This window comes from Nocardia sp. TBRC8007 (assembly GCF_056629435.1).
On sequence record NZ_JBWSOR010000003.1, the window covers coordinates 1 to 57,382 of the forward strand.

At 64.9% G+C, this 57,382-nt stretch carries 53 protein-coding genes, 1 tRNA gene and 3 pseudogenes (1 of these 57 cut by a window edge); 30 read left to right on the forward strand and 27 right to left on the reverse strand.

The features are described from left to right. Nucleotides 1-817 precede the first annotated feature (817 nt). From ACX4ZE_RS04260 to ACX4ZE_RS04270, 3 genes are all read right to left on the reverse strand, one after another. Nucleotides 818-902: transfer RNA gene (locus ACX4ZE_RS04260), tRNA-Leu, on the reverse strand. A 169-nt stretch (nt 903-1,071) separates the two neighbouring features. Next, nucleotides 1,072-2,031, reverse strand: a complete 960-nt coding sequence (locus ACX4ZE_RS04265; protein WP_480271972.1) for an SDR family oxidoreductase — start codon at nt 2,029-2,031, stop codon at nt 1,072-1,074. Between the two features lie 213 nt (nt 2,032-2,244). Further along, nucleotides 2,245-2,940, reverse strand: a complete 696-nt coding sequence (locus ACX4ZE_RS04270; RefSeq protein WP_480272239.1) for a MerR family transcriptional regulator — start codon at nt 2,938-2,940, stop codon at nt 2,245-2,247. A 114-nt stretch (nt 2,941-3,054) separates the two neighbouring features. On the opposite strand from ACX4ZE_RS04270, the gene ACX4ZE_RS04275 reads away from it, so the two are divergent. Continuing rightward, nucleotides 3,055-4,272, forward strand: coding sequence for an erythromycin esterase family protein (locus ACX4ZE_RS04275; protein ID WP_480271973.1), 1,218 nt, complete (start codon nt 3,055-3,057; stop codon nt 4,270-4,272). A gap of 96 nt (nt 4,273-4,368) precedes the next feature. On the opposite strand, the pseudogene ACX4ZE_RS04280 reads toward ACX4ZE_RS04275, so the two are convergent. After that, nucleotides 4,369-4,794, reverse strand: a pseudogene (locus ACX4ZE_RS04280) (transposase); the annotation flags it as partial. A gap of 109 nt (nt 4,795-4,903) precedes the next feature. Next, nucleotides 4,904-5,017: a transposase gene (locus ACX4ZE_RS04285; RefSeq protein ID WP_480271974.1), complete on the reverse strand. Its 114-nt coding sequence runs from the start codon at nt 5,015-5,017 to the stop codon at nt 4,904-4,906. A gap of 253 nt (nt 5,018-5,270) precedes the next feature. On the opposite strand from ACX4ZE_RS04285, the gene ACX4ZE_RS04290 reads away from it, so the two are divergent. Beyond that, nucleotides 5,271-5,897 carry a hypothetical protein gene (locus ACX4ZE_RS04290; protein WP_480271975.1) on the forward strand — a complete coding sequence of 209 codons (627 nt, stop codon included), beginning with the start codon at nt 5,271-5,273 and terminating at the stop codon, nt 5,895-5,897. A 236-nt stretch (nt 5,898-6,133) separates the two neighbouring features. Here the strand turns inward: ACX4ZE_RS04290 and ACX4ZE_RS04295 are convergent, their stop codons facing one another. After that, nucleotides 6,134-6,772: a LysE family translocator gene (locus tag ACX4ZE_RS04295; RefSeq protein WP_480271976.1), complete on the reverse strand. Its 639-nt coding sequence runs from the start codon at nt 6,770-6,772 to the stop codon at nt 6,134-6,136. A gap of 174 nt (nt 6,773-6,946) precedes the next feature. Beyond that, nucleotides 6,947-7,639 carry a TetR/AcrR family transcriptional regulator gene (locus tag ACX4ZE_RS04300; RefSeq protein ID WP_480271977.1) on the reverse strand — a complete coding sequence of 231 codons (693 nt, stop codon included), beginning with the start codon at nt 7,637-7,639 and terminating at the stop codon, nt 6,947-6,949. A 123-nt stretch (nt 7,640-7,762) separates the two neighbouring features. Here ACX4ZE_RS04300 and ACX4ZE_RS04305 point away from each other — a divergent pair, with 123 nt between their 5' ends. Next, entirely contained in the window at nt 7,763-8,638 is an 876-nt protein-coding gene (locus ACX4ZE_RS04305) for a TauD/TfdA dioxygenase family protein (RefSeq protein WP_480271978.1), read from the forward strand. Here the strand turns inward: ACX4ZE_RS04305 and ACX4ZE_RS04310 are convergent. Continuing rightward, nucleotides 8,626-8,757, reverse strand: a pseudogene (locus tag ACX4ZE_RS04310) (TetR family transcriptional regulator); the annotation flags it as partial. The gene ACX4ZE_RS04305 and the pseudogene ACX4ZE_RS04310 sit on opposite strands and share 13 nt — an antisense overlap. Before the next feature lie 123 nt (nt 8,758-8,880). Here ACX4ZE_RS04310 and ACX4ZE_RS04315 point away from each other — a divergent pair. The 4 genes from ACX4ZE_RS04315 to ACX4ZE_RS04330 all read left to right on the forward strand — a co-directional run bounded on the left by ACX4ZE_RS04315 (nt 8,881) and on the right by ACX4ZE_RS04330 (nt 12,130). Beyond that, complete coding sequence (locus ACX4ZE_RS04315) at nt 8,881-9,756, forward strand: TauD/TfdA dioxygenase family protein (protein WP_480271979.1); 876 nt, start codon at nt 8,881-8,883, stop codon at nt 9,754-9,756. An 83-nt stretch (nt 9,757-9,839) separates the two neighbouring features. Then, complete coding sequence (locus ACX4ZE_RS04320; protein WP_480271980.1) at nt 9,840-10,079, forward strand: GtrA domain-containing protein; 240 nt, start codon at nt 9,840-9,842, stop codon at nt 10,077-10,079. A gap of 135 nt (nt 10,080-10,214) precedes the next feature. Then, nucleotides 10,215-11,576: a M20/M25/M40 family metallo-hydrolase gene (locus ACX4ZE_RS04325; protein ID WP_480271981.1), complete on the forward strand. Its 1,362-nt coding sequence runs from the start codon at nt 10,215-10,217 to the stop codon at nt 11,574-11,576. Nucleotides 11,577-11,596: 20 nt separating this feature from the next. After that, the gene (locus ACX4ZE_RS04330; RefSeq protein ID WP_480271982.1) at nt 11,597-12,130 is read left to right on the forward strand and encodes a YbhB/YbcL family Raf kinase inhibitor-like protein; all 534 of its coding nucleotides are present in this window, start codon (nt 11,597-11,599) and stop codon (nt 12,128-12,130) included. Nucleotides 12,131-12,293: 163 nt separating this feature from the next. Here the strand turns inward: ACX4ZE_RS04330 and ACX4ZE_RS04335 are convergent, their stop codons facing one another. Together ACX4ZE_RS04335 and ACX4ZE_RS04340 are read right to left on the reverse strand one after the other, a co-directional pair. After that, nucleotides 12,294-14,126: an AMP-dependent synthetase/ligase gene (locus ACX4ZE_RS04335; RefSeq protein WP_480271983.1), complete on the reverse strand. Its 1,833-nt coding sequence runs from the start codon at nt 14,124-14,126 to the stop codon at nt 12,294-12,296. Between the two features lie 266 nt (nt 14,127-14,392). After that, a complete protein-coding gene (locus ACX4ZE_RS04340) occupies nt 14,393-15,934 on the reverse strand; it encodes a PfkB family carbohydrate kinase (RefSeq protein WP_480272240.1) in 1,542 nt (513 codons plus the stop codon). 637 nt (nt 15,935-16,571) lie between these two features. Here ACX4ZE_RS04340 and ACX4ZE_RS04345 point away from each other — a divergent pair. Next, nucleotides 16,572-16,934: a hypothetical protein gene (locus ACX4ZE_RS04345; protein WP_480271984.1), complete on the forward strand. Its 363-nt coding sequence runs from the start codon at nt 16,572-16,574 to the stop codon at nt 16,932-16,934. 22 nt (nt 16,935-16,956) lie between these two features. On the opposite strand, the gene ACX4ZE_RS04350 is transcribed toward ACX4ZE_RS04345, so the two are convergent. Genes ACX4ZE_RS04350 through ACX4ZE_RS04360 form a run of 3 tightly spaced genes read right to left on the reverse strand, consistent with a single transcriptional unit; the run spans nt 16,957 to nt 19,350 of the window. Beyond that, nucleotides 16,957-18,033 carry a quinone-dependent dihydroorotate dehydrogenase gene (locus ACX4ZE_RS04350; protein ID WP_480271985.1) on the reverse strand — a complete coding sequence of 359 codons (1,077 nt, stop codon included), beginning with the start codon at nt 18,031-18,033 and terminating at the stop codon, nt 16,957-16,959. 4 nt (nt 18,034-18,037) lie between these two features. Next, entirely contained in the window at nt 18,038-18,337 is a 300-nt protein-coding gene (locus ACX4ZE_RS04355; RefSeq protein WP_480271986.1) for a DUF5703 family protein, read from the reverse strand. Continuing rightward, nucleotides 18,337-19,350 (reverse strand): YncE family protein, encoded by a 1,014-nt coding sequence (locus ACX4ZE_RS04360; RefSeq protein ID WP_480271987.1) that lies wholly within the window; start codon nt 19,348-19,350, stop codon nt 18,337-18,339. The genes ACX4ZE_RS04355 and ACX4ZE_RS04360 overlap by 1 nt, the downstream gene beginning before the upstream one ends. A 207-nt stretch (nt 19,351-19,557) precedes the next feature. Here ACX4ZE_RS04360 and ACX4ZE_RS04365 point away from each other — a divergent pair, with 207 nt between their 5' ends. From ACX4ZE_RS04365 to ACX4ZE_RS04375, 3 genes are read left to right on the forward strand one after another with little or no spacing between them, the layout of a single operon-like run. After that, nucleotides 19,558-19,875 carry a hypothetical protein gene (locus ACX4ZE_RS04365; protein WP_480271988.1) on the forward strand — a complete coding sequence of 106 codons (318 nt, stop codon included), beginning with the start codon at nt 19,558-19,560 and terminating at the stop codon, nt 19,873-19,875. A 6-nt stretch (nt 19,876-19,881) separates the two neighbouring features. Beyond that, complete coding sequence (locus tag ACX4ZE_RS04370) at nt 19,882-20,415, forward strand: WKL family lipoprotein (protein WP_480271989.1); 534 nt, start codon at nt 19,882-19,884, stop codon at nt 20,413-20,415. Nucleotides 20,416-20,431: 16 nt separating this feature from the next. Continuing rightward, nucleotides 20,432-22,525, forward strand: a complete 2,094-nt coding sequence (locus ACX4ZE_RS04375; RefSeq protein WP_480271990.1) for an MMPL family transporter — start codon at nt 20,432-20,434, stop codon at nt 22,523-22,525. Nucleotides 22,526-22,549: 24 nt separating this feature from the next. On the opposite strand, the gene ACX4ZE_RS04380 is transcribed toward ACX4ZE_RS04375, so the two are convergent. From ACX4ZE_RS04380 to ACX4ZE_RS04395, 4 genes are all read right to left on the reverse strand, one after another. Further along, nucleotides 22,550-23,404, reverse strand: coding sequence for a heme ABC transporter ATP-binding protein (locus ACX4ZE_RS04380; RefSeq protein ID WP_480271991.1), 855 nt, complete (start codon nt 23,402-23,404; stop codon nt 22,550-22,552). Further along, the gene (locus tag ACX4ZE_RS04385; RefSeq protein ID WP_480271992.1) at nt 23,401-24,495 is read right to left on the reverse strand and encodes a FecCD family ABC transporter permease; all 1,095 of its coding nucleotides are present in this window, start codon (nt 24,493-24,495) and stop codon (nt 23,401-23,403) included. Before ACX4ZE_RS04385 ends, ACX4ZE_RS04380 begins: the two co-directional genes overlap by 4 nt. Continuing rightward, on the reverse strand, nt 24,492-25,568 hold the full coding sequence (locus ACX4ZE_RS04390) for a heme/hemin ABC transporter substrate-binding protein (RefSeq protein WP_480271993.1): 1,077 nt from the start codon (nt 25,566-25,568) through the stop codon (nt 24,492-24,494). The genes ACX4ZE_RS04385 and ACX4ZE_RS04390 overlap by 4 nt, the downstream gene beginning before the upstream one ends. A gap of 67 nt (nt 25,569-25,635) precedes the next feature. Further along, nucleotides 25,636-26,598: an aldo/keto reductase gene (locus ACX4ZE_RS04395; RefSeq protein ID WP_480271994.1), complete on the reverse strand. Its 963-nt coding sequence runs from the start codon at nt 26,596-26,598 to the stop codon at nt 25,636-25,638. Between the two features lie 230 nt (nt 26,599-26,828). On the opposite strand from ACX4ZE_RS04395, the gene ACX4ZE_RS04400 reads away from it, so the two are divergent. From ACX4ZE_RS04400 to ACX4ZE_RS04430, 7 genes are all read left to right on the forward strand, one after another. Then, complete coding sequence (locus ACX4ZE_RS04400; RefSeq protein ID WP_480271995.1) at nt 26,829-27,671, forward strand: undecaprenyl-diphosphate phosphatase; 843 nt, start codon at nt 26,829-26,831, stop codon at nt 27,669-27,671. Between the two features lie 16 nt (nt 27,672-27,687). Next, on the forward strand, nt 27,688-28,434 hold the full coding sequence (locus ACX4ZE_RS04405) for a histidine phosphatase family protein (RefSeq protein WP_480271996.1): 747 nt from the start codon (nt 27,688-27,690) through the stop codon (nt 28,432-28,434). Nucleotides 28,435-28,511: 77 nt separating this feature from the next. After that, entirely contained in the window at nt 28,512-29,096 is a 585-nt protein-coding gene (locus tag ACX4ZE_RS04410) for a DUF3090 domain-containing protein (RefSeq protein ID WP_480271997.1), read from the forward strand. A gap of 4 nt (nt 29,097-29,100) precedes the next feature. Then, entirely contained in the window at nt 29,101-29,907 is an 807-nt protein-coding gene (locus tag ACX4ZE_RS04415; protein ID WP_480271998.1) for an SCO1664 family protein, read from the forward strand. A 90-nt stretch (nt 29,908-29,997) separates the two neighbouring features. Continuing rightward, entirely contained in the window at nt 29,998-31,236 is a 1,239-nt protein-coding gene (mshC, locus tag ACX4ZE_RS04420; protein WP_480271999.1) for a cysteine--1-D-myo-inosityl 2-amino-2-deoxy-alpha-D-glucopyranoside ligase, read from the forward strand. 428 nt (nt 31,237-31,664) lie between these two features. Continuing rightward, on the forward strand, nt 31,665-32,234 hold the full coding sequence (locus ACX4ZE_RS04425; protein WP_480272000.1) for a TetR/AcrR family transcriptional regulator: 570 nt from the start codon (nt 31,665-31,667) through the stop codon (nt 32,232-32,234). Between the two features lie 235 nt (nt 32,235-32,469). Beyond that, nucleotides 32,470-33,372, forward strand: coding sequence for an alpha/beta fold hydrolase (locus ACX4ZE_RS04430; RefSeq protein WP_480272001.1), 903 nt, complete (start codon nt 32,470-32,472; stop codon nt 33,370-33,372). A gap of 37 nt (nt 33,373-33,409) precedes the next feature. Here ACX4ZE_RS04430 and nhaA read toward each other — a convergent pair whose 3' ends face one another. The 6 genes from nhaA to ACX4ZE_RS04460 form a co-directional block, all read right to left on the reverse strand. Next, on the reverse strand, nt 33,410-34,729 hold the full coding sequence (nhaA, locus tag ACX4ZE_RS04435) for a Na+/H+ antiporter NhaA (protein WP_480272002.1): 1,320 nt from the start codon (nt 34,727-34,729) through the stop codon (nt 33,410-33,412). 648 nt (nt 34,730-35,377) lie between these two features. Beyond that, a complete protein-coding gene (locus ACX4ZE_RS04440; RefSeq protein WP_480272003.1) occupies nt 35,378-35,971 on the reverse strand; it encodes a sigma-70 family RNA polymerase sigma factor in 594 nt (197 codons plus the stop codon). Then, nucleotides 35,958-36,239 carry a hypothetical protein gene (locus ACX4ZE_RS04445; protein ID WP_480272004.1) on the reverse strand — a complete coding sequence of 94 codons (282 nt, stop codon included), beginning with the start codon at nt 36,237-36,239 and terminating at the stop codon, nt 35,958-35,960. Before ACX4ZE_RS04445 ends, ACX4ZE_RS04440 begins: the two co-directional genes overlap by 14 nt. Nucleotides 36,240-36,274: 35 nt before the next feature. Then, nucleotides 36,275-36,880 carry a hypothetical protein gene (locus ACX4ZE_RS04450; RefSeq protein WP_480272005.1) on the reverse strand — a complete coding sequence of 202 codons (606 nt, stop codon included), beginning with the start codon at nt 36,878-36,880 and terminating at the stop codon, nt 36,275-36,277. A gap of 99 nt (nt 36,881-36,979) precedes the next feature. Next, nucleotides 36,980-39,202 (reverse strand): heavy metal translocating P-type ATPase, encoded by a 2,223-nt coding sequence (locus ACX4ZE_RS04455; protein ID WP_480272006.1) that lies wholly within the window; start codon nt 39,200-39,202, stop codon nt 36,980-36,982. Next, complete coding sequence (locus ACX4ZE_RS04460; RefSeq protein ID WP_480272007.1) at nt 39,199-39,510, reverse strand: hypothetical protein; 312 nt, start codon at nt 39,508-39,510, stop codon at nt 39,199-39,201. The genes ACX4ZE_RS04455 and ACX4ZE_RS04460 overlap by 4 nt, the downstream gene beginning before the upstream one ends. Before the next feature lie 107 nt (nt 39,511-39,617). On the opposite strand from ACX4ZE_RS04460, the gene ACX4ZE_RS04465 reads away from it, so the two are divergent. From ACX4ZE_RS04465 to ACX4ZE_RS04490, 6 genes are all read left to right on the forward strand, one after another. Then, entirely contained in the window at nt 39,618-39,884 is a 267-nt protein-coding gene (locus tag ACX4ZE_RS04465; protein WP_480272008.1) for a hypothetical protein, read from the forward strand. Beyond that, on the forward strand, nt 39,884-40,960 hold the full coding sequence (locus ACX4ZE_RS04470; protein WP_480272241.1) for an ABC transporter substrate-binding protein: 1,077 nt from the start codon (nt 39,884-39,886) through the stop codon (nt 40,958-40,960). The genes ACX4ZE_RS04465 and ACX4ZE_RS04470 overlap by 1 nt, the downstream gene beginning before the upstream one ends. Then, entirely contained in the window at nt 40,884-42,014 is a 1,131-nt protein-coding gene (locus ACX4ZE_RS04475) for a FecCD family ABC transporter permease (RefSeq protein ID WP_480272009.1), read from the forward strand. Before ACX4ZE_RS04470 ends, ACX4ZE_RS04475 begins: the two co-directional genes overlap by 77 nt. Beyond that, complete coding sequence (locus tag ACX4ZE_RS04480; protein WP_480272010.1) at nt 42,011-42,829, forward strand: ABC transporter ATP-binding protein; 819 nt, start codon at nt 42,011-42,013, stop codon at nt 42,827-42,829. The genes ACX4ZE_RS04475 and ACX4ZE_RS04480 overlap by 4 nt, the downstream gene beginning before the upstream one ends. Nucleotides 42,830-42,983: 154 nt before the next feature. After that, on the forward strand, nt 42,984-43,442 hold the full coding sequence (locus ACX4ZE_RS04485; protein ID WP_480272011.1) for a hypothetical protein: 459 nt from the start codon (nt 42,984-42,986) through the stop codon (nt 43,440-43,442). 234 nt (nt 43,443-43,676) lie between these two features. Next, nucleotides 43,677-44,321 (forward strand): MspA family porin, encoded by a 645-nt coding sequence (locus ACX4ZE_RS04490; RefSeq protein ID WP_480272012.1) that lies wholly within the window; start codon nt 43,677-43,679, stop codon nt 44,319-44,321. Nucleotides 44,322-44,653: 332 nt separating this feature from the next. On the opposite strand, the pseudogene ACX4ZE_RS04495 reads toward ACX4ZE_RS04490, so the two are convergent. Together ACX4ZE_RS04495 and ACX4ZE_RS04500 are read right to left on the reverse strand one after the other, a co-directional pair. Continuing rightward, nucleotides 44,654-45,202 (reverse strand): annotated as a pseudogene (locus ACX4ZE_RS04495) (thioesterase domain-containing protein); the annotation flags it as partial. Nucleotides 45,203-45,245: 43 nt separating this feature from the next. Beyond that, nucleotides 45,246-45,578 (reverse strand): hypothetical protein, encoded by a 333-nt coding sequence (locus ACX4ZE_RS04500; RefSeq protein WP_480272013.1) that lies wholly within the window; start codon nt 45,576-45,578, stop codon nt 45,246-45,248. A 99-nt stretch (nt 45,579-45,677) separates the two neighbouring features. Here ACX4ZE_RS04500 and scoE point away from each other — a divergent pair, with 99 nt between their 5' ends. The 5 genes from scoE (at nt 45,678) to ACX4ZE_RS04525 (ending at nt 53,259) form a co-directional block, all read left to right on the forward strand. Beyond that, entirely contained in the window at nt 45,678-46,565 is an 888-nt protein-coding gene (scoE, locus tag ACX4ZE_RS04505; protein WP_480272014.1) for a (3R)-3-[(carboxymethyl)amino]fatty acid oxygenase/decarboxylase, read from the forward strand. Next, the gene (locus ACX4ZE_RS04510) at nt 46,562-47,131 is read left to right on the forward strand and encodes an FcoT family thioesterase (RefSeq protein ID WP_480272015.1); all 570 of its coding nucleotides are present in this window, start codon (nt 46,562-46,564) and stop codon (nt 47,129-47,131) included. The genes scoE and ACX4ZE_RS04510 overlap by 4 nt, the downstream gene beginning before the upstream one ends. Continuing rightward, entirely contained in the window at nt 47,128-48,651 is a 1,524-nt protein-coding gene (locus tag ACX4ZE_RS04515) for a long-chain-fatty-acid--CoA ligase (RefSeq protein WP_480272016.1), read from the forward strand. Before ACX4ZE_RS04510 ends, ACX4ZE_RS04515 begins: the two co-directional genes overlap by 4 nt. A gap of 235 nt (nt 48,652-48,886) precedes the next feature. After that, nucleotides 48,887-49,114, forward strand: coding sequence for a phosphopantetheine-binding protein (locus tag ACX4ZE_RS04520; protein WP_480272017.1), 228 nt, complete (start codon nt 48,887-48,889; stop codon nt 49,112-49,114). Beyond that, nucleotides 49,111-53,259 (forward strand): AMP-binding protein, encoded by a 4,149-nt coding sequence (locus tag ACX4ZE_RS04525; RefSeq protein WP_480272018.1) that lies wholly within the window; start codon nt 49,111-49,113, stop codon nt 53,257-53,259. Before ACX4ZE_RS04520 ends, ACX4ZE_RS04525 begins: the two co-directional genes overlap by 4 nt. Before the next feature lie 30 nt (nt 53,260-53,289). Here ACX4ZE_RS04525 and ACX4ZE_RS04530 read toward each other — a convergent pair whose 3' ends face one another. Then, nucleotides 53,290-53,847 carry a zf-HC2 domain-containing protein gene (locus ACX4ZE_RS04530; protein ID WP_480272019.1) on the reverse strand — a complete coding sequence of 186 codons (558 nt, stop codon included), beginning with the start codon at nt 53,845-53,847 and terminating at the stop codon, nt 53,290-53,292. On the opposite strand from ACX4ZE_RS04530, the gene ACX4ZE_RS04535 reads away from it, so the two are divergent. Beyond that, nucleotides 53,753-56,014: a heavy metal translocating P-type ATPase gene (locus ACX4ZE_RS04535; RefSeq protein WP_480272020.1), complete on the forward strand. Its 2,262-nt coding sequence runs from the start codon at nt 53,753-53,755 to the stop codon at nt 56,012-56,014. The genes ACX4ZE_RS04530 and ACX4ZE_RS04535 overlap by 95 nt on opposite strands. A gap of 10 nt (nt 56,015-56,024) precedes the next feature. Here ACX4ZE_RS04535 and ACX4ZE_RS04540 read toward each other — a convergent pair whose 3' ends face one another. Further along, nucleotides 56,025-57,382 carry the 3' portion of a cytochrome c oxidase assembly protein gene (locus ACX4ZE_RS04540; RefSeq protein WP_480272021.1) on the reverse strand. The gene runs 592 nt beyond the window's last position, so the window shows 1,358 of its 1,950 coding nt (coding positions 593-1,950); the start codon falls outside the window, past its right edge; it ends in the stop codon at nt 56,025-56,027.

A 57,382-nucleotide genomic window follows, 5' to 3' on the forward strand; every position in this document is an offset into this window, starting at 1 on the left:
TGTGTCTGTCGCGCGTCAGATTTTGTGGTGGTACCCGTTCTTGCGGGTGTGACCTGTGAAGAGGAGCCTGGTCGTTTATGGCGGGACCGACGGCCGTATCGGACAAGAAGAACGGCGCGTCCTGGTTTCGGCAGCGACAAGTGTGAGGTCAAGAGCGGACCTGGCGGCGTCATCATGCTCGGGTTCGTTCCAGTGCGCCGGTGGGTGGCTGTGGCCGCGACCGGCGCAGCACGACATGCGCGAGGCTGCGCGTCGGTATGCACTCGAGCATCCGGCGTGGGGACACATGCGCTAACCACGTCGGCGAGCAGGTCGCCAGCCTCGTGCCCTGCAATATGGTCGACTGCGGCGGCATACACTTCGGAGCGGACGAGACCATGCTCGTTCATCCATACCGCCTCGAAACCACTCTCGCCAAGTAGGTCAACGTAGCGGCGAAGCCATGGCGTCAGCATGATCACGTCCGGCGCTGAGGCGAGCTGGGCGGCGAGCACCCGCTCGGCCTCCTTCGGGCCGACGCGGTCGAGAAGCTTCGCCCAGCGGATCGCGGCAGCGTGGTCATCGAAGCATTGGTGGCACTACCGGCTCACTGTGGCCGGGGCGGGTGATGTGATAGCGCACCTGGCTGATGTCGAGCTGTCCTTGCGCACACGAACGCGAGGCGTGGTCCTGCGGGGGCGTCCGCAGGAATTTGTCGCCATCTGGGCGCGGTCCCCTCGACTAGGAATCCCCTCAGATTCCCTAGATTTGTGGACCGCTTTGTGGACGCAGCAGGGGTGCCATCCTTGGATAACACCCCTGAACTGCGCCTTTACGGTGTCCGGAGGGGGACTTGAACCCCCACGCCCGATAAAGGGCACTAGCACCTCAAGCTAGCGCGTCTGCCATTCCGCCACCCGGACCTGTGTGCCCAGCAAGATTATCGGATCGCTCCGCACGGACCAAATCGCGCCTGGACCTGTGCATTCTCGAACAATTGTGACAGGTTGCCGCCTGCGGGCCCCGCGCCCGCTTCCGCGAGCTTGCGGGGCCCGCGCCGCCTCAGACAGTCCAGAGCCAGATAACGGAGAATCAACGGTAGTCGTCCACTGAGCTATCTTTTCCGCCATAACAGACCTCCTCGAGATACGTCCAGGCATCCGGCTGGCTGCCGTCTACGTCCCGCACTCCGTAGGCCCTGGCCAACTCTGCGCTGGAAGTGGACTTTCCGTTCCAGCGGGTGGCCCGGTCCGGATCGGCGGCGAGCGCGGCGACCGCACGGGCGAGATAGTGCGGGGACTCGGCGATGGCGAAGTCCGGTCGCTCGGCAACAGCGTCGCGCCAGTTCTTCTCGGTCACGCCGAAGTAAGTGAGCATCTGCTCCGAGCGCAGGAAGCCTGGTGTAACAGCGACTGCCGTGCCTCCGTGGTCTGCCAGTTCTTCGCCCAAACCGAAGGCGATCCGGATAGGGGCGTTTTTGGCGAGGTCGTAGTAGAGGTTCTCGCGGTAACGCCGATTCGACACCGCCGTGCCGTCGGTGACCTCCACATGCAGCGGCGCGTCGGAGCGGAGCAGAAGCGGGAGGGCGAGTGCCGCAGTGATGACATGTGATCGCACCCCGAGGTCCAGGATGCGCAGACCGACAGCGAGCGGGGTCTCCCAGCTCTTCTTGCCGAAGACGGAATCGGTGAGCAGGTGATCGCCGCCCCAGAGGTCGTTGACGAGGATGTCCAGCCGCCCGTATTCGCGGTCGATCCGCTCGATAAGGGTTCGAACCTGGTCTTCATCCAGATGGTCGACAGGGACGGCTATGCCGGTGCCACCTGCTGCTGTAACCAGTTCCGCTGTTTCCTCGATGGTCTCTGTGGACCGACCGATCTCGCTGACATGCTCGCGGGTGGTACGGCCGGTCGCGTATACGGTAGCGCCGGCGCGGCCGAGTTCGACCGCGAGAGCGCGGCCGGCGCCACGGGTGGCCCCGGCGACAAGCGAGATCCGCTCGATGAGCGAGCCTTCCTGACCGAGGAGCTGGGTGTCTGTGTCCTTGTCCATGTCACTACGATGCCTGCCGGAGGTGACAGTTCACGTCATCCTTGTCCAGAGGGGTTCCGGCGGCACTCATTGCCGCGCGGCCCTTCTCGCGCTGACGCTATGTCGCAGTCCGTGGTATTCCACCGCTGTGTAGACGCAGGTGGGCGCGGGGCAAGTACCGCGCAGCACGGACCGCCTCACCAACAGGATGCGATATCGCGCCGACCGCTCTTACTATGTGTGATCGAGCAGGGTGAGGTAGGCATCGAGCGCAGCCGCGCCGGCGAGCAGGTCACGGCCACGCGTAGCCAGCCGATCCTGCCAGGAGCCGAGAAAGGCGCTCAACGCATCTGTCCCGCCTGCCTCGCGCAACGACCCGAGGAACTGCGCGACCTGGCCTAGCGGGTATCCGCCTCGACGGAGCTGCCGTGCGATCTCGGCGTCGCGCACGCAGTCCGGTCCGTATTCGCGGTAGCCCGTTGCCCGGTCACGGCTCGGTCGCAGGATGCCCTCGGTCTCCCAGGTGCGCAGTGTTGCCGGGTGCACGCCGACCCGACGCGCGAGTTCGCCCACAGACAACGGCCGACCGTCGCCCAGGGTGAGTGTGGCGATGGACAGGGCACCGAGAGCGGCGGCGACCTCGATGCGGGTGTCGCGTTCGGCGAGTAGCACGACATGCGCGGCATCGATGAGCCGATAAACGGGTTCGGTATCGCCTCGATTGATCGCACGCATGATTTCCACTGCCTGCTGGTGCCCGTGGCCACGGCGTAATACGAGAAAGGTGCGTAGGGCCTGCGCGTGCAGGGGGGTGTAGCGCCGGTAGCCGGTCCCACTGCGTTCGGTCGGCGGGAAGACGCCTGCGGCGTCGTAGTTGCGGATCGCCTGAGCGGACAACCCGTGTTCCCGAGCTAGGTCGATCGGCCGCAGCTCGCACCTCCGTTTGAGGCTTTTATCCCTGGATAACTGGAAAAAGTCGCAGAAGTTTCACTCGAAACTTCAACGATACTGTCGAGAGCACTACCGTCCGGAAAAGGGGTGCTCATGTCCACTGCCACAGCACTGCGCGAGATAGGCCACCAACTCGACGACTCGGCGGGCCTGGGTCGCGCCCTCGACGAATTACTCGCCGCACGGGACGCGCCACCAGTCCTGCTCGCACTCGGTGAGCCGACACACGGGATCGGAGCGTTCCCCTTGCTGCGCAACGAAATCCTCGTTCACCTCGTCGATTGTGGATACCGGTCGATCGTGCTGGAGACCGATGTCTTCGCCGCCTCCGTTGTCGACGACTACATAGCCGGGGCGACAACGGAGCTCGATATGGTGCTCGCGACCGGGTTCAGCCACGGGTTCGGCGCCGTGCCGGGCAACCGCGAACTCGTCGAATGGCTCCGTGCGCACAATGCCGACCGCGCGCCACAGGACCGAGTTCGTTTCTACGGCTTCGACGCACCGGTGGAGTACGGTGCCGCACCGAGCCCGCGGCACGCATTGACCTCGGTCATCGACTATCTCCCCACGGCGCTACGGCCCGAATCGGCCTGTGACCTCGACGCATTACTCGGCGAAGACACGGACTGGACGAACCGGGCGGCTATGTTCGACCCAGCGGCATCCATCGGCGACTCCGACCGCGCTCGCGCCCTACACATCGTCGCCGACGACCTCACCAACGCGCTGCGCCGCGCGGAACCCAGCCTGCGCCCCGCTGATCCGACCGGCTATGACCACACCGTCGCGCAGGCACGCACTGCCAAGGGTCTGCTGCGCTATCACACGGCCATGGCCGTTCCCGCGCCCGATCGCCTCGCGACCTTGCTCGGTCTGCGCGCCGAAATGATGGCCGAAAACCTGCTCGCGCTCATCGTGCGAGAGCAGCGACGCGGGCCGAGCCTGGTATTCGCGCACAACATGCACTTACAGCGTACGCAGTCGCACCTGCGGATCGGTGACGACGAGGTGAACTGGGGGAGTGCCGGCGCGCTTGTCGGATCCGCCCTCGGTGAGCGATATGTGTTCCTGGCGACCGACGCAAACCCCGACAGTGATCCGAACACCCTTCAGGGCATGTTGGCCGAGGCGACCGGCCGCCGCGCCCTGTTCCCGACACAAGCGCTGCGTGCCGCGCTTCACCCACTGGTCGGCGCGGGTGAACCGATCATACCCGGCCATATCCCGCTCGACCCGGCGGCGTTGGATGGTGCCGATGCGGTCATCTTCATCGCCGATACCGACGGAAAACGACATCAGTACTGGTAGCGGACCCAGCGCGGTTCGCGAAGACTGATAAGAGTATGCCCGGCTATGAGAGTTTCGACGCGCATAGAGGCTCGACTCGAACGCCGGCGGCCGGCCACCGGTGTGGCCCTTGGCCGCGCGATGCGCGGCCTGGTCGGCTTTGATCGGGATCGTGGCTTTGATCCCGCGCCGCCGCAGGTAAGCACGGTAGGCCGCCGACGAATACGCCTTATCGGCCCGTACCCGATCCGGGCGAGATCCGGCGCCGCCGATCCCGAGCTGCGGCACCCGTATCTCGCCGAGCACGGTCGTGGACTGCGGACAGTCTGCCCACTGACCGGGCGTGACCACGAGCGCCAACGGCCGCCTGCGTTGGTCAGTGGCCAGATGCAGTTTCGTGGTGAACCCACCACGGGACCGTCCGAGCCCGTGATCAGCCGGTTCATCATCGAAACCACCCGCCGGTTCGGCCTGGCCGCCCGGATCACGGCGAGCCCCGGCCGCATGCTGATGAGCACGGGCGATCGTGGAATCCACACTCACCGTCCACTCGATACCGCCGACCGCGTCGGCATGGGCTTGCAACGCCCGTCAGCAGTGATTCCCAGGTTCCGTCGCGCTGCCAGCGGCGAAACAACCCATACACGGTCTGTCACCGCCCGTATATCGCCGGGATGTCACGCCACAGGCTGCTGGTGCGGACCCGCCACCGGATCCCGTTGATCAGGCGCCGTTTCGACCACCGAGGTGGCCGACCGGCCTTCATACCCTTAGGTGGTAGCGGTTTCAGGATCGCCCACTGGGCATCAGTCAAACAAATCTGCACGGCAGACGGCCGTTACGCTGGTTTCGAATGGGGCAACGTGGGTGAGAAAGTCGGCGGTGAGTTCGAAGGCGTCGTCGTCGAACTCACCCGGCAGTGCCGTCTCGAATGACGGCGAACCAGTCGACGACCACGCTATCGAGACCGTCGGTCAAGCTTCCCTCGCTCTCATACTGCCGAGCTCGACAGGAGTACTGTGAACCGCTCGACCAAGGCCTTTGTCGACTACATGGAGCGCATCGGTGACCGCACCACCCTATATTCGGCGATCGCTGACCGGACCGACGCGCAGCGCGTGCTCTATCCCGGTAGCTACCTCGACCTCACGCCGTCCTACCTATGGTCCGACGTCACTTATCTGGATTCGGATGTGCGCGCCCGCAGGGCATTCGCAGATCCCGACGCGGCGAATGCCCTGGCACAAACCCACCGGCAATACCCTGCACCCCCTATCACATTCATACCGGGCGACTACACCCAGAATCTCGGTGAATTACCAGAATCTGCTTGGGATCTCGGGTTATCGCTCTACACTGGTCCCGTCTCCGAACATGCCACCCGATGCTTGCGCTCCGACGGCTGGCTTCTGGTCAACAACAGCGACGCTGACGCCGGACTCGCACACCTGGATCCCCGATATCGACTCGCTGCGGCCATTGATCACCGATCCGGCCTGTATCGAGTAGTCACCGACGATCTCGACCGGTATCTGCGGCCCGCCCGGCCGCCACACCCCACCCGCGAGCAACTTCATCGCGCCGGTCGCGGTATACGCTACACGCTTCCTGCCGATATCTACTTGTTCCGGAAAGTCTACGGGTAACTACTTACCCGGCGCCCCAGCCCAGATCTGGCCGAGGTTCGTCACAGAAGATCAGCCCGACCGGACCTCGACGGCGTCGGCCCGCTCGCCGTGTTCAGACAAATCACCCGAGAGCTGCACTGCGCCAATGGACTTCGGCTATCCGCGCGGTCGACCTAGTACAGCGATGTCGGCGCCACCGACTCGTCAGGTGATAGATGCCGCCCTCAGGCCGGCGCCGAAACCTGATCTACCCATCACGCGGTGCTTGCGAGCGTACCTATGCCGAGGGCGACCAGAGCGGCCGAGCTGATCTCGTCGAGCCGACGGGTCACCTTCGGCCGACGCAGCCATCCCACCGCCTTGGCCGACCCCACCGCTACCAAGGTCAACCAGAACATGGCCACGATCCCGTCGATGACGCCGAGAACCATGGTCGAACCCATAGTGATCGCATGAGCCGGTAGGAATTGCGGGACCACTGCGAGAAAGAACAGCCCGACCTTGGGGTTCAACACACAGGAGAACAATCCGGACCACAAAGCCGATCGCATGCTCGGCGCCTTGGCTGTCCGGGTAGCGTCCGCGCCTTCATCCGCATCCGTGCTGCCGCGGCCGCGGCGGACGAACCCGATGATCCCGAGATAGAGCAGGTAGAACCCGCCGACGATCTTGACAATGAGAAATGCGGACGCCGAGTTCTGGAGCAGAGCGGCCAACCCCAGCGCGACCATAGCGGCCCACCACAGCGATCCTATCCCTGAACCGATTGCGGCCGCAATGCCGATCCTGGCACCGCCGAGACCGCATCTGAGCACAAGAAATGTGTCGGGACCAGGTGTGATCGCCAAAAGCAAGCACAGGCCAGCGAACCCGAACAATACCGGAATACTCACGAACTACGTTCCCATCTTCAGATCGAACACCGCGATGCAACGCGTGGAGATGGTGCTCATCTCGGCAGTGATGGTGCGGCTTCTCCAGATCGAGCTCGACCCTACCCGCTCGGTGCGGCCACCGATCGCGGTGAACCCGCGCCCTGAATCCGGCCTCCGCGACCGCACACGAATTCAACTATGATCCGTGGCGGCGTGCTCGGCGTCGGGATCGCCGCACTGCCCCGCACTTCGGGTAGCGCTGTCGATAATTCCGGTGATCGCGGTTTCGATCGCCTGCCCGACGCAGCTGTCGGGTATGTCGTCAGCAGTGGTGGCAGAACGAATGAACGGCCCGAACATCTGCCACCCGAAGACGAGTGCGACCACATTGGCCGCAGCGAGGCGGGCGTCGGTGTCATTATCGATTCGGGCACTGGTCACCTCGATCAACTCACTCACGCCGGGGAATTGTCGCTGGAGTCGACCGACTGGATACCCGTCCAGCAATGCCCGGGCCAACACCCGCCGATGCTTGCTGTCGATCACCCGGACGTGTGTTTTCTCCGCCGGATACCTGTGTAGTAGCACCTCGGCGAGCAGGCCCTCGATATTCGGGTCATCGGTTTCGGCGCCCACCGCATCCGCGTGACGAGCGGCGACGGTCTGCGCGGCGAGATTATCCAGCACCGCGCAGACGAGTTGTTCTTTGCTGCCGAAATACCGAAAGATCAGCGCTTGGTTGATGCCGGCCCGCGCGGCGATTTCGCGGGTCGAGGTTGCTGCTGGGCCGTGCTCGGCGAACAGATCCGCAGCGTGTTCGAGCATTGCGGTGACCACTTGCTCGCGCCCGGTTGGTTTGTCGTGTTTGCGTGGTGTTGCGGCCATGTCCTTGCTAGCTCTCAGCTTTCTCTCACCCGTTGACTGTAGTCGACTGATTACACTCGGCTCCAAAACCTACAAGCAGCTGATCGCAGTGGTGAAGGGATTCGATTCGGAGAGGTTCGTTTCATGAGTGTGATGACTGTTCACAAGCTGGGCTTGCATATCGGGGCGCGTGTCGACGGCGTACGCCTGGGCGGAGAACTGGACTCGCGGGTGGTCGAGAAGATCACCCGGGCGCTGATCGAACACAAGGTGATCTTCTTCCGTGACCAGCACCACCTCGACGATACTGGACACTGCGCGTTCGCCGAACTGCTCGGCACTCCGGTGGCCAATCACATCAGCAACGGTAACCCGATCACCTCGCTCGACTCCGAAGAAACCAAAGCCACACGGTGGCACACCGATATGACATTCATGCCGAACTTCCCCAAGATTTCTATCCTGCGTGGGGTCATCCTGCCCGACTACGGCGGCCCTACGCTGTGGTCCTCTACCGCTGCCGCCTATACCGCGCTGCCCGAACCGCTGAAAAGGCTGGCCGAATCGCTACGGGCGGTGCATAGCAACCGGTGCGACTACGCTTATAGACTCCAGTCCGCTGGGCGAGCGTCCGAAGCGACAGCCGAGCCGTTCACCACACCCGATATCCGTACCACGCACCCGGTGGTGTGGGTGCACCCGGAATCCGGCGAGCGGGTACTGCTACTCGGCGTTTACGCACTGCAGCTCGTCGGCCTCGACACTCAGGAATCCCAACTACTCATAAATCTGCTCCAGGCGCGGATCACCCGGCCCGAATACACCATTCACTGGGACTGGGAACCCGGTGACGTAGCCATCTGGGACAACCGGGCCACCCAGCATCGCGGCGTCGACAACTATGGCGACAAACGACGCGTCATGCACCGGGTGACTCTGACCGGGGACATCCCCGTCGATATCAACGGACGACCCAGCGAAGCGCTCAGCGGCGAGGAGATCTACGCCGCGGCGCGCTGAACGGTCGAGGTTGCTGCTGGGCCGTGCTCGGCGAACAGATCCGCAGCGTGTTCGAGCATTGCGGTGACCACTTGCTCGCGCCCGGTTGGTTTGTCGTGTTTGCGTGGTGTTGCGGCCATGTCCTTGCTAGCTCTCAGCTTTCTCTCACCCGTTGACTGTAGTCGACTGATTACACTCGGCTCCAAAACCTACAAGCAGCTGATCGCAGTGGTGAAGGGATTCGATTCGGAGAGGTTCGTTTCATGAGTGTGATGACTGTTCACAAGCTGGGCTTGCATATCGGGGCGCGTGTCGACGGCGTACGCCTGGGCGGGGAACTGGACTCGCGGGTGGTCGAGAAGATCACCCGGGCGCTGATCGAACACAAGGTGATCTTCTTCCGTGACCAGCACCACCTCGACGATGCTGGACACTGCGCGTTCGCCGAACTGCTCGGCACTCCGGTGGCCCTTCATATCAGCAACGGCGACCCGATCACCCTGGTCGACTCCAGAGAAAACAGATCCACACGGTGGCACACCGATATGACATACTTGGCGAACTTCCCCAAGATCGCTATCCTGCGTGCGCTCATCCTGCCCGACTACGGCGGAGCCACGCTGTGGTCCTCTACCGCTGCCGCCTATACCGCGCTGCCCGAACCGCTGAAAAGGCTGGCCGAATCGCTACGGGCGGTGCATGGCAACCGGTTCAACTACGCCCATCGGATCCAGTCCGCCGGGCGAGAGTCCGAGATAGCAAGGGGGCCGTTCACCACGCCCGATATCCGTACCACGCACCCGGTGGTGTGGGTGCACCCGGAATCCGGCGAGCGGGTACTGCTACTCGGAGCCTACGCACTGCAGCTCGTCGGCCTCGACACTCAAGAATCCCAACTACTCACGAACCTGCTCCAGGCGCGGATCACCCGGCCCGAATACACCATTCACTGGGACTGGGAACCCGGTGACGTAGCCATCTGGGACAACCGGGCCACCCAGCATGTCGGCGTCGACAACTATGGCGACAAACGACGCGTCATGCACCGGGTGACTCTGACCGGGGACATCCCCGTCGATATCAACGGACGACCCAGCGAAGTGCTCAGCGGCGAGGAGATCTACGCTGCCGCGAGCTGAGCGGTCGGGTCGCGACGCCGGTTCACTTCGCGGACATCACAGTGCGCTGCCCGCGATTCGGCGAATCCGGCGATCTTGACGACATGGGCATCACGAGGCCGCGCTCTCTGGTCGGTCTCCTGGCTGTGGCGATCAATACCGTACCGCTGTGGGTCTCGCGGTATGTATTGCGTCTCGAGGTACCCGAGGTCTCACGACTCACCCAAGACGTGGCCGATTTCGTGGCCGCCCAGCTGATCGGCGCCGCGTTGAGCATGGTGTTCCGTTTCTGGGCGTTCGTGCGGGTGGTTTTCCCCGACGAGGTGGATCGCGCACATCGGTGAGCGGAACAGCCCTGGGCTCGGGTTCGAGCTGTCTGCCCGACCACCCGCTGTGCGGTGCCGGCATCGACACGACGCGCACGCGGCGTGATCGAGCCGAGGCACCGACAGACCACGGTGTGGTGGTAGGAATGGGAGGTGTCTGTGCCTGGCGAAGTAACCGACCCGAACAGAAATTCCCGTGCGGTATCGGAAGTGGTGGAGCTGGTCAGCAGCCTGATCCGCTTCGATACCTCCAATACCGGCGACTTGGCCACCACCAAGGGCGAGCGCGAGTGCGCGCAGTGGGTGGCCGATCAGTTGCACCAGGTGGGATATGTCACCGAGTATGTGGAGTCCGGTGCACCAGGGCGCGGCAATGTGTTCGCCAGATTGCCCGGCGCCGACCCGCGGCGCGGCGCGTTGATGATCCACGGGCACCTGGACGTCGTCCCCGCCGAAGCCGCGGACTGGAGTGTGCACCCATTCTCCGGCGCCGTGCGTGACGGCTACGTGTGGGGTCGCGGCGCGGTCGATATGAAGGACATGGTCGGCATGATGCTGGCGGTGGCTCGCCAATTCAAGCTCGAGGGTACGGTGCCGCCACGTGATCTGGTCTTCGCGTTCCTCGCCGACGAGGAGAGTGGCGGCGCCTGGGGCTCACACTGGCTGGTGGACAATCGCCCGGATCTGTTCGACGGCATCACCGAGGCGGTGGGGGAGGTCGGCGGGTTCTCGTTGACCGTGCCGCGTCCCGACGGCACCGAACGCAGGCTTTATCTGGTGGAGACCGCTGAGAAGGACATCGGCTGGATGCGGTTGCGCGCCAAGGCGCGCGCGGGGCACGGGTCGTTCCTGCACGAGGACAATGCGGTGACCATCCTCGCCGATGCGGTCGCTCGTCTGGGCAAACACACCTTCCCGCTGGTGATCTCGGATTCGGTGGCCGAGTTCCTGACCGCTGTCGCCGAGGAATCCGGTATGGAGTTCGACCCGGAGGTGCCGGACATCGATAGCAAGCTGGCCAAGCTGGGCACCATCTCGCGCATCATCGGAGCGACACTGCGCGATACCGCGAACCCGACCATGCTGCAGGCCGGATACAAAGCCAATGTGATACCGCAGACCGCGGAAGCGGTCGTGGACTGTCGGGTGCTTCCCGGTCGGCTCGCGGCCTTCGAACGTGAAGTGGACGAGCTGATCGGACCCGATGTCGAACGGGAGTGGATCACCAAGCTCGACCCCTACGAGACCACCTTCGACGGCGATCTGGTCGAGGCGATGAACAACGCCATCCTGGCCCACGATCCTCAGGCCCGCACCGTGCCCTATATGCTCTCGGGCGGTACCGACGCCAAAGCGTTCACCCGCTTGGGTATTCGCTGCTTCGGTTTCTCACCGCTGCAACTTCCGCCGGAGCTGGACTTCACCGCCCTGTTTCACGGCGTCGACGAGCGAGTACCGGTGCAAGCCCTCGAATTCGGCACCCGCGTGCTGGAACATTTCCTACTGCACAGCTGAACCGACCCGAAAGAGGTTCCATGACTTACAACCCGTACGCCGCGCTTCCCCAGGTACCGTCGTTCACGCTCACCTCTACCGACATCACCGACGGACAGCCGCTGGGCAACGATCAGGTCAGCGGGGTATTCGGTGCGGGCGGCAAGGACATCTCGCCGCAACTGTCCTGGTCGGGGTTCCCGAACACAACCAAGAGCTTCGCGGTCACGGTGTACGACCCCGATGCCCCCACCGTTTCCGGATTCTGGCACTGGGCCGTCGCCGATATCCCGGCGGGGGTGACCTCGCTGCCCAGCGGCGCTGGAAGCGGTGCGGAAGGCGGCGCCCTGCCCAGCGGTGCGATCACCCTGCGCAACGACGGCGGATTCCACGGCTTCGTCGGCGCCGCACCGCCACCCGGCCACGGCCCGCACCGTTACTTCGTCGCCGTGCACGCGGTGGATGTCGACAGTCTCGGCATCGATGCGAACGCCACGCCCGCCTATCTCGGTTTCACTCTGTTCTCTCACACTCTGGCTCGCGCCACCCTCGTCGGTACCTACGAACAAAAGTAGCCTCCCACCCAGGCTGCTACCGCTCAGGCCTACAGGGTGACCGCTGGTGCGGGACCATTGCACCAGTGGTCACCCGAGGCTATCGGTGACCACTATCCAGCGACGCGGACGGCGCCCCTGTCCCCGAGCGGCATGCTGGAGACCGCAGCGAGCTCGGGTGAACCTACTTGAGGTCGACAACTCGGTCGGAAGGTTCCTTGGCGTACAGCTTCTCGATGTCGGTCTGGTATTTGGCCGCGATCGGGGCGCGCTTGAGCGACATCTTCGGGGTCAACTCATCTCCGCCCGGCTCCCATACCGCACCGAGGATGACGAACCGCTTGATCTGCTCGACTCGTGACAACCGGTCGTTGCCGGCCTGCACCGCGGCGAGCACTTCCTCGACGATCCGCGGGTGGGTGGCCAGCGTGGCCATGTCCTCGGCGGTGGCGCCGAGTTCTTTGGCTCTGATCGCGGCGATATCGGGATCGAGCACGATCAGCGCGGCGATGTAGGACCTGCCATCACCGATCGCGACCGCCTGTCCGATCAGGGAGGATGCGGCCTTCATCGCATTCTCGATATTGCTGGGCGCGATATTCTTGCCCGCCTCGCTGATGATCAGTTCCTTCTTGCGGTCCACGATCCGCACATAACCGTCCTCATCGAGAGTGCCGATGTCGCCGGTGTGCAGCCAGCCATCGGAATCGATGGCTTCGGCGGTCTTGTCCGGCATGTTGCGGTAGCCGCCGGTGACGACCGGCCCGCGTACCAGTATTTCGCTGTCGGCACCGAGTCGCAGTTCCATACCGTCCACCACGCGTCCGACCGAGCCTGGACGTGGCTTGTCCAATTCGGTGTAGGTGGCCACGCCGGTAGTTTCCGACATGCCCCACACCTCACTGACGGTGAAACCTAGGCCGAGAAAGTATTCCAGGGTCTCCGGCGGGATCGGGGCCGCACCGGAGGTGGCGACCTTCAGCTGATCCAAACCGAGCGCACCTCGCAGCTTGGACAGGACAAGTGCTTCGGCGATCTTGTGCTGTACGACCGATATCGGACCGCGGCTCTGACCGGCCAACTCCGCCCGCGCGGCGGCGACACCAGTGCCGATCGCCCAGTTGGCCAGGGCCCTTTTGACCGGGCTCGGTTCGGCGGCGAGTTTGCCCTCGATGCCGGCCTTGATCTTCTGCCACACTCGCGGCACGCCGAAGAAAGCGGTCGGACGAGCATCGGGCAGGGCAGCGGCGATCTCGCGTGGGTCCGGCACAGTGGTGATCTGGATACCGGTGAGCAGGTTGATCGCATGTCCAGAGATCCGGTCGGCCACATGCGCCGCGGGCAGATAGGACACGGCGCGATCATCCAGCCCTACTCGCAGTGGACCGTTGACCAATGCGATGATCTGGGCGAGCACGTTGCGGTGGGTGATCTCCACGCCCTTGGACGGCCCGGTGGTGCCGGAGGTGTAGATCAGCGTGGCCAAGTCGTCGGCCTCGACAGCCTGCCAGGCGGCGTCGAAATCGAAATCAGCGGCAGGCTCTGCCTCCACCTGCTCGAGCGTGATGGTCCCCGTCGCGGCACCGTCGACCATGATGGTGTGCTCGATCGACACCCCGGCAGCGATGATCCGGTCGAGGAAAACCTGTTCCGTAACAACAACCTTGTTGCCCGCGTTGGAGAACAAGTGGGTGATCTGCTCAGGGGAGCTCGTGTTGTAGATCGAGAACGGGGTGGCGCCCAGATGCAGTGCGGCGGTATCGATCAGGTTGAATTCGGGTCGATTGGTCAGCATGATGCCGACGGTGTCGCCACGCCCGACGCCGAGGCCTGCCAAGCCCGCCGCGATGGCGCGTACTCGTTCGGCGTACTCACGCCAGGTGTACTGCTGGGTGCCGCCCACCTTGCGCAGCGCGATCTGATCCGGTCTTAGCCTCGCGGTCTCCTGAAATGCCGCTGGCACAGTATAAATCGTTTTGCCTGATTCGTGCGCGAATCCGATATCTGTTTTCGTCATATCCCCGTTCCGATACCTCTGGCGTGCAACGGTTTCCAGCTCTCTCTGATGACCGCCCCTGGACACGCCTGGTGACAGAACGGAGCGGATACCGCCTCGATCTGCCATTAATGAGTCGCGTCACAAGAACGCGACTCGCTAATGGTAGCCAGATGTGTGAAACATGGTGGCGCTAATAGGAAACCGATATATACCGATCGGCGCCGGCACAGTAGAGGACCTGCGGCGCAAAGGCCGTTCCAGCACCGGAAACCGCAGACCAATGCCTACACAACGGAATCGGGGCCGGGTTCGGGCGAGTTCCACGCTCCTGGCCTGCGCTCCTCGGCAGCGAGACGAAAAATGCGTTCGATCGCACCGATCAGTGGCATCGATCCCGGAACATTCCCTACCGATTGCGAGGCCACCATCGCGGCAGTGGCCCAGACATAGTCGGCGAGATCAGCTGGACGGCGCGACGAAACGAGACGATGAACCAAGGCGGCGCAGAAGGCGGCGGGCGCGCCGACCGAGTGCTCCAATGCGGTCGCGAACGGCTGAAAGCGATCATTGACCCGGTCGGACCACACTGTGCAGCGAAAATTATCGATCGCGCACACCGCCGCTACTCCGAACGCGCGTAATATCCTCGCGGTCTTTTCCGCACAGGCGGGCGTGGCGCCGGGCAGCATCGCCAGCGTTGCCAGATCCTTGTCCGCACCGGCCAGGTAGTCCACTATGTCGAGATACTGGTACAGGTGCTGTGGGTGATCCAGCTGTGGTGCCGGATGAACGACCACGAGCGGTCTGTGCCGCAGTTGTCGTAGATCCTTCATGATCTGCTCGAGCACCCCGGTTGGTTGTTCGAAGGACAGCAGCACCGCATCAGAGGTGGCGATCGCGGAGCGGATCAGGACGTTGTGTACATCCCGATTACTCAACCGAATTCGCCCATCTTTGCAGCCGACAGTGCTCGCCGTGCCCGAATCCGCGACGATCATCGCGGTGACCGGTGTCGGAGCACCGGGCACGATCCTGACCAGCTCGGTATCGACGCGCTCGTTGTGCAAGTACTCCAATATCCGGCTGCCCGCCTTGTCGTCACCGACGACTGAGACGAACCTTACCTTCAGCCCGAGCCGGGCAGCCGCGACGGCGAGAGTGAGTCCTTTGCCTCCTGGATATTCCTCGTAACGACCATGGGTGCTTACGCCAGGGCCTGGGATCCGGTCGACCAGGTACGAATGATCGATGAACGCATCACCGACCACGGTGACCAAGTTGTGGCGATTCGCCGAATCCGTCAGGCCTGCAAGGGTTGCGCTGGATTCGTCGGCATACACACCGTCGAAGACCACAGCCGTGGCGAGTTGCGCGGCCAGTTCGGTGAACGCACGGCGCTCGGGTGCGCCACGCAACGACCGGACTGTCGGCGCGGCGGGAATCACCCGCGCACCAACGGCTTCATGCAGCGAAAGCCAGTGCTCGGTGAGATATGCCCGTCGTTCGCCCAGTTCCGCGGCGTAGAGTCGACCGGTATCGATGTTGGCAGGGGGTTGTTGCCGGAGAAGACCCAGCGACAGGTCCGCATCGACGATGAGCCGGTCAGTCGGCGGCAATCGCCGAGCCAGATCGCATACCAGCGGCAGCACCGCATCCTGCGGGTCGAGACCTGCCCGCCGCGCATACTGCCGCACGGTAAGAAGATCCAACAGTGGCGACACGTCGATTTCAGTGTTGCGCAACCGTTCCGAACTCAGCCCGGACCGCTTGCACAACCGGGTGAGGATGTTGCGAACAGCGACCGTTCCCGAATCCTGCGGGACCATGACCAAGCGTCCCTCCTCGATCGGCGTGATGTCGAGACATCACGCGCGCACAGGCCACGCCCATCGAGTTCAACCGCTGGGCAGATCGTCAATCACCAAATTACAATGGCAATTGCCTTCAGGGAACCGCAAATGCCACACTGGGTATGGCGATCTTTCATCGCACCACCAGACACATCGGGAGGGCTGGTGATGAGAGTGATTCTCCGAATACGGCAGACTCGTCGGCGACGGCGACACCGCTCCACTGGATCGAGTACCGATCCAGTGCCGAAGCCGGTGGTGGACTGAACGAGCTACCGACCGTCCTCGGCGTCATGCCCCGGTTGTCTTCCCTGTGCACCGGCGTACCGCATTGTCCGACCGGTCATATCGCATGGGACAGATCCCTCTGCCCCGTCCCCTGATCCCACTTCCCCCCATCAGCACAACTACACAGGTACCCGAACCGCTCCGCCCCTCGAGCGGCCCGGGCGCAGCCGCTGGTATCGGTACGAACCACCACACCGGCCCCGGTAGACAACACGGATGCAGCTGCTGTTCACCACGCTGCACCAGCGAATACGCCATGAGAGGCGTGCGTGATCACTCGGCACCCGGAGCCCTTCTCACTTCACCTGTCGCAGCGGAGAAGATTATGACCATTCACACCACCGAACGGACGATGACCAGCGATATCACCCCGGAATCTGCCTATCGTGACAGCACGGACACCGATAGCTGGCAATTGAGCTGGCTGCCGGATCGGCGGCTGACTCGCACCCAGGCACTGGCAGGCATGCGCCTGGACGAGCTGCTCAGCGACCCACACGTGGTGCACGACCGGACGGTCCTGGCCAGCGGTGAAGTGTATGCCGATCAGCTCGGCATTCTGCGTGATCACGCGGTGATCCTGCTGGCTAAACGGATGGCCGCACGGCTGGAGCGGGAGCTGCGGCCGAACACCGACCCGGCACCGCCGGGGCATCACACGAACGAAACGCCGCTCGTCCACGGTTGAGCGCAGCTGCTCGCAGCACGGATCAGGTATGCGCTGTGTGCTCCGCGCCGACTGCTTCGCTGATGTTCCGATACCCACCTGCGCGCAGCCGCTGCACCAGTCCGCGATGGATCTTACGCATCCAGAACGGGCCGCCGTAGATGAAGCCCGTGTAGCCTTGCAGCAAGCTCGCGCCCGCACGGATGCGCTCCCATGCCTGGTCGACTGTTTCGATACCGCCGACCGAAATCAGAGCCACATGCCCCCCGACCCGACGGTACAGTCGGCGCAGCACCTCGAGCGAACGGTCGGCGACCGGTGGCCCCGACAGTCCGCCTGCCCCTATGACGGCGACCTCATCCGGATCGGTGCGCAAACCGTCCCGCCGAATGGTGGTGTTGGTGGCCACGATGCCCGCCAGCCCCAGCTCGACGGCCAGGTCGGCGACCGCGTCGATGTCCTCGTCGGATAGATCGGGCGCGATCTTCACCAGTACCGGCACCCGCACCTCGTCCAGCACCGCCTGCAACAGTGGGCGCAGCGATTCGACTGCCTGCAGATCACGCAGCCCCGGCGTATTGGGGGAGCTGACGTTGACCACGACGAAGTCGGCAAGCGGGCCGAGTAGGGCGGCGCTGGTGGCGTAATCTGCGGCGGCGGCGTCCGGCTCGACAAGTTTGGTCTTGCCGATGTTGGCGCCGATCGGCACATCGCCACGGCGTCGTCGCAGCCGGTCGGCGGCAGCGACGGCGCCGTGGTTGTTGAAGCCCATCCGGTTGATCAGGGCGCGGTCGGCGGGCAGCCGGAACAGCCGTGGCGTGGGATTACCCGGTTGCGCGCGCGCGGTGACAGTGCCGATCTCGGCGAAACCGAATCCGAGCGGAGCCCAGGCACCGACTCCGGCGGCGTCCTTGTCGAATCCTGCGGCCAAACCCAGTGGCGCGGGGAACTCGACCCCGAACACCTCGCTGCGCAAGAGCGGATCGTCGACGACGAGGAACTTGCGCATCGTCCAGCGCAGCGGCGGACACCACGCGACGGAACGCAAGACAATGAAGACCACATGGTGGATGCGTTCCGGCGCGAACAGGAACATCAGTCGCAATAACAGGGTGTACATCGACTCACATTCCAGGTTCGGGCTGAGGTAGTAGGGCGGACTTACGACGTCGCAGCAGCACCCGCCTGCTGCCGTCGGTGTAGGCCCGGACGCGGGAGAGCTCCCAGCCACCGAACTCGGCCTGGATCGCCAGCCGCATGGAGGCGGTCACCCTTGTGACATCCGGCGGCAGGCGCAACGGCACATACTCGTAGTCGTCGCTGGTGGTCTCCCAGCCCGTGGGCAGCGCGCGCCCGCGCCCCCGGTGTGCTGCCGGATCAGCGGATGTCGCGGAAGCGTCGCCCGCGCGTGGTGTCCGAGCCATCAGTGCCCTCTCTTCCGATCGTCCACACCGATCCGCTGCAGACCCTCGCCGACCGCGGAGCCGACGAACAGGTCCCCTGTGCGCTGTTCGATGGTCACCGAGTTCGGTTGCCGAACAGTGGCGTAGCGACCCACTTCTTTCGGTATACCAGTCGACAGATCGAATCCGACGACCTCGTTGCGCTGCGTGCACGTCACCCACACGGTGTCGGACCGCTGATCGTAGGCCAGCGCATAAGGCGAAGATCCTACTGGGAACCGCTGGCGCAGGACGAGTGGTCCCGCAGTGTAGACCAGCAGTTCGCCGCCCCCGGTATCGGTGACCACGAACCGGCCTCGGGAATCGCCGATCATCTCCGTGGCCCCGTCACCCGCCCGCAGGGCCAGCCCTGGCCGGTCTCTGCCCGGATCGATCTCGAAGATCGCGCTCTGGTGCCGATCGAGCACACCGAGTTCGCCCCCGGCTTCGGCGAGTTCGTCGACAGAGACCAGACCGGATATGGTTCGGGTCACCGTGCCGTCCTTCGCCAGGGAAAGCACCCGGCCGTCGGCCGTGCCGACCAGCAATCCACCGTCCTCGCGCGGCAGCGCCGAACGCACGTCACCGTCGACGGCGAGCTCTCCGACCGCGCCGGAAGCGAGGTCGACCCGCAGTACCCGGCCCGGTGCGGTCGCCAGCATCTCACCCGGTCTACCTGGCGTGAGACCGTTGGCGTTATCCGGTAGCGTCACGCTGCGCACCACGGGTGGATTGCCATCGGGGTCGATCACGGTGAGGACAGCGCCGTGCAGAGCGGCCAACAATCCGCTGGTGGGATCCGCTTCCAGCGCGTCGATCGGCCCGCTCGGCAGTATCCGGCCGATGGGCGGTGCGACAGTTTCTGGTGCGACCGCGGCAGTGGCCGGTTCCCTGGTCGGTACATCGGGTCTCTCGGCGGGGGAGGAGCATCCGGCCAGCAGTACCAGCACCCCCAACCCTGTGAATGCCGAGACGACCGAGCCGCGAGGGCGCATCCACCGAACTCCTTCTACCGACGAATTATCGACGAATCTTCCGCAAACCTCACCATCTGACCATGATGACGCAACGAGCCGACCGACCGGGTGCCGTTTCGAGCGGAAAGTCAGTGATCGGAGTTACGGTTTAGCGAGCACATACTGTCCGATGTAGGGAGATTCGGGTTGAAAGCCGACCATTTGTCGGAATTTACCATCGATGACGTGACCGTCGGCTGCTACGCACACGGGTTCGGGACCACTGCCGACGGCCATCTATTCGCATTCCAGACGGTTCGCGCGACCTTGACGCTGGAGATCTATCGTCACGACCTCGACAGTCCTGTTCCTGGCCCGGACGACGTGCTCGCGGTCGCCACGGCCACGGTCACCGACATCGATCTCGACGACGAACGCAGCGTCGTCGCCCTGGTGCGAGATATGATCCCCACCGCCACAACGATCAGCGCCCCCTCGGGCCAGGAGAGCACCACTGTGCGGGCCCTGCTGGGGCGGATCGGCTCTGTCATCGAAGGTATGTAGGAAGTGATGGCCACCCCGCTACTCGCCCGGACAACTCTTATCGCGGCGAGTGCCCTGTTCGCGGCATCGGCCGCGGCCTGCGGCACCGGACCGGACGAAGCCGCCGTCGAGGCGGCTCGCTCGTCGGCGCACGCGGCACTGTCCTCCTCGGCCATCGCCTCCAGTAGCACTGCGCGACCGCCGCTGCCGACCGCCGCCGAACTGGACAACCAGATCAAGCGAGCATTGGATCCGGCCCTGCCCGACAGCGAACGCACCGCCCTCATCGAAGACGGCGAAGCCTTCCGACAGGCCATTCCCGACATGTATCGGGCATTGCAGGACAACCCGCGCGCCCGCTACGGCGTGACCGACCCGGTGTTCGACAACCACGATGGCACGCTCACCGCCACCATGCGGCTGGACAAGGACGGCACCGGCACCGCGATCCGCACCACCGTCATGCACTTCGTGTTCCTCGATGGCATGTGGAAGATCTCGCGCACCGATCTGTGCGGCATTCTGCGTTCAGCGGATTACCACACACCGGCCTGCGGCTGAACGCGCCGACGACGCGATGGGCGAATCCGAATCGCTGCGCTGGGGACGGTTCGTCCACCGCCACCGCTTCCTCATCCTGGCCTTCGCGGTACTGTTCGTGTCGGTCTCGGGCTGGTACGGCCGTGACCTGTCCGGGCGGCTGTCCCAGGAGGGCTGGTTCGACGAGAGCAGCGAGTCGGTCGCCGCTGCCGAGCTGATCGACCGCACCTTCGGCCGTGACACCGATAGCGACCTGGTTCTGCTCTACACCGTCCCCGAAGGCGCGACCGTCGACGATCCCTCCGTGCGGGGCCCGGTCACCACGCAACTGGCCGGGCTACTGGCCACGTATCCCGACCGCATCCTGAAGATCGACAGCTATTGGGACAGTCCATTTTCCGCTCAGGCCACCGATGCCACGCGCAGGCACGCGTTCGCCAGTGTCGGTCTCCGCGGCTCGGGCACTGCCGCCATCGAGAACTACGCGGCTATCGCGGACCATCTCGGCGCCGGAGTCGTCGGTGGCGGCCCCGGCGGTACTACAGTGCAGCTAGCCGGGTTGCAACCGATTGTCGAGGGCATCAACGCCGGGATGCAGCACGACATCAAACGCGCCGAAATGATCGCCCTGCCGATCGTGGCGATCCTGCTGTATTTCGTGTTCGGCGGCGTCATCGGGGCGCTGCTACCGATCCTGATCGGTGGCATGACCATCTTGGGTACGCAAGGCGTACTACGGTTGCTCACCGACCACATCGAAGTCAACGCCTTCGCCAGCGCTGTCATGACTCTGGTCAGCCTGGGATTGGCAATCGACTACGGGCTGTTCACCGTCACTCGTTTCCGGGAGGAGCTCGCCGCGGGCCACTCTATGGAAGACGCCGTGGCACGTACCGTCACGACCGCAGGGCGTACTGTATTGTTCTCAGCCGCGATCATTGCCTTCAGCCTCGCCGCGCTGTTCATTTTCCCGAACGGAGTTCTGCGCTCGGTGCCCTTCGGCGGTATCAGCGCGGTCCTGCTCGCGGCGCTCCTTTCGGTGACCGCGCTACCCGCGGCATTGGGCATCATCGGACCCCACATCGACTTCCTGTGCTGGAAGCGGTTTTCCCGCACCAAAAGTCGAGCACAACTAGACGCCGGATTCTTCTCCCGTCTCGCGATGTGGGCCATGCGCCGTCCACTGGCGGTGGTCGTGCCGCTCGTACTCGGGTTGCTCGCGCTCAGCATCCCGCTGCGCCACATCGAGTTCGGCGGATTGAGTGAACGGTATCTGGACGAGAACAATCCGGCGCGGGTAGCGCAGGAGCATTTCGACGAACTGTTCCCGAGTTTCCGCACCGAACCGCTGAAACTCGTGGTGGTCGGTGCCGATCCGCGGCAACTGAGCGACATTCGCTACGCTGCCAACCACATCTCCGGCCTGACCGGACGATTCGAGCCTGCGGCACCGACAACTGACGGCATCAACGTCCTCACCGCCGGGCTCGTCGACAAACGCGATGCCGACCGAGTGATCGCCGCATTGCGCGATATCGAGGCACCGACGGGGGTGCGGGTGATGGTCACCGGGGTACCCGCGCTGGAACGCGACAGCATCAACGGCCTGCTGGATGGCCTTCCCGCGCTGCTGGCGATTCTAGTGGCAGCAGCGCTGGCATTGATGTACGCGGCGTTCCGGTCGATGGTGCTCGCGTTGAAGGCCGTCGCCATGAGCGCGCTCAGTCTCCTCTCCACCCTCGGTATATTGACTTGGATATTCGTCGAGGGCCACGGGGCGGAGATCTTCCATTTCACGCCGGGACCATTGATGTTCGCGGTGCTGGCGCTGATCGTGACCGTGGTGTTCGGGCTGTCCACCGACTACGAGGTGTTCTTGTTGTCCCGGGTTTCGGAGGCACGCGCCTGCGGCGCCGACGCACCAGAGGCGATCCGCTTCGGGATCGCCCACACCGGCGGTGTGATCACCTCAGCTGCCGCCATCCTGATCGTGGTCACCGGTGCGTTCGGGTTCTCGGATCTGGTGTTGATGAAGTACATCGCCTACGGGATGATCGCGGCCCTGATCCTGGACGCCACCGTGATCCGCATGCTGTTGACTCCCGCATTGCTGAAGCTGATCTGGCGATAGCCGTGTGAGCCGGGCGGCGCATGGTCAACCGCGGACCGGCAACACCAGCTGAGCGCCGGTGACGGGGTGGTCGAGGACTTCGACCGGATGCTGATAGACCCGGGTGAGCAATTCGGTGGTCAGCACCGCACGGGGTGGTCCGTCGGCGGCGATGCGGCCGGATTCGAGAACCGCGACACGATCGGCATAGGCGGCGGCGATCCCGAGATCGTGCAGGACAACGACTACTGCTGTCCCCGCGGCGGCACGCTCGAGCACCAACCTCAGTACCGTCTCCTGATGGCCGAGGTCCAGTGCGGCGGTCGGCTCGTCCAGCAGCAGTGTCGCAGTGTCCTGGGCAAGCACCCTCGCCAATGCCACTCGGGCACGTTCACCGCCCGACAGGGTCGGAAACGACCGTGCGCCGAGATGTTCGACATCGGCGGCGACCATCGCGGCGGCGATCTTCTCCTCGTCGAGTTCCCTTCGCCGAGTACGTGCCCACGGCGCACGTCCCATCGCCACCACTTCCCGCGCGGTGAACGGGAATCCGACCGTGTGGCTCTGGGGTAGCACGCCACGGCGGCGCGCCATGTCCAGCGGCGTCCAGTGTGGCAACGCCCGCCCGTCGAGCTCGATCACTCCGGCACTGGGCGCCAGCTCCCCGGCGAGCGCCGCCAGCAAGGTCGATTTGCCCGCACCGTTCGGGCCCACCAGAGCCACCACCTGGCCCGCGACGACGTCGAAATCGATCCCTTCCAGCACTCGCCTGATATGCGCGCCTCCGGCGCCACGCCGATCCACATGTACACCCGCCGCCCGCACGGTGACCGTCCCGTGCTCCGGTGCCTCGGGCAACTCGTGCTCCCACCCGAACACTCCGCGCACCCCCTGGATCATGCCCACCCGCCGGAACGAGCACGAGTACGCCGCAGCAGCCAGAAGAAAACGGGGCCGCCGATGAGGGAGGTGAGCATGCCCAGGGGCAGGTCGGCATTGTCGACCAGCGAGCGGGCAGTGACATCGGCACCGAGCAGCACCGCCGCGCCGACGAGGGCACTGAGCGGGGTGAGGACACGATGAGCAGGTCCGACCAGCATGCGAACCAGATGCGGGACGATGAGTCCGACGAAGAGGATGATACCGGTGAACGCGACACCGGCGGCGGCCAGGACCGCGACGACAATGATCACGGTGCGACGCAGCCGCTCCACGTCGACACCGAGATGACGCGCGGCGGACTCGCCGAGCGCCAGCAGATCCAGCCGTGGCGCCAACCCCGCCGCCGCGGTGACGCCGACGAAGACCAGCGGCGCGACCACACCGACAGACTCCCAGGTCGCACCGTTGAGCGACCCCAGCTGCCAGAACACGAGCTGGTCCCTGGCCGCAGGGGAGGCGATGAACAACAGTAATGCGATCACCCCGCCCGCGAATGCGTTGATCGCCACACCGGTGAGCACGAGCGTGACCACCTCGGTGCGGCCCCCCGCCCTGGCCAGCACGTACACCATCATCGTGGTCGCCAGCCCGGCGGCGAACGCGGCGACGGCCACCGACCATGCCGCCACGAACGCGCCACCCACCACGATCACCGTGCCCGCGCCGACCGCGGCGCCCGCCGACACCCCGATCACCCCGGGTTCGGCGAGCGGATTGGCGAACACACCCTGCAACAACGCGCCCGCTGTCGCCAGCGCCGCGCCGACCAGCATCGCCAGCACCACCCGCGGGAAGCGCACCTCCCACAGCGTCACCTCACCCGCTGGATGCGTGGGCATCGGCCCCAGTTCCAGCCCGATCCGGTGCAGTACGCTGCCCGCCACCTCGGCAGGTGTCGTCGGCACCTGGCCGATCGTCGCCGATGCCAACGCCAGTGCGACCAACCCCGCCACAGCGGCGGCGTACACCAGCACTACCCAGGAACGACCGCGCGCTCCTGACGCAGGGACAGCCGGCGATCGCTTCGCGTGCGTGGTAGGAGAACTCATGCGTGCCCGGTGCCGTACACGGCCTCGCTCAGCGCCGCGATCACCCGACCGGTATTGGGTCCGAAGCTCAGCAGCGCGGCATCGGCCATGTCCACCACTCGCCGTTCGCGCCCGGCCGGAGTCTGGGCAATACCAGGTATCTTTCGCAGGCCTTCCACCCCGCCCACGGACTTCAGCCCGTCCGACATCACCAACAGCACATCCGGCGCGGTGCCGATCATGGCTTCACTGGTGATCGTGGTGAACGGCTCGGTCAGCCCCGCGGCAGTGCCCGCGTCCCGCGCGCCCAATGCGGCGATCAGCGCGTCCGCACCCGACCCCGGCCCCGCCAGCATCGTGATGTCAGCGGAACGCAGGTAGAGAAACGCTATGGTCAACCGCTGGTCGTGAGTAGGAACGGCGGCTTTCGCAGCGGCGATCTCGTCTCTGGTGCGTTGCGCCAGCTCCTGCCCGCGCTCGGGAACACCCACTGCGGCCGCCACCGCCTCGATCTGCGGAACCACCCCGTCCATCGTGCGCGCCGGGTCGAAGTAGACAACAGTGACGCCTGCCGCGCGCAACTGTTCCCGTACCGCGGGCGAGGCGCTTGTGGTGTCGGTCAGCAGCACCGAGGGGCGCAGCGCCAGGACCGATTCCACGTTCAGTGAACCGCTGCCGCCCGCCACGTCAGGCACATCCCGCACCGCGGGGAATGCCGCGCTGCCGCTGCGGCCGACCAGTTCCGGCCCCAGTCCGAGCGCGTACACGATCTGGGCGAGAGTGCCGTAACGATCCACGGCGATGATGCGGTCGACATCGGTGACGGTGACCGTACTGCCGTCGAACGAACGCACTGTCACCGGCAGCGTGGGCACTGGTTCCGGCCCGATCGGCACTGGATCCAGCTCGGCCAGTCGCGCTGTCGATGGTCCGTGCCCGGTCCGCGGAACATCCCCCGTCCGCGGAGCATCACTGTCGGTAGCGCACGCGACCGACCCGGCAAGCAGGCTCGCGGCGAACAGAGCCGAGACGACACGCCGCCACCCGGCTCGGACTCGGTTTCCACACCCACCCGCGGTCACTGCAGTACTCATGTAGGCAAGGCTAATCTCTCGAGGGCGACCCCTTGGCGCGAGTCTCTTCACCCCAGGTCGGCCTCTGTCACTCGGCACGAGCACTGACGTCGTCCAACGCGGCCGCGATCGCCCGCGGCAACTCGAGAGTCTCGGCGGCCAGCACGCCGGTGAGCTGGCCGATATCGCGGGCACCGACGACCATACTGCCGACGCCGGGCCGATCCCGGATCCAGGCCAGCGCGACCGCCAACGGCGATGTGCCCAATCCGTCCGCCGCGGTCACCAGCGCCTCCACCACGCGGGTGGCGCGCTCGTCGAGACCGGTGTGGATCTCGGCCGCAGTAGCTTCCTCGGCGCCACGCGAGTCGGCGGGGACCCCGTCGCGATACTTCCCGGTGAGGATGCCGCCCGCCAACGGCGCCGAGGCGATCACACCGACGCCGTGATACTGCGCGGCCGGAACGATGTCGGTCTCCGCGTCGCGCGCCAGCAGCGAATACGGTGTCTGCGCCGCGGTCACAGGGGTGGTCGCCGCCAAGCTCGCCAGCTGCCACGCCCCGAACCCACGCACCCCCGCGTACCGGACTCGCCCCGAACGCACCGCCTGTTCCAGGGTTGCGGCGACCTCCGCCAGCGGTGTCGACGGATCCCACACCGCGACATTCCAGATGTCGAGATGATCAGTGCCGAATTGCCGCAGCGTGCGATCCAACTGTCGCAGCAGCGCCCGTCGCGAGGTGTCCGCCGTGGCTTGCGTCAGCTCCGGCACCGGACCCGCGGCAGCGGATCTCGGGGGAGTGACCCCCGCACACCCGCTGAGCACCAGCTCATCGCGGGAGACCAGATCACCGAGTAGCTCGGCGAGGATCCGTTGCGCGGCGCCACCCGCGTAGGCTGGCGAGGTGTCCACCAGCGTGCCGCCCGCTTCGACGAATGCCATCAGTTGCTCTCCGGCGGCCTCGACGTCGGTGTGCTCACCCCAGGTATGGGTTGCCAGGCCCATCCGCGACACCCGCAGGCCGCTGCGTCCGACCGTCCGCTGTTCCATCACCGTGTCCGCGCATTCGTCACGGCGCCAAGCCTAGAACGTGCCGACCAGAACGTGTCTCGGCACACCGCTGCTGGACATACCGCGAAATGCGACGGCAGCCCGACATATCGCGTGCGACCGGGCACTGTACCCTCGCTGCGGGATTGCGACGGTGTCGGCGCGGCGCGCCGATCGCCCGGTCCGATCCGAGGTTTCTTGTAGTACATGTAGTAGCAGAGAGGGATTTCGTGGGCGAGTCGATGACCTGGATACAGGCACTGGTGCTCGGTCTGGTGCAGGGATTGACAGAGTTCCTGCCGGTATCATCGTCGGCACACCTGCGCATCGTGTCTTCGGTGTTCTTCGGTGATGACGCGGGCGCTTCGTTCACGGCAGTCACCCAGCTCGGCACCGAAGCCGCTGTGTTGGTGTTCTTCGCCAAGGACATCGCACGAATCGTGCGGGCATGGTTCGCCGGGCTCGGCGACACAGCGCGCCGGGGGCTGGACTACCGGATCGGCTGGTATGTGATAATCGCTACGATCCCGATCGGTGTCCTCGGTCTTCTGTTCAAGGACCAGATCCGCACGGGGGCGCGCAATCTGTGGCTGGTGTCGTTCATGCTGATCGCCTTCGCTCTGGTCATCGCCGCGAGCGAGTACTACGGACGCAAGCAGCGCCCGATCGAGCAACTGACCACCCGCGACGGTCTGGTGATGGGTTTCGCTCAGTGCCTGGCCCTGATTCCCGGAGTCTCCCGCTCCGGCGCGACCTCGTCCGCGGGGTTGTTCCTCGGGCTGGAGCGCGCAGCGGCCGTGCGGTTTTCGTTCCTGCTCGCCATCCCCGCCGTGACCGCCTCGGGCTTGTTCAGCCTCCCGGACGCGTTCCAACCCGCCGGCGCAGGCCTCAATGCCAGTGGGCCGCAACTGTTGGCGGCGACGCTGGTGTCGTTCGTCGTCGGCTATGCCTCGGTGGCATGGCTTCTACGCTTTGTGACGCGACATTCACTGAACTGGTTCGTCGGCTACCGCATTGTGCTCGGGCTGACCATCATGGGTCTGCTGGCAAGCGGAATGGTCTCTGCCACATGATCGCTAAGCTGGCCGTATGACAGTGATCCTGCTGCGGCACGGTGTGTCCACGTCGAACACCGCCCGGACCTTGGCCGGCCGCAGCAACGGCGTCGATCTCACCGAACGGGGCGACGAGCAGGCGCGGGCCATCGCCGAACGACTGAGCGGTCTCCCGATCGAACGCATCGTGCACTCCCCGTTACTGCGCTGCCGACGCACGGTGTCCCCGCTGGTGGAGAAATTCGGATTGGAGCCGGTATTCGACGACCGGCTGACCGAAGTGGATTACGGTGAGTGGACAGGCAGGCCGCTGGCGGAACTACTGGCCGAACCTCTGTGGAAAGTCGTGCAACATCATGCTTCGGGTGCGGTGTTCCCTGGCGGCGAGGGCCTCGCACAGGTGCAGTCCCGCGCGGTGACCGCGGTCCGCGACCACGATCGCGCGCTCGCCGGACAACACGGCCGCGACGCACTGTGGGTGGCGTGCACACATGGGGATGTGATCAAGTCGGTACTCGCCGACGCACTCGGCATCCACCTCGACGGCTTCCAGCGGATCGTGGTCGAACCAGCATCGATCAGCATCGTCCGCTACACCCCGACCGCACCGTATGTGTGGCGGGTCAACGACACCGGCACCGACTTGTCCGCACTCGCCGCGACCGGCGGACAACGCTCCAGGTCCCCGGGAACCGAGACCGCCGAACCGGTTCCCGGCGGCGAACTCGGCGTCGCGGGAAGTGCGGATAATGGGAGTGCGGAGCGCCGGGATTCTTGGTGAGTAATGGAGCAGTGTTCAGTTGTATGGAATCCCCGCGCTGCGGGTAGTCGATCAGGGTCACGTATCAGGAGGTGCATGTGTCACGCGCAATCCATGTATTCCGCACCCCCGATCGTTTCGTCGCCGGGACCGTCGGTGAGCCGGGCGATCGCGCGTTCTATCTGCAAGCCGTGCAACAACCGCGGGTAGTCAGCGTGTTGCTGGAGAAGCAACAAGTGAAGGTCCTCGCCGATCGAATGGGTCTGCTGCTGGACGAGGTCGCGCGTCGCTTCGGCGCGGAGGTACCGCCGCAGGCCGAGGACGTCACCGACAACGCACCATTGGTGACCCCGATCGATGCCGAGTTCCGGGTCGGCACCATGGGACTGGGCTGGGACGCCGACGCGGGCGCGGTGGTGGTGGAACTGCTGGCGATCACCGAAACCGAGGTCGACGAGTCGGTGGTGCTCGACGACACCGAGGAGGGTCCGGACGCGGTGCGCGTGTTCCTCACCCCTAGTCAGGCACGCGAATTCGCGCTGCGCTCTACACGGGTGATCGCGGCGGGCCGTCCGCCGTGTCCGCTGTGTGGAGAGCCGCTCTCGGCACGTGGTCATATGTGCGTACGCACCAATGGCTACAAGCGCGGCGACATTTTCGGTACGGCCGAGCTAGAGGAGTAATCCGGTGGTCGAGACGGGGGGCCGACTCCACCGCGGCGAGCTGCGGGTGGTCGGACGGGTGAACACCGCCAGTAACGTGACCTTGGTCTGCGATATCGGCAGTACCGACGACGACACCGCCAGCCTGCCGCTACGGGTGGTCTACAAACCGATTCGCGGCGAACGGCCGCTGTGGGATTTCCCTGACGGCACCCTGGCCGGGCGCGAGGTGGCGTCGTATCTGATCTCCGAGGTGATCGGTTGGGGCGTGATTCCCGAAACCATCTTGCGTGAAGGCCCTTTCGGGCCCGGTATGGTGCAACGCTGGGTGGAAGGCATCGACAGCCGCGACGACCGACTCGACCTGATCGATCTGTGCCCTACGGGCTCGGTGCCCGACGGATTCCGCGAAGTGCTGCGCGCGCTGGATCAACAGGGCAATGCGGTGTCGCTGATCCATGCCGACGACCCGCGGTTGCGGCGTGTGGCAGTGTTGGATGTGTTGCTCAACAACGCCGACCGTAAGGGCGGACATGCGCTTGAAAGCGTGGACGGCCAGGTATACGGTGTCGACCACGGCATCTGTCTACACGCCGAGGACAAATTACGCACCGTACTGTGGGGTTGGGCGGGCCAGCCGATCAGCGCGGAGCTGATCGCCGATATCGCCGCGTTCGCTGCCCGACTGCCGGGCCGGTTCGCCGATATACTGAGCGAGCACATCACCGATGCCGAGATCGACGCGCTGATCGAACGGACCCGGCACATGGTCGACGATCCGGTGATGCCGGTCCCGCGTACCTCGCGCCCCATCCCGTGGCCCGCACTCTGAGCTACCCGAGGCGCAGGTCACCACAGTCCGCGCAGCACGCGGGATGGGGCGGGAACAGATGATATCCAACGCACCTTTACCCTCGTAGACATGCAGTCCTGGTCCGATATCGCCCTTCCGACCGTCCCCGGAACAGGACCGCCGTTGCGGTTGTTCGATACCGCCGACCGCCGGCTCCGTCCGGTAACCCCAGGGACGACCGCCACCATGTACGTCTGCGGGATCACCCCCTACGACGCGACGCATCTCGGGCATGCCGCGACCTACCTGACCTTCGACCTGATCAACCGGATCTGGCGAGACCTGGGTCATGATGTGCACTACGTACAGAACGTCACCGACGTCGACGACCCACTGTTCGAGCGCGCGGCCCGGGACGGCGTGGACTGGAGGCAGCTGGGCACCACAGAGATCGATCTGTTCCGTACGGACATGTCCGCGCTGCGCATCCTGCCGCCCCGCGATTATGTGGGCGCGATCGAATCCGTCGACGAGGTCGTCGAATTCGTACAGAAATTACTGGTTTCCGGCGCGGCCTACACTGTCGACGACCCGGAAAATCCCGATATCTACTTCCGTGTCGATGCCACCGAGCAGTTCGGCTACGAATCCGGCTATGACAGGGCGACCATGGAACAGCTGTTCGCCGAGCGTGGCGGCGATCCGAATCGGCACGGTAAACGCGACACGATCGACGCGCTGCTATGGCGCTCGGTCCGCCTCGGCGAGCCGGCCTGGCCCGCGCCATTCGGCGCGGGCAGACCCGGCTGGCATATCGAGTGTTCGGCGATCGCTTTGAACCGCCTCGGCTCGGGGTTCGATATCCAGGGTGGCGGCAGCGACCTGATCTACCCGCACCACGAGTACTCCGCCGCTCATGCCGAGTCGTTGATCGCGGGCCGTCGTTTCGCCCGCCATTACGTGCATGCCGGCCTGATCGGGCTGGATGGGGAGAAGATGTCCAAGTCCAAGGGCAACCTGGTATTGGTGTCCACGTTGCGCCGCGACGGCGTCGACCCGGCCGTGATTCGTCTGGGTCTGCTGGCCGGACACTACCGCCTGGATCGGATGTGGACCGATGCCCTGCTGGAGCAGGCGACAAAGCGGATCGAGCTGTGGCGCGCTGCCACAGCCTGCACGGCTGGCCCCTCGGCCACCGATACAGTCGCGCGGCTGCGCAGGCATCTGGCCGACGACTTGGACACTCCCAGGGCACTCGACGCGGTAGACAACTGGGCACGTCAAACGCTCGACTATGGTGGCACGGACACCGAAGCACCCGCCATGATCACTGCTGCGATCGACGCTCTGCTCGGAGTCAGGCTCTAGCACGCACCTCAACGACAGCCGATTCCTCCTGTGACACAGTCTTTCCCCGACACCAGGTTTCCTGCCGCGGTGGGTGGAGCGTTTCGATCGTTCGTCGCTCCGGCGGAGAATCTTCCCGCTCCAGCACCATCGGCAGGCTCGTCTACTCCGAAAAATTCATCAGAGCAACAGTTCTCGCCGTCCAGAGCACTTCGAAGCGGAGGCACGCGACCACGGCGGTCGGGGCGCCACCCAGCGTGGGTACGCGCTTGCGCGCAGGGCCGGACCGAGGCCGGATACCTATTGCGCGATAACTATTTCCGCAGGTAACTGCTACTTGTTGTGCTTGATATACGGGCGCGAAGACGGCAACGACTCGGTCCGGCCGACGCTACGATGCAGTACTGTTCGCTCCCACCCCTGCCCGAACGAAGAGGACGGCGCCGAGAATGTCACGTGTGGTCACCAAGGAGCAATACTTCGACACCGGCTTGCTCATGCTCGCCGAGCTCGGCTTCAAGGGCCTGAATATAGGTGTGCTGTGCCGGAGACTCGGCGTCACCAGTGGCTCGTTCTACCATCATTTCGGCAGCTGGCAGGGTTTCGTCGACGCCTTGCTCGACTATTGGGAGAGCCGTCAGGTGCGTACCCTCGCGACGCTGCCATTCGACCAGGGGAATCCGGACGACGATATCCGCGTCATGTCCGCGCTCGCCGAAGGACCGCACCATTTCGCCGAAGCAGCGATTCGTGCGTGGGCGGCCAATGACGAATCGGTCAACTTGGCTCTCAAGCGTGTCGACGAATCCCGTAGACGCACTGTGCACAAGGCACTCAAAGGCATCGTCGGCGACGACGACACCGCCGATGCGGTCACCTCGCTGGGCATGGCAATGCTCATCGGCTACCAGCAGATCACCGCGGGCGGCGAGGAACTGTCTCTAGAAGGACTGCTGGCCGAATACGCACGTCTGATCTACTCGTACGCCGACGCTGCGCTCACGGGGGCAGCCGAGTAGTTCGGCCCGGAAATCCGCCGACGATGTGCGAAGCGCGGCAGTATAAAGCAAGAGAGGCAGGAAGCCGCAGCAGCGGCCGACGCGACGAGACAACCAAACCGATCGCCACGCCTACGGTGGCATTCTCGCAGAGCACGCGATCGGCGCCCGGCCCACGCTATAGACGCCGGATCGGCTCGGCCGAACTACCGGCCCTGATGCGCGCACCATGCTTGTCGATGACAAGGAGGTAGACATGGAGGAATTCGCGACGTGGCGAGCCAATGGGCGGCGCCTCACCCATCACGGTCATCAGGTCTTCTGGCGCGACAGCGCGGGAGATGGGGCAGGGGTCCTGGTATGTATACACGGATTTCCCACCGCGTCCTGGGACTGGCATCGGATCTGGCCGGGTCTGTGCGAACGCTTCTCCCGGGTGATCGCCCCGGACATGATCGGCTTCGGCTGGTCGGCGAAACCACGCCACTACGACTACCGCATCACCGACCAGGCGGACATCCACGAGCGCCTGCTGCGCACACAAGGCATCGACCGCTTCCATATCCTCGCCCACGACTACGGCGACACCGTTGCCCAGGAACTGCTGGCGCGTGCCGATGAACGTCACGCGACCGGCGACGAATCGCTGGTGCTCGAATCGGTGTGCCTGCTCAACGGCGGCCTGTTTCCCGAGGCGCATCGCCCGCGCCCGGTACAGCGGCTACTGGCGAGCCCGCTCGGATCACTGATCGGGGTATTCGGCAACGAACGCACCTTCCGTCACAGCCTGGCCGCGGTATTCGGTCCCGACAACCGACCCACCGACGTCGAACTCCACCAGTTCTGGCTGTTGTGGTGCAGCAAACACGGTAGGCGTAACGGCCACAAGCTGATCAGCTACATGGCCGAACGCCGCAAGCAGCGACAGCGCTGGGTGGGCGCGCTACAGCGGAGCCGAGTTCCGATCCGATTCGTCAACGGAGTGCTCGACCCGGTCTCCGGAATCCACATGGCCCGCCGCTACCGCGAGCTGATCACCGACCCGGATGTGGTGGAGCTGCCGGGCGTCGGCCACTACCCCCAGCTGGAGGCACCCGAGCGGACCCTTGCGGCACTACTGGAATTCCATGACGAACAGGCGCGCGAATCGACCCCTTGACACGGCAGACGGGTGCGCGCCTGGTCCTGGAAGTGCGTTATCGCTGCTGGTAGATATCCGGGATGCCGTCGTGGTCGTCGTCGCAGATCTCACGCTCGGCAATCCGGCGATAGGTGCGATTGCGTAGCCGTAGCACGATCGCCGCAAGCGCCGTGGCCAGGAGAGTGCCGAACAACACGCCGATGCGGACGTGGTCGCTCCGGGTGGGGTCATCGAAAGCGAGCTCACCGATGAGCAGCGAGACGGTGAACCCGATCCCGCCCAATAAAGCCACCCCGATGACGTCGACCCAGGCGAGATCATCGTCGAGTTCGGCTCGGGTGAACCGTGCGGTCGCGAAGGTGGTGAGGGTGATGCCGAGCACTTTGCCGAGGACGAGCCCGGCGACGATACCGAGGGTGATCCGGTCCGACAGCGAAGCAGCGAGACCCGACAGCCCGCCGATCGTGACTCCGGCGGCGAAGAACGCGAAAATCGGTACCGCCACCCCGGCCGAGAACGGACGCAGGAGATGTTCGAATCGTTCGGCCATCCCCGGCGACGGCGCGTCCTCCGCAGACGTTCTTTCGCTGGTCGCTCCCTTATCGCCGGACAGCACAGGGACAGTGAACCCGAGCAGGACACCGGCCACAGTGGCGTGGACCCCCGACTGATGAACCATCCACCAGACGATCAACGCCAACGGCAACAGCAGCCAGACCGAGACGTTCCCACGCTGTACAGCGAACGCGAATACCGCCAGCGGGAGCACCGCGAGACCCAGCCAGAGCAGGTTCAGATCATCGGTGTAGAACACCGCGATCACTGTCACCGCGAGCAGATCGTCCACCACAGCGAGAGTGAGCAGGAATGTCCGCAGCGCTGTCGGCAAGTGGGTACTCAACACCGCCAGCACGGCCAGAGCGAAGGCGATATCGGTCGCGGTCGGGATCGCCCAGCCCGTCATTGCGGCACCGTTACCGGCATTGATCGCCAGGAAGATCAGTGCCGGCCCGATCATTCCGCCCACTGCGGCCACCACTGGCAACATCGCTCGCCGGGGGTCGCGCAGGTCTCCGGCGACGAATTCGCGTTTGAGCTCCAGCCCGACCACGAAGAAAAACACCGCCAGCAGCCCATCGGTCGCCCACGCGTGCAACGTCAGATTCAGATGCAATGCCTCCGGCCCGACGCGAACATCGCGCAAGGACTCATACCATTGCGACCATGGTGTATTAGCCCAGATCAATCCGGTCGCCGCAGCGACTATCAGCAACAGGCCACCCGCGGTTTCGGTGCGCAGGATCGCGGTGATGCGTTGCGCTTCGGGCCATGACCCCGGGGCGAACAGGCGGAGGCGGGGCTGGGGCCTACTCATTCTGATGTGGTCCTGCCTTGTCGAGGTCGGTTCATACGCGCCCGGCAGACGGTGCGGGCTCGTGCTCGGTAGCCGGTGGTCCCCCGAGACTCACCACAGCCGACAGCGCAGCCTCATACCGAGCGGCTACGTACCGAAAGCTCGCCGGAGAACGAGAAGCCACACACCGGGTGGTCGAACATCGAGGTCACGCGAGGGGATCCCCGCGCGATCGCTCACCTGGTCGCCTGAGCCACAGGAGCGAAACGGGCACGACACGTGGTCGTGGACACCGCGCACCGACCACGCGTCGATGGAGGAGGACCACACCGTCGCCAGGGTCCGGGCGGAGACGTCGTATCAGCACGATGTCACCTGTCGTCGAACCGAACCGGCCCTGTTCGGGCCGGGCTGCCGACCAGACTTCCCGGCACTCCACCCGCAAAGATGCCGTATAGTCCGCTGGATTGCAACTTCCACCACGGCCGCCGCTACCTTCCATCGCATCCGAATGTCAGGACCTCGCCACCCGGAAATGCCTTTTGGCTATGGACAGCGTGACTATGGACAGCGGCGATCCGGTGGTGAGTACCTCCGTCCACAAGAAGCTCTACAGAACCGAGATACATTGTTTATCGTACCGTCGAACAACAGCGCAATTGTCATAAGTCACATCTGAGCTCGAACCCACTCGGCTGTGGCCGGCTCATCATGAACTTCGGTGTCGGTGCCCTGCCACAATTCGACGAGGGCTTCACGCGCTCGCGCGACCCTGGATCGGATCGTGCCGACCGGACAGTCGGCTGCCTGCGCCGCCTCGACATAGGACAGGCCGAGGATCTGGGTGAGCACGAAAGCCTCCCGGCGTTCCTCGGGCAGATGGCTCAGCAGATCAGCGACCACCATCTCCTCACCGATATCGGTGTGGTGCCGATCTCGATGACGTTCCAGCGCGGATTCCCAGTCGGTGTTGTGGGCGGTGCGCGGGCGGGCCGCGGCGCTGCGCAGCCGATCGATCACCACCCGGCGTGCGATCGACAGCAACCAGGTCCGCGCGGTCGATCGACCGGCGAAACGCGGGAGACTGCCCATCGCACGCAGATAGGTCTCCTGGGTCAGGTCATCAGCGGACTGCACATCCGCCAGATGGGCGACGAATCGCCATACATCGGTCTGTGTGGCACGGACGAACCCTTCCAGAGCCGTGCGATCGCCCGCGCCCGCGGCCAGAGCCAGCGCGGTCAGATGTTCATCGGACGACATCGTCGTCGACATGCTGTCGATGGGTGGACGGCGTCACGCGAGCCGTGGTCCGACAATAGGATCTGCTGCGTCGTCGCAGCACAGCGGGGCACCAGTTCAGATCGATATTCACAGCGGGATCTCCGGTTCGGGACGCACGCACAGCGGCATCGGTGTCGTGTCGGGATCCGAGCACGCCGCCCACCTGACGCCGCCCCGGCCCGTTGAACAACATCCCCACCCGCAGGCGACCTGCGACGAGGATGGCGTCCGTCGCGTATACCGACACCGACGACCACCCTCGAAGGGACGGGAATCAGCTGGTCATGATGCAGCGGCGGACTCTTCGAACGACAGCGGCCCGATCGGAGGACCGCGCCGAGCCAGGGCATGGCGGAGCAGCCGCACCGGCCTGACAAACGTGGTCTGGTGGCCGAACACCGATGCGGCGAACGATGGCGTGCGGATCGGGCGAGCCAGCAAGAGCAGAAGTGGCAGCACCATGCGCGCATACAGCGACTGAACAAGAGAGAACGCGGTGCGTTCCCCATGCCACAGCCACACACCGCAGACCAGCCCGGCCAGGCAATGCGCCCCCACCATCGCCATCGATTGTGACTCGGCCAAGCGATCGGCAGCCGTGCCGTGCGCGCCACCGTGGCCACCGGGGACCGGTGCGATACCGAACCAGAGATGCAGCAGACCCTGCGCGGCGAGCAATCCCCCCGTAATCGCGCACAAACCGTGCCGGCGATCGGCAATCGCCCAGGTCACGGCCGTGACCGCTGCGAATGCCAGCGACACCGTCGACAACGACATCGGATGCCCTGAGGTGGTGGAGTGCCCGGCCGCCGACAGCAGCACACAGATCACCGCGAAGACCACGGCACGGCACAGCCGGATGGTCGGTGAGGTGTGTGGCGATCTCATGGTGGCCTCCATCGTCGCATCCACCTCGAGCCGGTCGATGGCCAGGGCCGGATGCACCCGCGTCCAGCAGCCGCTGTGGATATACCGCCGCAGCGGGCATCACCGGCGATCCGGGTGCGTGAAACGGCGCAATCGCAAGCTGTTGGTCACGACGAACACCGACGACAGTGCCATCGCGGCGGCAGCGGTGACCGGGTCGAGCGCGAGCGCGGCGAGTGGAACAACCATCACGTTGTAACCGAAGGCCCAACACAGATTGGTCCGGATCGTGGACAATGTGGTGCGTGCCAACCCGATTGCCGACGGCACCTTGGTCAAGTCCCTTCCCGATACGACGACGTCGGCGGCCTCGATCGCCACGTCGGTGCCCGCACCGAGCGCAATGCCGAGATCGGCCGCCGACAGTGCCGGGCCGTCGTTGACACCATCACCGACCACGGTGACATGGCACCCGGTCTCCTGGAGCCGTCGGACGATTTCGCTCTTGTCCTCGGGCATGACCTCGGCGATGACTTCGTCGATGCCGAGCAGGTCGGCGACAGCGTGCGCGGCGTATCGGTTGTCGCCGGTGAGCAGGATGCTACGCAACCCGAGCCCGCGCAGGTATTCGATCGCGACAGCCGCAGTGGGCTGTACCGTTTCGGTGGCCGCGAGCACGGCGACCACCTGGTCGTCGACTCCGACGAGAACTGCGGTGCGCCCGAGATATTCCTGCCGCCGATGGTGCTCTCGCAACTCGTCCGGCACGACGAATCCGTTCCTGCGCAGGTATCTCGGTTTCCCGACCGCTACCTTGACGCCGTCGACGGAACCGAGCACTCCGAGCCCGTGCTGTTCGACGACAGTGTGTGCGACGGGCACGTCGATGCCCTCCTCCTGTGCCGCCGCGGTGATCGCGAGTGCGATGGCGTGACGGGAAGTCCTCTCGACAGCAGCGGCCCACCGCAACACATCCGCACGACAATGCGGAGAAGCCACTACCACGTCCACGATGGCCGGGCGGCCTTCGGTGAGCGTGCCGGTCTTGTCGAACACGACGACATCGACACGTTCAGCCTGTTCCAGGACACGGTGGCCTTTGCAGAAGATGCCGAGCTGGGCGGCGCGACCCGAGGCGACGAGAAGCGCGGTCGGCGTGGCGAGCCCCAGCGCGCAGGGGCACGCAGCCAGGGCCACCGCGAGTCCGGCTTCGACAGCGCCGGACCATCGGGCACCGGCCAACAACCAACCGCAGAGGGTGAGCAACGCGACGATCAAGACTGCAGGGACGAATCGACCGGCGAGCCGGTCGGCCGACCGTTGGGCTTCGCTGCGATAAGTCTGGGACTGCGCAAGCAGCCGGAGCATCTCCGACAACCGGGTCCGCTCGCCCACAGCGGCGGCTTCGATGGTGAGTATCCCGTCGAGTACTGCGCCGCCCGCGGCGATCGCCGTGCCGGGCTCCATCGGGGCTGGGCTCGGTTCGCCGGTCAGCGCGCTCATATCGACTGCCGCCGCGCCGGAAACAACGAGCCCGTCGGCGGCGACGATCTCCCCTGGGCGAACCAGGAAAACCTGTCCTTCCCGTAACTCACCAGCTGGGATCCGCATTTCGGTTCCCAGCTCGTCCACCACCGTGACGTATCGGGCCGAGAGCGCGGCAAGGCCGTCGAGCGCCGCGCTCGCGCTGCGCTCGGCGCGACCTTCCAGATACCGTCCGGCCAGAGCGAACACCGTCACCCCCATGGCGAGGCACAAGTACCGTCCCTCGTCCGACCACGACCAACGGCCGGGACCGAAACCACCGAGCATCCCCGCCACCGCGTAGACCAGGACGCCGAGGGTACCGACGCTGGTCAGCGTGTCCATGGTGGACCGGCCGCGCCGGGCCGCGTGAGCCGCCGCGCAGTGGATCGGCCAGGCAGCCCACAACGCGACCGAAACGGTGCAGACGATGAGCAACCACGGCCACCATGCGGCGGCCCGCGCGGAGGCGAACGAGGCCGCGCTGAGCAATCCGGTTGTCGCACACGCGGTCAGCAATCGCCGACCGAGCGGTCGACTCGTCCGGCCTCGACCGCTTCCTGGCACTGAGCCCTGGTCCCTGCTTGGCGTAGCAGCGTAACCGGCCGACCCGACGGCGCGGCACAGATCAGCGGTGCTGTGCACCGCCGATGTCTCGACCTCCACTCGGCCGGTGAGCAAATTCACCGTGGCGGTCGTCTCCGCGAGATTCTCCAAACTGCGCCGCACCCGCGCAGCGCAGGCAGCGCAGGTCATTCCCGCGATCGTCAGCCCGACACGACGCCTACCGACCTCGCCAGGCGCGGGCGGTACAGTCACAGAGTGTGACACCGGGAGGGAGAGCCGGGTACTGCCCGCAGCTTTGCCCGGCCACGTACCGCCCGAGGCGGTAATACGATCGACAGCTCGCGCTCAACATGGTGTCTCCGCTGCTCGCGGCGCCGCGCAAACATCACCTGGGCAGGCACCGAAACCAGCACGGCAGCCGAGCAGGCGATCAGCGCCAGGACCGGACGCAGCCCCGCCCCGGTGAGCAGCAGCCCCACCTCGATGACCAGTGCCAGGTGGATCAGGTTCGGCCCTACGCCGGAAGTCGTATAGTGGTCGCGCCGCCATTCGTGGGCCATCTCACACCTCATACCTGATTGGTCGCGGCAGCTCGGCATACGGTTCCCACCCCCGCCGGGCAGTCGAGACGGCGAAACAGGCCGAGCCCGGCATCGATGGTGTGGCCGTGTCGCTCGATCGGCCAGAGGCGCTGTATGCGGAAGCGTTGTGGGCGTTGCCGTTCGCGCAGATGGCGCTGGCGGGGGACAGCACTGTTCGCCGCCGGGCGGCGCGACCGGTATCTGCGGTGCGCTCGCGGCGGCACCGGACCGACCGAATCCGATGTGAGCCACACCACGGGAACCATGCGGGCGGGCCGGACGACTATCTGTGCGGCGGGCCGGACCGCGGTCCACCGGTATTCGATATCACAGAAGACGAGTGTGCGACGTGATGATCCGAAGCTTTTCCCGGCTGGCCTTGTGCGGGCTGTTGATCGCAGGCTCCGGATTGCTCGGCGCCTGCGGATCACCGCCGGTCGACGCGGAGAACTCCATCGGACCGTCCGCTGCGGCCGGGTATCCGGTCACCGTGGACAATTGCGGTTACCGGCAGACTTTCGACCGTCCGCCGAAACGGGTATTGATCCTGCGGGGAGCTTCGGTCGGTGAGGTCGAGACATTCCTCACTCTCGGGCTCGGGAAAACGATCGTGGCCAACACTCAGCATTACGGGATTTCCGATATCCCCGGCATGGCGAAGCGGATCGATGCGCTCCCCGACGGCGGATTGGTCCTCAACGCCTCCGCCGACGTGCCCGCGGAACAGGTGCTGGCATTGCACCCGGATCTGGTCGTGTCCACTTGGTCGGGTGGGTTCGACCCGAAGTATGGGTTCGCAGACCGGGAGATGTTGCATCGGGCCGGGATCCAGACCTTGGTGAACCCGGTCAACTGCGCCTATGGCAAACCGCGGAATGTCACGGCCGCCGAGAAGCAGGCCTACCGCAAGGGGTCCACCGACTCCTCCTTGGCTTTTCTCGAGCTGATCGGTGAGGTCTTCGGTGTGCGGGATCGGGCGACTGCTGTGGTGAACGAACTACGGGATCGGATCGAATTAGTGGGCAAGCAGGTCGCAGGCCAGAAACCGAAACGAATGCTCATCGCGTTTCCCGATATGAGTGTGATGAACGCGAACGGACTGCCCGCGGTCCTCTCCGGAACAATCTACGACTCGGTGGTGCGGGCCGCGGGCGGCGAACCGAGTTTCCCGGACGGCGGTTGGGATCTCACCAGCAATCTCAGCGCTGAGCAGTTGGCCGCCGCGCAGGTGGACGTACTCGTCCTCGGCGCGACTCGCTCAGGCGAGGATCTCGACGCCGAGGCCGCGAAATTGTTCGCCGCGTACCCACAATGGACCGCTGCGAAGAACAACGCCTATGTGAAGGTTTCCGATGGCATCTATCTCGGACCCGCGAACGCTGCTGCGATCGAGAAGATCGCCAGAGTCGCCCACCCCACCGCCTTCTGACCCGGAACGCACCGGCTGGGCGGGATCGGGCCGTTTCGCTCCGGGTGTCGTGCTCTGGGCCAGTGCGCTGGCTTTGGTGCTTGTGTGCCTGGCAGGGATATCGTTCGGGTCGGTGACTGTTCCGATCACCCAAGTGTGGGCGGCGGTACGGTTCCACGGGCTTGGAGTCGGGGCTGCGCCGGACGCGCTGCACGGGATGATCGTCTGGCAGTTGCGGGTGCCGCGGGTACTCGCGGCGGTCCTCGTCGGCGCGGCGCTTTCGGTCGCGGGTGCGGTATTGCAGGGCATGGTCCGCAACCCGTTGGCCGATCCGTTCGTGCTCGGTGTCTCCTCGGGGGCGGCGCTGGCAGCCGTCGCGGTGATGTCCTCGGTGTCCGCCCTGTGGATCCGCAATCTCGGCGTCCCGGTCGCCGGTTTCGCGGGAGCCGCGGCGGCATTGCTGCTCGTGCTGCTGTTCGCTCACCACAACGGCCAGTTCACCGGCCCGCGCATCGTGCTCGCCGGTGTCGCGGTAGGACAGGTCGCGGCGGCGGCGACGAGCCTGATCCAGCTGCGTTCCGAACCAGCCGAGGTCCGCGGCATCCTGTTCTGGATGATGGGCAGTGTCGCAGGCGCCGAGCTCGGTGCGCTGGCACTGCCTGCGGCACTGGCCGCCGCCTGTCTGGGGTGGTTGCTGCTGCAGGGTCGCGGGCTCAACGCGCTGTCCATGGGCGACGACGACGCGGTGGCATTGGGTGTCGAGGTGAACCGGCTGCGCGTGCAACTCATCGTGATCGTCGCGATGCTCACCGGACTTTCGGTGAGCATCGCGGGCGGCGTCGGCTTCGTCGGCCTGATCATTCCTCACCTCGCCCGGTTCGCGGCGGGAGCCGACTATCGCAGGCTGCTGCCCGCGGCGGCGGTGCTCGGCGCAGCGTTCCTCGTCCTGATCGACTTGGCCGCCCGCACGATCGACATCCCGAACGAGTACCCCCTGACCATCTTCACCGCCGCGCTCGGCGGCCCCTTCTTCCTGTGGCTGCTCAAGCGCAGCCGGTCCGGAGGCACGGTATGAGCAGTACCTCGGAGGACCCCGCGCGAACCGCCGCTGCCGTCGACGTCGTCGGTCTTCGGGTGGAAATCGATGGCGCGATCCTCGTCGACGCCATCGATCTGACTGCCGCGCCGGGTCGGATCACCGCGATCGTCGGCCCGAACGGCTCAGGAAAGTCCACCCTGCTGCGATCGATATACCGGGCAGGCAAACCGAGCGCAGGCGCGGCCTACATCGACGGTCGTGATGTGTGGAGGACCTCGGCGAGACAGATGGCGAGAATGCGCGCGGTCGTCACCCAACAGCACAGTACGGCAGCGGATTTCACCGTCGGCGAGATCGTCGCGATGGGACGGTCGCCACACAAGAAATACTTTCAGCCCGAATCGCGCCACGACCGCGATATCGTGCTCGCCGCCATGCGTCGGGTGGGGGTGGAGTCGTTCGCCGACCGGCGCTTCGCCGAGCTTTCCGGCGGCGAACGCCAACGCGTCCTGCTGGCTCGCGCGTTGGCGCAGCAAGCGCCGGTGATCCTGCTCGACGAACCGACCAACCATCTCGACATACATGCCCAGCTGGCACTGCTGCATCTGCTCCGGGAACTCGGCACGACGATCGTGCTGGCGATCCACGACCTCGGCCAGGCCCTGGCATACGCAGACCAGGTGATCGTCCTGCGCGAAGGCCGAGTCGTCGCCGCGGGCGAACCAGCACACACCATCACCGCCGAGTTGTTGCGGGAGGTCTTCAGAGTGTCCGCGCAGATCATCGACAACCCGATCACCGGCCGCCCCGCCGTGGTGTTGGGGCCGACCACCGAAGGTTTCCTCACCTGAAACGAAAAAGCGACAACAACTTTCACCTACAGATGCATCCGAACGTGATGTGCGGCACAGCGCAGTAGAGACCGGACGGGGAACCAAGACCACCACCTGTCCGACTTGTCCGATAAGCCGGTGTATGGAAGCCGGCCGGACACGAGGACGGATCATGCCTACTGGCAGTCACTGGTATCCCGGACATAACCGCGGCCTGCGAACGGGGGACACCGACCGCCCGGCGCATCGCGACGAGCCGAAGATCTCGGTCGTCGTCCCGTTACTCAATGAGGCCCGCAATCCTCAGCAGGTGTTGTCGACCATCCCTCGCGACTACGAGGTGATCGTCGTCGACGGCGGTTCGGCCGACGACTCGATGACCGTGGTGACCAACCAGCTGTTCGACATGCATCTCACCGACTTGTGCTACGGCTACAACACTTTCTGGCGTGATGCGCTGCCGTTGCTCGGGCTGCCCGACCAGCAACCGGCCGACGGAAAGTCGCACTGGGACATCGAGCCGAGGCCCACCGGAACACCAGGCTCGTTCCTGTTGCACCGACGATCCGAGTTCGACCGAACAACACCAGTTTTCGCCGCACATGACTTACCCGGGCCCCGCACCGAATAGAACTGACCGCGCCGATCCAGCAGTCCCACTGCCCGGAACTGTACGCCGCGGGTGTGTTGGCCGCCCTGCCGCTCGACTACCGCTGAGATCCGCCGAGCAACGACACCGGAGCCACCCCGCGATGGCCGCACCACCAGGTCCGCTGACCACCTCACCGACCGAGACCACCTGTCACTGCCCGATGATCTGCCACGCCGATGCCGGGGTCGGCGATACCGATATGGAAGAGGGAAGATGAAGAAAGTCACTTCGCACCTACGCGCCGGAAAACACGCCGAACTGGCGATCCTCGGGCTCGCCACCGCTGTGGCATGCGCTCTCGGGGGTGGCACCGCGGCTGCGGCCGTAGACAGCACCGATATCGTGGTCGACGCCCACCAGCGGTCGATCAGCGCGATCCAAGCCGACACCGTCATCCGCGGTGTGCCACCGTTGGATCGCAACCCGCTGACCCGCCAATGGCTACACGACGGCAAGGCCGAATTCACCGTGACCGGCGACAAGGCAGAGGAGTTCACCGGCACTATCAAGGTCGGCTACCTCGTCGGATATCCGGCCACCTTCAGCGGCAAGATCAGAGTCAGCTACACCACCCCCTCGTTCGGTTTCGACATCGACTCCGGAATTCCAGGGCTCAGTTTCAACGGCAGCCTCGTCCCGACCGTCACCGGTGAGATCGAGGCCGGTTTCGGTCCCGGCATACAGCAGGTAGAAGCCGCCAGCGGCACGGTTACCGGTACCGAGGGACATATTCGGATCGTGAATTTCCTCGGCACCGTCACCGGTGTCATCGGCCCAGCCACCGTGCAACCGTATGTGACCGTGATCAGCGATTCCGGTGACACGGTCACGACGTTGGGCCGAGTCTGGGAAATCTGACCCGACCATCGCGGCGGTGCGCGGACAGCCGCACCGCCGCAGGATCTCCGCACCGATCCGAGTGGCCAACCCCCACAACAGCGGACCCTCCCGCACCACATACCTATGCCCGCCGGCGACCATACAGGTCGGGATATCGCCCAGCACACGCCGCCATCCGGGCACATGGTGGACAGTGTGTTCGGTGACCACCGCGAGCACCTGATATTGCCCAGGCCGCATCCGATGCCGGTTCTACACCCGTACCCCGAACTCGTAGAACAACTGTTGCTGCCTGCCGATCGGCCGCCGCCCCACTCCCGCAGTAAGCATCGCACCGTAGGCAGCGGTGCGTCCAACAGTACGACCAAAGCGATATCGGCACCGTCGTCGCGCAGCCGGTGCGCGCCTTCGAGCGCCACAACCGAACCCATCGAATGCCCCAACAACACATAGGGTCCACACGGCTGCACCGACCGGATCACCCGCGCGACATAATCGATCAGCGACCGCATCCGGAAATGCGGCACACCGGGTTCAGTGCCAGGAATGGCACACCGACCGACACGTGTCACCGCCACCGAACCAGCCGCGAACTCACGGCGACCGATCCGGTCGAGCCTGGCACCGAGTTCCGAGGCGGTGGATGCGGCGGCGAGATCAGCGATACTTACCCTCAACCCGAATCGTTGGGTGAGCAGATCCCGCAACTCCGCGATCTGTAGTGAGGTCCCGCCGAGCGCGGTGAACTTAACATGCCAACAGGAGAAAAGCAGCAGTACCGCTGCCGCGACCGGGCGTATCCGGCCCGCGCCGACCAGCGTGGCAAGCTCGACAAACCGAATACGCCGCCGAGCGACATACACTGCCCGCTGTGCCCACGGGGCCGCATCGACTCGCATCGCCAGATGCGCGAATGGAAACACCGCCTCACGCAATGTGAATTCAGCCGCTTAGGACACCAATGCGACCGACCTCGCGCATCGCGACCATGATCGCCATGTCCTCGTAACGGCGGACTTCGTCCCACGCCCGAGCGGGCAGCAGCGCGCGACGGAACAGTTCCGTACCTGGCTCACGGCGCAGGGCATGCCATGCGGCACAAGCGACCAGCCGCAGGTCGGGCCCGTCTACAGGGGCGGCGGCCAGCAAGGCGAGCAGTTCGGCACACGGCAGCGCCGCCCGCCCCATTCGTACGGCATGACCCTCCGCTGAAGCGAGCGGAGCATCGTCGCGACGCCGGGAACCGAACAGCCCCGCTATCCGACTAACTCCCACGACAGCAACGGCTCTTGGCAGGCCGAGATGTCGGCATGCACATCGCGGTCTTTCGGGGCGCACAACCGCTGGATCGCATTGTCGGACAGAGGAAAGCACATGAAGATCGACACCAGCGCCGGAGACCACCGAGGCGTCGAGGTGCACGGATTCGACCTGGCCACCGCGGACTCGGACGATCTAGCGACGTTACGGCGGCACGTCTATCACGACAAGATCGTGGTACTCAAAGAGCAGTCGCTCGACATCGCCGATTTCGTCGCACTCGGCGCGGAATTCGGCACCCCAGTGCCGTACTACGAACCGATGTACCACCACCCCGACAGCGAACTCGTCTTCGTCTCCTCCAACCTGGACCGGGACACCGGGCGGATCGGAGTGCCCAAGACCGGCGCGTTCTGGCACAGCGACTACCAATTCATGCCCGAGCCATTCGCTGTCACGTTGTTCTACCCGCAACGTCTCCCAACAGCGAGCCGAGGCACCTACTTCATCGATATGGCCGACGCCTATCGGCGGTTGTCCCCGCGACTGCGCGACGCGATCAACGGAACGTACTGTAAGCACAGCGCCCGGCGCTACGTGAAGATCCGGCCCTCGGACATCTTCCGCCCCTTGGGTGAACTCATCGCAGAGGTCGAACGCAGAACTCCCGCGCAGCGGCGACCCACCATAGTGACCCACCCGGTGACCGGCGAAAAGGTACTGTACCTGTCGGAAGCGTTCACCTACGCGATCGAAGACGCGTCCGCGACGCCACTTCCGGAATCACTGCTGACGGACCTGCTCACCGAATCCGGCCAGCTCGATGACCAGTACGAGCACGAGAACATCTTCCTGCGATCCTACGAGCCCGGCGACCTGGTCCTGTGGGACAACCGCACACTCATCCACCGAGCGCTGCACAATCCGAGCAACGAAGCAACAGAATCGCTGCGCGTGACCGTGCTCGACGAACATCCGTTGACCCAAGGGAACGCCGCATGACCAGCAGCACAACTCTGGGGACCCGCCCCGCGTCCGACAGCCCTCCCGAAGACATCGCGCTACTCGAACGCACTATGCGGCCCTACGCGAGCAAAGACACCGTCTACCTACACCAGGCCCGGACCGAGCGCCGCGGCGAGCACGTGGTGGGCATCGGCGCCTTCTCGATCGCGCAGTCCTGCTACATCGATGACACCGGCCACTTCAACGCGGTCGAGTTCACCATCTCCTACAACCAATTGTTCTACTACACTCTGGCCGCCGCGATCCGAGACCGGCTCATCCCCGAACTGGCGGACTGGTCACTGGCCGACTATTGGGTCCGCCAGCTGCCCTCGGTGCTCATCAGCAGATTCAACAGCCACTACCGCCGACCCATCGACCCGCGCGCCTACCATGCGGAACTCACCATCGGTGACGTCGAATTCCGGCATCGGTCCAGGCCGCTCTTCGCGCTGCACACCCACGTCGACTTCACCGATACGGCCATCGGTAGCGCATCCGGCGACATCGAAATCGTGCTGGTGGACCCGCCACACCCACGTAACCCAGAGCCACGCCGGTGAACAATCTGCCGACACTGGTACCAGTATTGCAGCGGCACGCGACCGCCTGTCCGAAGCACCCGGCATTACTCGAAGCGACCGGTACAACAACCTACGCCGACCTCGCCGCACACGCGGCGGCAGTGGCACGAGCACTGCGCTATGCAGGTATCCACGCGGACGATCGGGTCGCCTACCTGGCCAAAGACACAGCTGCCTTCTTCGAGTTGCTATACGGCTGCGCCACCATCGGCGCGGTCCTGGTTCCGATCAACTGGCGGCTGACCCCTGGCGAAATCACCGATATCCTCCACCACAGTCGCGCGCGGCTCGTCGTCACCGACAACCCGGCACGCGTCGGATCCACATGCGATCTCGTGATAACGGTCGCGAACTTCGGCTCCTGGCGTACGCACACCGAACCCGGCACGGTCGACGCTGTCACCACCACACCGGATACCCCGGTCGTGCAGATGTACACCAGCGGCACCACCGGCAAACCGAAAGGCGTGGTGCTGGCGCACCGCACCTTCTTCGCCGTCCGCGACATGCTGGATACCGCCGGACTCGACTGGATCGACTGGCGCACCACCGATATGAACCTTCTCGCACTACCCACCTTCCACATCGGTGGACTGTGGTGGGCGGTCCAAGGTCTGTGCGCCGGCGTGACCAATGTGGTGATCCCGGCCTTCACCGCGACCACCGCGATAACCGCGATCCGGGAGAACACCGTCACCACAAGCTGCTTCGTTCCCGCAATGCTGCTGATGCTGCTGTCCGAACCAGGTGTCAGCGCAACAGACTTCATCTCGCTACGCAAGATCGTCTACGGCGGGTCCCCGATCGGACCGGATCTGCTGACACGCGCCGTCGACACTTTCGCCTGCGAATTCGCCCAGATCTACGGTCTGACCGAAACCGGAAACACCGCGATCTGCCTCCCACCCGCCGACCACCTGCCCGGACGGCAGCGCCTGCACGCAGCAGGCACACCATACCCAGGCGTGGATATCGAAATCCGCTCCGCGGACGGAACATGCGCCGCAACCGGAGAGTCCGGCGAAGTATTCCTACGCAGCCCGGCACAAATGGTGGAGTACTTCGCCGACCCCGAGACCACCGCGGCCACCTTATCCGACGGCTGGATTCGCACCGGAGACGCCGGATACCTCGACACCGACGGCTATCTGGTGCTCCGCGACCGGGTCAAAGACCTGATCATTGTCGCAGGAGAAAACGTCTACCCCGCCGAAGTGGAGAAAGCGATCAACGCGCATCCAGCGGTGTACGACTGCGCGGTGATCGGCACACCCGACGACACCTGGGGCGAACGCGTGCACGCGTTCGTGGTCACCCACCCGGACACCGAACTGCGCATCAGAGACCTCGTACGCTTCCTGACCGACAGGATCGCCACGTTCAAAGTGCCGTCACACTACGAGTTCACCGACGTCATCCCACGCAACCCCAGCGGCAAAATCCTACGCCGCGCACTACGGGAACAATTCTGGACAGATCGTGATCGGCGCGTCAACTGAGCCACACCCATCTCCGGCCGAAACACGCGCTGTGGCCGTCGATCACGCTGCTGACCTCGATCACCGCGATGGCGGTGTTCCTGTACCGGACAACGGGGGAGTACTACCTCGGTGACCTGCGCGTGTTCGCCGCCGCACCCGGATGGCCGACCGACGACTCGCTCCACCGTTACACCCCACTGCCCTGAGCATCCAGGGCACCAACCCCAGACACCTACAAACTTAGGGAACCATCATGCGGCTGAGCCGACAACAATTGATCACCGACATCGCCGACGTACTCTACGCTGAACCCACCGAACTTCGTCTCGACACCGATCTCACCGACCTCGGCCTCGACTCGATCAGGCTCACCACACTAGTGGAGCGCTGGCGCGCGGCAGGAGCCCAGATCACCTTCGCCGAACTGGCCGAGGAACCGGTGCTGGGACTGTGGCTCGGAAAGCTGGCGGAGCACCGATGACCACCCCGATCGCCCTCACCGCCGCACAACGCGGCATCGTCGACGCCCAACGCCTGTGGCCCGACAGCCGAGCATTCACACTGGCCGAATACCTCGTGCTCCGCGGCCCTGTCAACCCAGAGACGCTGACCGAGGCGATCCGCCTCATGATAGCCGACGTCCAAGCGCAACGAATCCGCCTAATACACACCGAACACGGTCCCCGCCAAGTAATTGGGCATCCACACGAAGTGACGGTCACGGTGCACGACCTGTCCCACCTCGCCGATCCCGGCGCAGAAGCGATGACGATCATGCACGCCGACCGCGACGAACCATCCGACCCCTACCGTGATGTGACCACACGCCACCGGATCTTGGTGCTCGGTAACGAACAGATCTACTGGTACCACCGCGCACACCACGTCGCACTGGACGGCTACAGTTTCGCGCTGTGCGCCAGACGTGCGGCCGATTATTACCGCGCCCTCACACAGACCGGCAATACAGTCCCGCCGATCACCCACAGTCTCGCAGATGTGGTCGCCGCCGACGCGTCATATCACAGTTCCGCCCGATGCGCCGCCGACGAAACACAGTGGCGGACAGCGCTGACCGGCCGCAGCGCACCCACTTTGACCGCGACACCACACACCCCCGCCGCGACCACCCGCCGAACGCGACGCACCCTCACCACCCGGCAGCCCGCACCCGACACCCACGTCGGCATCGCGGAGTCGATACTCGCGGCGGTGGCGATCTACCTCGCCCGCCGCACCGGAGAGCACGACACAGTACTCGGCGTACCCATGATGAACCGGATCGGCTCGATCACCGCGACCATACCGTGCATGACGCTCAATGCCATAGCACTGCCGGTCCGGGTCGAACCCGGCGAAACCATCGCCGAACTCACCACACGCATCGGAACCACACTGCGGACCGCCCGACAACACGCACGCTACCGACACGAACGACTGCGCGCAGAACTCGGCCTGATCGGTAACGGGCGCAGCCTGCTCGGCCCGATGGTCAACATCATGCCGTTCGACTACAACCTAGGACTGCCCGGCATCGAGGTGCGTGCGCACAATCTGAGCGCCGGACCTGTCGAAGATCTATCCATCAACCTCTACCTGCGAACCGGGACCGCCGAACTCGTACTGGACGCCAACCCGCACTGCTACACCTCACAGGAGCTCGAGCACCACGCCGATGCCCTCCGCCATGCCATTGCCGAAACCAGAACCGACAGCACATGTCTGGTCCAAGACCTCGGCGTCACCTACCTGCCCATCCAGACCCCGGCATATACGCCCACACCCGACCCGATCACACGCATACGCACCTGGGCAGACACCGAACCAGAAGCACCAGCGCTCCTCGACAACCAAAACACCCTGTCCCGAGCGGAATTGCTCGCGCTATCGGCCACACGCGCCGCCGAACTGATCGACCACGGTGTCTCCGCCACCGATATCGTCGCGATACTGCCCTTCGGCGACAGCACCGATATCGTGTCGATCCTGGCGATCCAGCTCGCCGGCGCCGCACACATCGCACTCGACCCAACACTTCCGGTCCACGACCTCCGCGCGCTGGTCGATACGATCGCGCCCGCGACGATAATCCACCACCGCCGCCACACCGCACTCGCCCTCGCGATAGCGCCCAGCGGCACTGCCATGACACTCCCGGCTACGCCGCGACCAAGACTCGACGACCACGCACCTTCGGAATCTGGCCACGGGGCCGGATACGCGGTACTCACCTCAGGGACCACCGGAAAACCGAAAGCCGTCCGCGTAGGCGGCGCAGCACTCGCCGCCTACGTTACCGACGCGGTAGACCGCTACCAGTGGAAACCCGACGACCGCGTCATCCAGTTCGGACCACTGCACGCCGACACCAGCATCGAGGAAATCTTCGTGACTCTGGCAGCCGGAGCATGTGTGGTCGCCGCACGGCCGGCCGACCGGCAATCACCAACCGCGCTACTCGCTCTGGCCCAGCGCACCCGAGCAACTGTGCTCGATCTACCGACCGCCGTATGGCATGAGCTCGCCATAGCCATCGACACCGGCACCATCCACCTACCTACGACAGTTCGCCGGATCGTGATCGGGGGAGAGGAGGCATCACCAGAGCTGGTGGCACGCTGGCTACGACACGGTGGCCCGGCACTGCACAACAGCTACGGTCCCAGCGAAGCCGCAGTCGTCTGCGCGAGCACCGACATCCCGCAGGAACACGATCCAACATCTCCGGTACCGCTGGGCCCACTGTTCCCACACGCGGGAGCGGCACTCGCCGTGGACCACCTCGAACCAGCCGACCACGACCACCACGATCCGGTTGGATACCTCCACCTCTACGGACCGATACTGGCCGAAGGGTATTTGCCCGCGGATTCCGGGGCAGGCTTCCGAACAACCCGGATCGCAGACCAGACCGTCCGGACCTTCGCGACCGGCGACCGGATACGCGTACGCACCGATCGGGTACTCGAGTTCGTCGAACGCGGCGACGGGATAATCAAAGTCGGCGGGCAACGCATCGGCCTCCGCATCATCGAAGACCTCCTGCGCCGCGAACCCCGTGTACGCGACGCGCTGATCACTCGGCGCGGCGAGTTCGCCTTCGACGCGCTGGTAACGGTGGACGGATCTCCCGACCCCGAGTGGTTCGCGACCATTCGACAGCGACTGGCGCAAAAGCTACCCACGGCCTGGGTTCCAACACGGATCATCACAGTGGACCGCATACCGCGCACCCGCAACCTCAAAGCCGACCGCACTGCACTCATCACAACCGGCACCGTCGCCCAGCCCGGCGTCGAACACATCCTGCGCGTCTTCCGCGACGTCCTCGGAAACGACGAACTCACCGCCGACGAAGACTTCTTCACCGCAGGAGGAACCAGCATGCAGACCCTGGCCCTCGCCAACCGGTTGACCGTGGCTACAAAGCAGACGGTGACCGTGGACGAGATACTCGCCTACCCGAACGCTGCCGAACTCGCCGCCCACCTTCATCGACCGGACCGATCCGACACCGACCGCCCCGCACACGAAATCGACCCCGCGGAAAAGATCGACCTCACAAAAGAAATCACAGCGCTACGCACCACCCTGTCGCTCCTCGCCCCATCCACCGCCCCCGCCACCAGTCGGATACTGCTGACCGGTGCCACCGGATTCTTCGGCGCGTATCTGCTGGCCGAGCTACTGGCATCGACAGAACATGAAGTGGTCGTCCTGGTCCGGGCGGACTCCGCCGAGCACGCTCACCATCGGCTGCGCACCGCGTACCCAGCAGAGCCCGCGCCACACCACCTCCACTCAGCCCTGGCATCCCACCGGTTATCCGTCGTTCTCGGTGACTGCGCCACACCAGAATTCGCGACCGAACTATGCGCGGACACCGGAATAGGACACATCGTGCACAGCGCGGCGGCGATCAGCGCGATCCGCTCCTATCAAAGCCTGCGCGCGGTCAATGTCGCTGCCACCCACCATCTACTGCGTGTCGCGCATATCTGCGATGCGACCCTGACTCTCGTCTCGACCGCCACCGCCGCGGGACCACAAGGAATGGTGGCCGACCCCACGGTACTACCAACGGGATACGCGCAAAGCAAATGCGTCGCCGAACACCTGCTGACAATCGCCGCCGACGAGTTCGGGACACCGACGACCATCGCGCGATTAGGACGAGTCCTACCCCATCCCGCCGACCCACGTGACCCGGATAACGACTTCCTCCACGAACTGGTGGCCGCCGCCACCGCGGTCGGATCACTACCGCGTACCGAAGTGCGCGAACCGATGGTCCGCGCCGACGTCGCCGCCCGGATCATCACCGCGGCGATCGGGACCGGCCCGACACCCCCACCACGAATACTCGATCTACTCACCCCCGAACCGATCGCCATCGCCGACGTGCTACCCGCCCTCACCAATACCCACATGGCGACCATCCCCTTGGACCGCTGGCGCGACAGCGTCGATACCTGCCAGAACCTCGCCCCACCACTGCGCGCCGCCGTCGTGCGGTGGTGCGATATCCAACTGGCCGGATTCGATCGAGACTGGAATTCCGACCACACCACACCGACACCGGAACTCTCCGCCACCGAGATAGCCGGACTTCTCCTGCGACGATGAGAACCACCCCCCGAACACGATCAGCCCGGCCTACCCCGCGCCGACCAATCCCAACAGGACACGACGAACTACACCACCGCCAGTACGCGTCCGGCGCCGCTGTCGCGCCGCCAGATCATCCGGAACGGATGCCAGGATCTGATCAGTAAGGTCGGGAACTACCGGCGCGACCCCTACCCGGACGCGCCTGGTCACATCAGCGACCGACGCACACCACCGGCGACACCGCGGACACTGCCCGAGGTGCTCGTCGAGCCGCGCCGAAGGCACCACCCCGGCTTCACCATCAAGCCGGGCAGACAGTGATTCCCGCGCTACCGAGCATTCCACAGGCCGATTCTCCCACCCAGGGAAGTCACGGCCGCTGTCGGGACACGATCCACGCCGACGGGAACCAGCGCGAGCACTCATCCGACTACCTGGCAGTGCCGCATCCCAACAGCTCAGGGGCCCGCCTTCAGCGACAAGAACTCTCCTGCAGAACGGACCAGCAATGACCATCGACCAAACCATCGCCTCCGAGACTGCACCGACACGAATAACTCTCACAGTCGGCGGCATGAGTTGCGCGGCCTGCGCCACCCGCATCGAACGGCGGCTCAACAAAGTGGCAGGCGTAACCGCATCGGTCAACTACGCCACCCACACCGCCACCATCGACGCCACCACACCGATCTCAGCCGAACGCCTATGCGAAGAGATCGGTGCCGCCGGATACACCGCCGAACCCTCGACCCAAGCGCGCCCCGCACTCGCAGGCACCGGAAACGATGACAGCGAGGTAGCGGATCTGCGGCGGCGGCTGTTCGTCGCACTCATCGCGTTCTTCCCATTGGCCGATCTATCGGTGATGTTCGCGATGATTCCCGACACCCGCTTCGACGGCTGGCAGATCTTGCTCACCGTGCTCGCCGCGCCCGTCGTCTGCTGGTCCGCCGCGCCATTCCACCGCCGGGCCTTCATGAACGCCCGCCACGGCGGCGCGAGCATGGACACCCTCGTGTCGGCAGGAGTACTCGCCGCCACCTTATGGTCACTGCACACGATGTACCTGCGTCCCACCCGCACCGAAACCCCCGCCGGGGTATGGGCGGCGATTTGGTCCAGCGACTCGATCTACCTCGAAGTGGCCGCCGGGATCACCGCATTCGTCCTCGCAGGCCGATACTTCGAAGCCAAAGCCAAACGCACCGCCGGTAGCGCGTTGCGCGCACTGGCCGAACTGGCCACCCACGAAGTCACAGTACTGACCCGCGACGGCCGCGAGATCACCGTGCCGATCAGCGAGCTCGGACAAGGACAGCTTTTCCTCGTCCGCCCCGGCGAGACGATCGCCGCCGACGGCACCGTGGCCTCGGGAACATCCAGCATCGACGCCAGCGCCATGACCGGTGAAGCGGTACCGGTCGATGCCGCGGCAGGCGACCAGGTCCTCGGGGGCACCGTATCGCTGACCGGCCGGATCGTAATCGAAGCCACCGCCGTCGGCGCTGACACCATGCTGTCAGGCATGATCCGGCTCGTCGAACAAGCACAACAAGGCAAAGCACGCGTGCAGCGAATCGCCGACCGGGTATCGGCAGTGTTCGTCCCCTTCGTCTTCGCGATCGCCGCACTCACCGGCGCGGCATGGCTGATGCTCGGAGAGGGAGCCGACCGCGCAGGGGCGGCGGCCATCGCAGTCCTCGTCGTCGCCTGCCCATGCGCACTCGGGTTGGCCATCCCTACAGCACTGATGGTCGCGTCCGGGCGTGGTGCGCAACTAGGTATCTTCATCAAAGGCCATCAGGCGCTCGAAGCCACCCGCGATGTAGACGTGGTGGTATTCGACAAGACCGGCACACTCACCCACGGCATGATGAGCGTCGTCGACATCACTGTGTCGGACGGGATCGAAGAATCCGAGGTGCTTCGTCTCGTAGGCGCAGTAGAGGCGGCCTCAGAGCACGCCGTGGCCACAGCCATAGCAGAATACGCACGCCGATGCGCCGACCTGCCCGACGCCGAATCCTTCGAAGCACTGCCCGGTCTCGGTGCCCGAGGCATCGCACAGGGCAAACATGTACTCGTCGGTCGTCCGAAACTGATGTCCGAGCACGGGCTCACCACCCCCGCGACACTGGAGAAAGCACGCGACCACCACGCCCGGTCCGGACACACCGCGGTCCTCATCGCCATCGACGACGACATCGTGGCCGTCGTCGCGGTCGCCGATACCGTCAAGGAATCAGCAGCAGGCGCGATCGCACGACTACACCGCCAAGGACTACGCACCCTCATGCTTACCGGCGACAACGAGCACGCCGCAAACACAGTAGCCGAGCAGATCGGCATCACCGAGGTAGCCGCCGATCTGCTGCCACGAGACAAGGTTTCGACAATCGCACGGCTACGCGCGCAAGGACACCGGGTAGTCATGGTCGGCGACGGCATCAACGATGCGGCAGCGCTGGCGACCGCCGATCTCGGGATGGCCATCGGCGCGGGAACAGATGTCGCGATCGCCGCCGCGGACGTAATCCTGGTCCGCGCCGACCTGAACACAGTACCCGACGCCATCGACCTCGCCCACGCCACATTGCGCACCATCAAAGGCAACCTGATGTGGGCCTTCGGCTATAACGTCATCGCCATCCCGATCGCCGTACTGGGCTGGCTCAACCCCCTCATCGCCGGAGCCACAATGGCTTTCTCGTCATTCTTCGTCGTCACCAATAGCCTGCGGCTGCGCAGCGCACATCCGCATCGCGACTGACACCAGCCACTCAGCGACGAGTCCTGGCCAGCTCGGCGAGCATCGCGTTGTACGCTTCGAGGTCGGAGTCGCCGTACATCTCGTCTTTCCGGTCGGTCCGTACCGCAGTCCTGCGATCCTGCACGAACCACTGGCTCAACAATGCTCCGACCACGATCAACACCGGAACCTCACCGGCCACCCAGGCGATACCACCACCCGCACGTTGGTCTGCCAACAGATCGATATTCCACGGCAACTGCAAGGCAGTGTAGAAACGTTCCCCTATCACCGTAGTCATCGACATGACCGAGACACCGAAAAACGCGTGGAACGGCATGACCGCGAACAGCATGCCCAGCCTGCCCAAGTGCGGCAACCGCCGAGGACCTGGATCGATGCCGATAATCGCCCAATAGAACAAATAGCCCACGATCAGAAAGTGCACGTTCATCAGGACATGCCCCCAGTGATAACGGATCAAGCTCTCGAACACCGGCGTGAAGTACAGGCCATACAGCGAGACGACGAACGCTGTGAGAGAGAACATCGGATGAGCCGCTATCGCGGCAGGCCTGGAATGCAACACAGCCAGCACGCCCTCCCGCACTCCAGGAAGCCCACCACGCGCCGCCGCAGGCATCACCCGCAACAACAGTGTGGCCGGCGCGCCGAGCACGAGCAGTACCGGCACCACCATGTTCAATGTCATATGCGTGATCATGTGAAAGCTGAACATCGCGTACCCATACGCACCGACCCCCGCAGATGTCACGATCAGCATGCCGAGACAGCCACCGAGCCAGGACACGGTCCGCCACGGCGACCAGGCATCACCACGCCGCCGCAACCGCAGCACCCCGATCACATACAGCACGATCCCGGCCAGCGCCGCGCTGCCCAACACCACATCGAACCGCCAGAACGTCACCATACGCAGCGCCGAAGGCGGATCCGCTATGTCGAAACCGAGGAAGACCTGCTGTGCCGTGAACTGTCGATCGGCGAACGCGGGCGCGGGCCGCACATCCGCACAACTGAGCACTGCGATCACAATAAGCGTCGCGCCACCCGCCGCTGCGGATAAAACCCCAGCACGGCTTGTTCCACGACCGATCCGCCACACGAACATCACCATGAGCAACCCCAGTACGCCCGCCGCGAAAACCATCCGCCCATACCCGGTGCTGAACACCCGAGACAAAGGCAGAAGTATCGCGACCAACACCACACCGCAGGGCGCCGCGATCCCCAGACACACCGCCGTAAGGAACCGCGCCCGGCGCGCCGTCTCCGTTGGATGGCCGCCCCCACGGGCAAGATGAGCACTCACACACCACAGCAAGCCGACCGGAATCGAGATTGCCATCTGCAAGATCAGCACAGCCC

Coding starts and splice junctions, on each gene's coding strand:
- ACX4ZE_RS04265 (WP_480271972.1), bottom strand. CDS start 2,031: ATGGACAAGGACACAGACACCCAGCTCCTCGGTCAGGAAGGCTCGCTC.
- ACX4ZE_RS04275 (WP_480271973.1), top strand. CDS start 3,055: ATGTCCACTGCCACAGCACTGCGCGAGATAGGCCACCAACTCGACGAC.
- ACX4ZE_RS04285 (WP_480271974.1), bottom strand. CDS start 5,017: ATGAAGGCCGGTCGGCCACCTCGGTGGTCGAAACGGCGCCTGATCAAC.
- ACX4ZE_RS04300 (WP_480271977.1), bottom strand. CDS start 7,639: ATGGCCGCAACACCACGCAAACACGACAAACCAACCGGGCGCGAGCAA.
- ACX4ZE_RS04305 (WP_480271978.1), top strand. CDS start 7,763: ATGAGTGTGATGACTGTTCACAAGCTGGGCTTGCATATCGGGGCGCGT.
- ACX4ZE_RS04315 (WP_480271979.1), top strand. CDS start 8,881: ATGAGTGTGATGACTGTTCACAAGCTGGGCTTGCATATCGGGGCGCGT.
- ACX4ZE_RS04320 (WP_480271980.1), top strand. CDS start 9,840: ATGGGCATCACGAGGCCGCGCTCTCTGGTCGGTCTCCTGGCTGTGGCG.
- ACX4ZE_RS04330 (WP_480271982.1), top strand. CDS start 11,597: ATGACTTACAACCCGTACGCCGCGCTTCCCCAGGTACCGTCGTTCACG.
- ACX4ZE_RS04335 (WP_480271983.1), bottom strand. CDS start 14,126: ATGACGAAAACAGATATCGGATTCGCGCACGAATCAGGCAAAACGATT.
- ACX4ZE_RS04340 (WP_480272240.1), bottom strand. CDS start 15,934: ATGGTCCCGCAGGATTCGGGAACGGTCGCTGTTCGCAACATCCTCACC.
- ACX4ZE_RS04345 (WP_480271984.1), top strand. CDS start 16,572: ATGACCATTCACACCACCGAACGGACGATGACCAGCGATATCACCCCG.
- ACX4ZE_RS04350 (WP_480271985.1), bottom strand. CDS start 18,033: ATGTACACCCTGTTATTGCGACTGATGTTCCTGTTCGCGCCGGAACGC.
- ACX4ZE_RS04355 (WP_480271986.1), bottom strand. CDS start 18,337: ATGGCTCGGACACCACGCGCGGGCGACGCTTCCGCGACATCCGCTGAT.
- ACX4ZE_RS04360 (WP_480271987.1), bottom strand. CDS start 19,350: ATGCGCCCTCGCGGCTCGGTCGTCTCGGCATTCACAGGGTTGGGGGTG.
- ACX4ZE_RS04370 (WP_480271989.1), top strand. CDS start 19,882: ATGGCCACCCCGCTACTCGCCCGGACAACTCTTATCGCGGCGAGTGCC.
- ACX4ZE_RS04375 (WP_480271990.1), top strand. CDS start 20,432: ATGGGCGAATCCGAATCGCTGCGCTGGGGACGGTTCGTCCACCGCCAC.
- ACX4ZE_RS04380 (WP_480271991.1), bottom strand. CDS start 23,404: ATGATCCAGGGGGTGCGCGGAGTGTTCGGGTGGGAGCACGAGTTGCCC.
- ACX4ZE_RS04385 (WP_480271992.1), bottom strand. CDS start 24,495: ATGAGTTCTCCTACCACGCACGCGAAGCGATCGCCGGCTGTCCCTGCG.
- ACX4ZE_RS04390 (WP_480271993.1), bottom strand. CDS start 25,568: ATGAGTACTGCAGTGACCGCGGGTGGGTGTGGAAACCGAGTCCGAGCC.
- ACX4ZE_RS04395 (WP_480271994.1), bottom strand. CDS start 26,598: ATGGAACAGCGGACGGTCGGACGCAGCGGCCTGCGGGTGTCGCGGATG.
- ACX4ZE_RS04405 (WP_480271996.1), top strand. CDS start 27,688: ATGACAGTGATCCTGCTGCGGCACGGTGTGTCCACGTCGAACACCGCC.
- mshC (WP_480271999.1), top strand. CDS start 29,998: ATGCAGTCCTGGTCCGATATCGCCCTTCCGACCGTCCCCGGAACAGGA.
- ACX4ZE_RS04425 (WP_480272000.1), top strand. CDS start 31,665: ATGTCACGTGTGGTCACCAAGGAGCAATACTTCGACACCGGCTTGCTC.
- ACX4ZE_RS04430 (WP_480272001.1), top strand. CDS start 32,470: ATGGAGGAATTCGCGACGTGGCGAGCCAATGGGCGGCGCCTCACCCAT.
- nhaA (WP_480272002.1), bottom strand. CDS start 34,729: ATGAGTAGGCCCCAGCCCCGCCTCCGCCTGTTCGCCCCGGGGTCATGG.
- ACX4ZE_RS04440 (WP_480272003.1), bottom strand. CDS start 35,971: ATGTCGTCCGATGAACATCTGACCGCGCTGGCTCTGGCCGCGGGCGCG.
- ACX4ZE_RS04450 (WP_480272005.1), bottom strand. CDS start 36,880: ATGAGATCGCCACACACCTCACCGACCATCCGGCTGTGCCGTGCCGTG.
- ACX4ZE_RS04460 (WP_480272007.1), bottom strand. CDS start 39,510: ATGGCCCACGAATGGCGGCGCGACCACTATACGACTTCCGGCGTAGGG.
- ACX4ZE_RS04470 (WP_480272241.1), top strand. CDS start 39,884: ATGATCCGAAGCTTTTCCCGGCTGGCCTTGTGCGGGCTGTTGATCGCA.
- ACX4ZE_RS04475 (WP_480272009.1), top strand. CDS start 40,884: ATGGCATCTATCTCGGACCCGCGAACGCTGCTGCGATCGAGAAGATCG.
- ACX4ZE_RS04480 (WP_480272010.1), top strand. CDS start 42,011: ATGAGCAGTACCTCGGAGGACCCCGCGCGAACCGCCGCTGCCGTCGAC.
- ACX4ZE_RS04485 (WP_480272011.1), top strand. CDS start 42,984: ATGCCTACTGGCAGTCACTGGTATCCCGGACATAACCGCGGCCTGCGA.
- ACX4ZE_RS04490 (WP_480272012.1), top strand. CDS start 43,677: ATGAAGAAAGTCACTTCGCACCTACGCGCCGGAAAACACGCCGAACTG.
- scoE (WP_480272014.1), top strand. CDS start 45,678: ATGAAGATCGACACCAGCGCCGGAGACCACCGAGGCGTCGAGGTGCAC.
- ACX4ZE_RS04510 (WP_480272015.1), top strand. CDS start 46,562: ATGACCAGCAGCACAACTCTGGGGACCCGCCCCGCGTCCGACAGCCCT.
- ACX4ZE_RS04520 (WP_480272017.1), top strand. CDS start 48,887: ATGCGGCTGAGCCGACAACAATTGATCACCGACATCGCCGACGTACTC.
- ACX4ZE_RS04525 (WP_480272018.1), top strand. CDS start 49,111: ATGACCACCCCGATCGCCCTCACCGCCGCACAACGCGGCATCGTCGAC.
- ACX4ZE_RS04535 (WP_480272020.1), top strand. CDS start 53,753: ATGACCATCGACCAAACCATCGCCTCCGAGACTGCACCGACACGAATA.
- ACX4ZE_RS04530 (WP_480272019.1), bottom strand. CDS start 53,847: ATGCGGGTGGCGCAGGCCGCGCAACTCATGCCGCCGACTGTGAGAGTT.